The organism is Marinobacter sp. CHS3-4 (assembly GCF_030053415.1).
Taxonomy (GTDB): Bacteria; Pseudomonadota; Gammaproteobacteria; order Pseudomonadales; family Oleiphilaceae; genus Marinobacter.
In genome coordinates this window covers 1,672,422-1,729,141 of the sequence record NZ_JASGBJ010000001.1, presented here as the reverse complement: position 1 = coordinate 1,729,141, position 56,720 = coordinate 1,672,422, and the positions used below count along the sequence as shown (strand labels likewise).

54 protein-coding genes and 1 tRNA gene (2 of these 55 cut by a window edge) are annotated in these 56,720 nt (G+C 55.9%); 33 read left to right on the top strand and 22 right to left on the bottom strand.

The window, feature by feature from the left end; translation table 11 throughout:
- A protein-coding gene (locus QLQ17_RS07945; RefSeq protein WP_283209006.1) for a DUF349 domain-containing protein crosses the window boundary here: on the top strand, nucleotides 1-2,324 show its 3' portion. The gene continues 154 nt to the left of window position 1, outside the view; the window shows 2,324 of its 2,478 coding nt (coding positions 155-2,478); the start codon falls outside the window, past its left edge; it ends in the stop codon at nucleotides 2,322-2,324.
- Here QLQ17_RS07945 and QLQ17_RS07940 read toward each other — a convergent pair.
- Nucleotides 2,302-2,568, bottom strand: a complete 267-nt coding sequence (locus tag QLQ17_RS07940) for a late competence development ComFB family protein (RefSeq protein WP_283209005.1) — start codon at nucleotides 2,566-2,568, stop codon at nucleotides 2,302-2,304. The two genes, QLQ17_RS07945 and QLQ17_RS07940, sit on opposite strands and share 23 nt — an antisense overlap.
- Nucleotides 2,569-2,748: 180 nt before the next feature.
- Here QLQ17_RS07940 and QLQ17_RS07935 point away from each other — a divergent pair, with 180 nt between their 5' ends.
- Together QLQ17_RS07935 and QLQ17_RS07930 are read left to right on the top strand one after the other, a co-directional pair.
- Nucleotides 2,749-3,957, top strand: coding sequence for an acetyl-CoA C-acetyltransferase (locus QLQ17_RS07935; protein WP_283209004.1), 1,209 nt, complete (start codon nucleotides 2,749-2,751; stop codon nucleotides 3,955-3,957).
- A 31-nt stretch (nucleotides 3,958-3,988) separates the two neighbouring features.
- Nucleotides 3,989-6,139, top strand: a complete 2,151-nt coding sequence (locus tag QLQ17_RS07930) for a 3-hydroxyacyl-CoA dehydrogenase NAD-binding domain-containing protein (protein WP_283209003.1) — start codon at nucleotides 3,989-3,991, stop codon at nucleotides 6,137-6,139.
- A 48-nt stretch (nucleotides 6,140-6,187) separates the two neighbouring features.
- On the opposite strand, the gene QLQ17_RS07925 is transcribed toward QLQ17_RS07930, so the two are convergent.
- Nucleotides 6,188-6,313 carry a hypothetical protein gene (locus tag QLQ17_RS07925; protein WP_283209002.1) on the bottom strand — a complete coding sequence of 42 codons (126 nt, stop codon included), beginning with the start codon at nucleotides 6,311-6,313 and terminating at the stop codon, nucleotides 6,188-6,190.
- A 36-nt stretch (nucleotides 6,314-6,349) separates the two neighbouring features.
- Between QLQ17_RS07925 and QLQ17_RS07920 the strand changes: the two genes are divergently transcribed.
- Complete coding sequence (locus tag QLQ17_RS07920; RefSeq protein WP_283209001.1) at nucleotides 6,350-8,536, top strand: carboxy terminal-processing peptidase; 2,187 nt, start codon at nucleotides 6,350-6,352, stop codon at nucleotides 8,534-8,536.
- A 38-nt stretch (nucleotides 8,537-8,574) separates the two neighbouring features.
- Complete coding sequence (locus tag QLQ17_RS07915) at nucleotides 8,575-9,351, top strand: helix-turn-helix domain-containing protein (protein ID WP_283209000.1); 777 nt, start codon at nucleotides 8,575-8,577, stop codon at nucleotides 9,349-9,351.
- Here the strand turns inward: QLQ17_RS07915 and mtnA are convergent.
- Nucleotides 9,348-10,406: an S-methyl-5-thioribose-1-phosphate isomerase gene (mtnA, locus tag QLQ17_RS07910; RefSeq protein WP_283208999.1), complete on the bottom strand. Its 1,059-nt coding sequence runs from the start codon at nucleotides 10,404-10,406 to the stop codon at nucleotides 9,348-9,350. The genes QLQ17_RS07915 and mtnA overlap by 4 nt on opposite strands.
- Before the next feature lie 146 nt (nucleotides 10,407-10,552).
- Here mtnA and QLQ17_RS07905 point away from each other — a divergent pair, with 146 nt between their 5' ends.
- The 8 genes from QLQ17_RS07905 (at nucleotide 10,553) to rdgC (ending at nucleotide 16,313) form a co-directional block, all read left to right on the top strand.
- Nucleotides 10,553-11,890: a TRZ/ATZ family hydrolase gene (locus tag QLQ17_RS07905; RefSeq protein ID WP_283208998.1), complete on the top strand. Its 1,338-nt coding sequence runs from the start codon at nucleotides 10,553-10,555 to the stop codon at nucleotides 11,888-11,890.
- Complete coding sequence (ubiG, locus tag QLQ17_RS07900) at nucleotides 11,887-12,615, top strand: bifunctional 2-polyprenyl-6-hydroxyphenol methylase/3-demethylubiquinol 3-O-methyltransferase UbiG (protein ID WP_283208997.1); 729 nt, start codon at nucleotides 11,887-11,889, stop codon at nucleotides 12,613-12,615. The genes QLQ17_RS07905 and ubiG overlap by 4 nt, the downstream gene beginning before the upstream one ends.
- Nucleotides 12,612-13,271 (top strand): HAD-IA family hydrolase, encoded by a 660-nt coding sequence (locus tag QLQ17_RS07895; protein ID WP_283208996.1) that lies wholly within the window; start codon nucleotides 12,612-12,614, stop codon nucleotides 13,269-13,271. Before ubiG ends, QLQ17_RS07895 begins: the two co-directional genes overlap by 4 nt.
- A 42-nt stretch (nucleotides 13,272-13,313) precedes the next feature.
- On the top strand, nucleotides 13,314-14,063 hold the full coding sequence (locus QLQ17_RS07890) for a YciK family oxidoreductase (RefSeq protein WP_283208995.1): 750 nt from the start codon (nucleotides 13,314-13,316) through the stop codon (nucleotides 14,061-14,063).
- Between the two features lie 9 nt (nucleotides 14,064-14,072).
- The gene (locus QLQ17_RS07885; RefSeq protein WP_283208994.1) at nucleotides 14,073-14,306 is read left to right on the top strand and encodes a glutaredoxin family protein; all 234 of its coding nucleotides are present in this window, start codon (nucleotides 14,073-14,075) and stop codon (nucleotides 14,304-14,306) included.
- Between the two features lie 12 nt (nucleotides 14,307-14,318).
- A complete protein-coding gene (gene yaaA, locus QLQ17_RS07880) occupies nucleotides 14,319-15,089 on the top strand; it encodes a peroxide stress protein YaaA (RefSeq protein ID WP_283208993.1) in 771 nt (256 codons plus the stop codon).
- A gap of 24 nt (nucleotides 15,090-15,113) precedes the next feature.
- Nucleotides 15,114-15,314, top strand: a complete 201-nt coding sequence (locus tag QLQ17_RS07875) for a DUF2788 domain-containing protein (RefSeq protein WP_283208992.1) — start codon at nucleotides 15,114-15,116, stop codon at nucleotides 15,312-15,314.
- 69 nt (nucleotides 15,315-15,383) lie between these two features.
- Nucleotides 15,384-16,313: a recombination-associated protein RdgC gene (rdgC, locus tag QLQ17_RS07870; RefSeq protein WP_283208991.1), complete on the top strand. Its 930-nt coding sequence runs from the start codon at nucleotides 15,384-15,386 to the stop codon at nucleotides 16,311-16,313.
- A 28-nt stretch (nucleotides 16,314-16,341) separates the two neighbouring features.
- On the opposite strand, the gene QLQ17_RS07865 is transcribed toward rdgC, so the two are convergent.
- Entirely contained in the window at nucleotides 16,342-19,086 is a 2,745-nt protein-coding gene (locus tag QLQ17_RS07865) for a bifunctional acetate--CoA ligase family protein/GNAT family N-acetyltransferase (RefSeq protein ID WP_283208990.1), read from the bottom strand.
- Nucleotides 19,087-19,260: 174 nt separating this feature from the next.
- On the opposite strand from QLQ17_RS07865, the gene QLQ17_RS07860 reads away from it, so the two are divergent.
- Entirely contained in the window at nucleotides 19,261-20,187 is a 927-nt protein-coding gene (locus QLQ17_RS07860) for a histone deacetylase family protein (protein ID WP_283208989.1), read from the top strand.
- A gap of 22 nt (nucleotides 20,188-20,209) precedes the next feature.
- On the opposite strand, the gene QLQ17_RS07855 is transcribed toward QLQ17_RS07860, so the two are convergent.
- The gene (locus QLQ17_RS07855; RefSeq protein ID WP_502867357.1) at nucleotides 20,210-21,136 is read right to left on the bottom strand and encodes a flagellar protein MotY; all 927 of its coding nucleotides are present in this window, start codon (nucleotides 21,134-21,136) and stop codon (nucleotides 20,210-20,212) included.
- Between the two features lie 149 nt (nucleotides 21,137-21,285).
- On the opposite strand from QLQ17_RS07855, the gene pyrC reads away from it, so the two are divergent.
- Nucleotides 21,286-22,317 carry a dihydroorotase gene (pyrC, locus tag QLQ17_RS07850; protein WP_283208988.1) on the top strand — a complete coding sequence of 344 codons (1,032 nt, stop codon included), beginning with the start codon at nucleotides 21,286-21,288 and terminating at the stop codon, nucleotides 22,315-22,317.
- A 21-nt stretch (nucleotides 22,318-22,338) separates the two neighbouring features.
- Nucleotides 22,339-23,007, top strand: a complete 669-nt coding sequence (rnt, locus tag QLQ17_RS07845) for a ribonuclease T (protein ID WP_283208987.1) — start codon at nucleotides 22,339-22,341, stop codon at nucleotides 23,005-23,007.
- Nucleotides 23,008-23,048: 41 nt separating this feature from the next.
- Here the strand turns inward: rnt and QLQ17_RS07840 are convergent, their stop codons facing one another.
- Nucleotides 23,049-25,034 (bottom strand): SDR family oxidoreductase, encoded by a 1,986-nt coding sequence (locus tag QLQ17_RS07840; protein ID WP_283208986.1) that lies wholly within the window; start codon nucleotides 25,032-25,034, stop codon nucleotides 23,049-23,051.
- A 374-nt stretch (nucleotides 25,035-25,408) separates the two neighbouring features.
- On the opposite strand from QLQ17_RS07840, the gene QLQ17_RS07835 reads away from it, so the two are divergent.
- Both QLQ17_RS07835 and QLQ17_RS07830 read left to right on the top strand, forming a co-directional pair.
- Entirely contained in the window at nucleotides 25,409-25,708 is a 300-nt protein-coding gene (locus QLQ17_RS07835; protein WP_283208985.1) for a hypothetical protein, read from the top strand.
- A gap of 12 nt (nucleotides 25,709-25,720) precedes the next feature.
- A complete protein-coding gene (locus tag QLQ17_RS07830; protein WP_283208984.1) occupies nucleotides 25,721-28,570 on the top strand; it encodes an insulinase family protein in 2,850 nt (949 codons plus the stop codon).
- A 1-nt stretch (nucleotide 28,571) separates the two neighbouring features.
- On the opposite strand, the gene QLQ17_RS07825 is transcribed toward QLQ17_RS07830, so the two are convergent.
- On the bottom strand, nucleotides 28,572-29,225 hold the full coding sequence (locus QLQ17_RS07825; protein ID WP_283208983.1) for a TIGR04282 family arsenosugar biosynthesis glycosyltransferase: 654 nt from the start codon (nucleotides 29,223-29,225) through the stop codon (nucleotides 28,572-28,574).
- Nucleotides 29,215-29,979 carry a TIGR04283 family arsenosugar biosynthesis glycosyltransferase gene (locus tag QLQ17_RS07820; RefSeq protein WP_283208982.1) on the bottom strand — a complete coding sequence of 255 codons (765 nt, stop codon included), beginning with the start codon at nucleotides 29,977-29,979 and terminating at the stop codon, nucleotides 29,215-29,217. The genes QLQ17_RS07825 and QLQ17_RS07820 overlap by 11 nt, the downstream gene beginning before the upstream one ends.
- 20 nt (nucleotides 29,980-29,999) lie before the next feature.
- On the opposite strand from QLQ17_RS07820, the gene QLQ17_RS07815 reads away from it, so the two are divergent.
- Nucleotides 30,000-30,076, top strand: a tRNA-Arg gene (locus QLQ17_RS07815).
- 48 nt (nucleotides 30,077-30,124) lie between these two features.
- Here QLQ17_RS07815 and QLQ17_RS07810 read toward each other — a convergent pair.
- Nucleotides 30,125-30,727, bottom strand: coding sequence for a response regulator transcription factor (locus tag QLQ17_RS07810; RefSeq protein WP_283208981.1), 603 nt, complete (start codon nucleotides 30,725-30,727; stop codon nucleotides 30,125-30,127).
- Nucleotides 30,728-31,067: 340 nt separating this feature from the next.
- Here QLQ17_RS07810 and QLQ17_RS07805 point away from each other — a divergent pair, with 340 nt between their 5' ends.
- On the top strand, nucleotides 31,068-33,716 hold the full coding sequence (locus QLQ17_RS07805) for a hypothetical protein (protein WP_283208980.1): 2,649 nt from the start codon (nucleotides 31,068-31,070) through the stop codon (nucleotides 33,714-33,716).
- A gap of 270 nt (nucleotides 33,717-33,986) precedes the next feature.
- Nucleotides 33,987-34,661: a spermidine synthase gene (locus tag QLQ17_RS07800; protein WP_283208979.1), complete on the top strand. Its 675-nt coding sequence runs from the start codon at nucleotides 33,987-33,989 to the stop codon at nucleotides 34,659-34,661.
- Nucleotides 34,662-34,688: 27 nt separating this feature from the next.
- On the opposite strand, the gene QLQ17_RS07795 is transcribed toward QLQ17_RS07800, so the two are convergent.
- Both QLQ17_RS07795 and QLQ17_RS07790 read right to left on the bottom strand, forming a co-directional pair.
- Nucleotides 34,689-34,952, bottom strand: coding sequence for a GlsB/YeaQ/YmgE family stress response membrane protein (locus QLQ17_RS07795; RefSeq protein WP_283208978.1), 264 nt, complete (start codon nucleotides 34,950-34,952; stop codon nucleotides 34,689-34,691).
- Between the two features lie 108 nt (nucleotides 34,953-35,060).
- Nucleotides 35,061-35,567: a PRC-barrel domain-containing protein gene (locus QLQ17_RS07790; RefSeq protein WP_283208977.1), complete on the bottom strand. Its 507-nt coding sequence runs from the start codon at nucleotides 35,565-35,567 to the stop codon at nucleotides 35,061-35,063.
- A gap of 359 nt (nucleotides 35,568-35,926) precedes the next feature.
- Between QLQ17_RS07790 and QLQ17_RS07785 the strand changes: the two genes are divergently transcribed.
- On the top strand, nucleotides 35,927-36,646 hold the full coding sequence (locus QLQ17_RS07785; RefSeq protein WP_283208976.1) for a Crp/Fnr family transcriptional regulator: 720 nt from the start codon (nucleotides 35,927-35,929) through the stop codon (nucleotides 36,644-36,646).
- Between the two features lie 11 nt (nucleotides 36,647-36,657).
- On the opposite strand, the gene QLQ17_RS07780 is transcribed toward QLQ17_RS07785, so the two are convergent.
- The 4 genes from QLQ17_RS07780 to QLQ17_RS07765 all read right to left on the bottom strand — a co-directional run bounded on the left by QLQ17_RS07780 (nucleotide 36,658) and on the right by QLQ17_RS07765 (nucleotide 39,448).
- Entirely contained in the window at nucleotides 36,658-37,650 is a 993-nt protein-coding gene (locus QLQ17_RS07780; protein WP_283208975.1) for a diguanylate cyclase domain-containing protein, read from the bottom strand.
- Nucleotides 37,651-37,662: 12 nt separating this feature from the next.
- Complete coding sequence (locus QLQ17_RS07775) at nucleotides 37,663-38,121, bottom strand: PEP-CTERM sorting domain-containing protein (RefSeq protein WP_283208974.1); 459 nt, start codon at nucleotides 38,119-38,121, stop codon at nucleotides 37,663-37,665.
- Between the two features lie 71 nt (nucleotides 38,122-38,192).
- The gene (locus QLQ17_RS07770; protein ID WP_283208973.1) at nucleotides 38,193-39,053 is read right to left on the bottom strand and encodes an OmpA family protein; all 861 of its coding nucleotides are present in this window, start codon (nucleotides 39,051-39,053) and stop codon (nucleotides 38,193-38,195) included.
- On the bottom strand, nucleotides 39,050-39,448 hold the full coding sequence (locus QLQ17_RS07765; protein WP_283208972.1) for a DUF4398 domain-containing protein: 399 nt from the start codon (nucleotides 39,446-39,448) through the stop codon (nucleotides 39,050-39,052). The genes QLQ17_RS07770 and QLQ17_RS07765 overlap by 4 nt, the downstream gene beginning before the upstream one ends.
- A gap of 243 nt (nucleotides 39,449-39,691) precedes the next feature.
- Here QLQ17_RS07765 and QLQ17_RS07760 point away from each other — a divergent pair, with 243 nt between their 5' ends.
- Together QLQ17_RS07760 and QLQ17_RS07755 are read left to right on the top strand one after the other, a co-directional pair.
- Nucleotides 39,692-40,318 (top strand): PAS domain-containing protein, encoded by a 627-nt coding sequence (locus QLQ17_RS07760; protein WP_283208971.1) that lies wholly within the window; start codon nucleotides 39,692-39,694, stop codon nucleotides 40,316-40,318.
- A complete protein-coding gene (locus QLQ17_RS07755) occupies nucleotides 40,318-42,846 on the top strand; it encodes a chemotaxis protein CheB (RefSeq protein ID WP_283208970.1) in 2,529 nt (842 codons plus the stop codon). The genes QLQ17_RS07760 and QLQ17_RS07755 overlap by 1 nt, the downstream gene beginning before the upstream one ends.
- Before the next feature lie 142 nt (nucleotides 42,847-42,988).
- Here QLQ17_RS07755 and QLQ17_RS07750 read toward each other — a convergent pair whose 3' ends face one another.
- Nucleotides 42,989-44,080 (bottom strand): histone deacetylase family protein, encoded by a 1,092-nt coding sequence (locus tag QLQ17_RS07750; protein ID WP_283208969.1) that lies wholly within the window; start codon nucleotides 44,078-44,080, stop codon nucleotides 42,989-42,991.
- Between the two features lie 235 nt (nucleotides 44,081-44,315).
- Between QLQ17_RS07750 and QLQ17_RS07745 the strand changes: the two genes are divergently transcribed.
- Entirely contained in the window at nucleotides 44,316-45,074 is a 759-nt protein-coding gene (locus tag QLQ17_RS07745; protein WP_283208968.1) for a matrixin family metalloprotease, read from the top strand.
- A 6-nt stretch (nucleotides 45,075-45,080) separates the two neighbouring features.
- Here QLQ17_RS07745 and QLQ17_RS07740 read toward each other — a convergent pair whose 3' ends face one another.
- Both QLQ17_RS07740 and QLQ17_RS07735 read right to left on the bottom strand, forming a co-directional pair.
- Nucleotides 45,081-45,629: an outer membrane beta-barrel protein gene (locus QLQ17_RS07740; protein ID WP_283208967.1), complete on the bottom strand. Its 549-nt coding sequence runs from the start codon at nucleotides 45,627-45,629 to the stop codon at nucleotides 45,081-45,083.
- Nucleotides 45,630-45,808: 179 nt separating this feature from the next.
- Nucleotides 45,809-47,098 carry a cation:proton antiporter gene (locus QLQ17_RS07735; protein ID WP_283208966.1) on the bottom strand — a complete coding sequence of 430 codons (1,290 nt, stop codon included), beginning with the start codon at nucleotides 47,096-47,098 and terminating at the stop codon, nucleotides 45,809-45,811.
- 229 nt (nucleotides 47,099-47,327) lie between these two features.
- Here QLQ17_RS07735 and QLQ17_RS07730 point away from each other — a divergent pair, with 229 nt between their 5' ends.
- The gene (locus QLQ17_RS07730) at nucleotides 47,328-47,531 is read left to right on the top strand and encodes a CsbD family protein (RefSeq protein WP_283208965.1); all 204 of its coding nucleotides are present in this window, start codon (nucleotides 47,328-47,330) and stop codon (nucleotides 47,529-47,531) included.
- Between the two features lie 375 nt (nucleotides 47,532-47,906).
- Nucleotides 47,907-48,245 (top strand): hypothetical protein, encoded by a 339-nt coding sequence (locus QLQ17_RS07725; RefSeq protein ID WP_283208964.1) that lies wholly within the window; start codon nucleotides 47,907-47,909, stop codon nucleotides 48,243-48,245.
- A 100-nt stretch (nucleotides 48,246-48,345) separates the two neighbouring features.
- On the opposite strand, the gene QLQ17_RS07720 is transcribed toward QLQ17_RS07725, so the two are convergent.
- Both QLQ17_RS07720 and QLQ17_RS07715 read right to left on the bottom strand, forming a co-directional pair.
- Nucleotides 48,346-48,567, bottom strand: coding sequence for a hypothetical protein (locus tag QLQ17_RS07720; protein ID WP_283208963.1), 222 nt, complete (start codon nucleotides 48,565-48,567; stop codon nucleotides 48,346-48,348).
- A 130-nt stretch (nucleotides 48,568-48,697) separates the two neighbouring features.
- On the bottom strand, nucleotides 48,698-50,002 hold the full coding sequence (locus tag QLQ17_RS07715) for an MFS transporter (protein ID WP_283208962.1): 1,305 nt from the start codon (nucleotides 50,000-50,002) through the stop codon (nucleotides 48,698-48,700).
- Nucleotides 50,003-50,094: 92 nt separating this feature from the next.
- Between QLQ17_RS07715 and QLQ17_RS07710 the strand changes: the two genes are divergently transcribed.
- From QLQ17_RS07710 to QLQ17_RS07690, 5 genes are all read left to right on the top strand, one after another.
- Complete coding sequence (locus QLQ17_RS07710) at nucleotides 50,095-50,817, top strand: HupE/UreJ family protein (protein ID WP_283208961.1); 723 nt, start codon at nucleotides 50,095-50,097, stop codon at nucleotides 50,815-50,817.
- A gap of 15 nt (nucleotides 50,818-50,832) precedes the next feature.
- A complete protein-coding gene (locus tag QLQ17_RS07705) occupies nucleotides 50,833-51,531 on the top strand; it encodes a hypothetical protein (protein WP_283208960.1) in 699 nt (232 codons plus the stop codon).
- Nucleotides 51,532-51,596: 65 nt separating this feature from the next.
- Nucleotides 51,597-51,932 carry a TraR/DksA family transcriptional regulator gene (locus QLQ17_RS07700; protein WP_283208959.1) on the top strand — a complete coding sequence of 112 codons (336 nt, stop codon included), beginning with the start codon at nucleotides 51,597-51,599 and terminating at the stop codon, nucleotides 51,930-51,932.
- 225 nt (nucleotides 51,933-52,157) lie between these two features.
- Nucleotides 52,158-53,156, top strand: a complete 999-nt coding sequence (gap, locus tag QLQ17_RS07695; RefSeq protein WP_283208958.1) for a type I glyceraldehyde-3-phosphate dehydrogenase — start codon at nucleotides 52,158-52,160, stop codon at nucleotides 53,154-53,156.
- Between the two features lie 70 nt (nucleotides 53,157-53,226).
- A complete protein-coding gene (locus QLQ17_RS07690; protein ID WP_283208957.1) occupies nucleotides 53,227-53,907 on the top strand; it encodes a hypothetical protein in 681 nt (226 codons plus the stop codon).
- Here QLQ17_RS07690 and QLQ17_RS07685 read toward each other — a convergent pair whose 3' ends face one another.
- Entirely contained in the window at nucleotides 53,908-54,531 is a 624-nt protein-coding gene (locus tag QLQ17_RS07685) for an L-threonylcarbamoyladenylate synthase (RefSeq protein WP_283208956.1), read from the bottom strand. It abuts the gene before it with no gap.
- Entirely contained in the window at nucleotides 54,528-54,872 is a 345-nt protein-coding gene (locus QLQ17_RS07680) for a BolA family protein (RefSeq protein ID WP_283208955.1), read from the bottom strand. The genes QLQ17_RS07685 and QLQ17_RS07680 overlap by 4 nt, the downstream gene beginning before the upstream one ends.
- Before the next feature lie 122 nt (nucleotides 54,873-54,994).
- On the opposite strand from QLQ17_RS07680, the gene QLQ17_RS07675 reads away from it, so the two are divergent.
- Nucleotides 54,995-56,720: the 5' portion of a DNA topoisomerase III gene (locus QLQ17_RS07675; protein WP_283208954.1), read on the top strand. Its footprint extends 443 nt past the window's final position; 1,726 of the gene's 2,169 nt are visible here — the first part of the coding sequence; the start codon lies at nucleotides 54,995-54,997; its stop codon lies beyond the right edge, outside the window.

Below are 56,720 nucleotides of genomic sequence, written 5' to 3'. Positions count from 1 at the left end.
CGTCACAGGGCGAACTGGAAACGCTCGCCGTCAAAGGCGCTACCGCAGACATCCGCCTATCAGCCGCAAAAGCACTGACAGACAAAGACACACTTCAGCGAGTTCAGAAACAGTCGAAAGGCAGCGACAAAGGCGTTTACCAAACGGTTCGCCAGGCACTGCAAGCTATCCGTGAACAGGAAAGCGAGGAGCTACGCCGGGAAGAAGCGATCACATCCCTGATTCGCAACGCCAGGGATCAAGCCAGAAGCGAAGACACCAAGCTGTTTGAACCACGCCTGGATTCCCTGCTCAAACAATGGTCGGAGCTTGAGGCCCATGCCTCCCAGGTACAGGCCAGCGAATTCCTGCAAGCCGCTCATGATTGCAAGGCCAGGCTTGAAGCGATCAAAGAAGACAAGGCCAAACAGGCCCAGGCCGCTGAACAGAAAAATCAACGCGCCGAAACGCTGGCATTGCTGGAAGATACCGTAAACGAGTTGAAGCAGGCATCGCCGGATGTAGAGCCCTCACTTTCATCACTGGATGCACTTCAGAAAACCCAGGAGAATCGCTGGCTGGAAGCTACTCGCGATACTGACGTGGGCAAGCAGGAACAAAAAACCTATGAATCCCTGATGCTTCCACTGCGCGCCTATATATCGGCACTGCGCCGGTTGAACCAGAACCGCGAGGCTATTCAGCTGTTGCTCGGCGAAGAGGAAACGACAGAACAGGCCACGCAGGGCGAGACACCGTCTGCCAAAGAGTTGATTGATGCCATTGACTGGCCCTCAGGCTTCCCGACGCCTCCACTGGTTCAACAGTTGGCGCAAAAAGCAGGACAAAAACCCAGAAGACAGCCGGAACAGGCCGATAGCGATGAGCAGAAGGGGCTGGCAGAAGCTCTGAGTCAAACGCTGACCGAGCTTGAGAAGACCCTGGAAGCCCAGCAATTAAAAGAATCAAAACAGCTATTCAAAACCGCTCAGCAGCAGGTCAAGAAACTGGATCGCCGCCACGCTCAACCCCTCCAGCCGCGGATCCAACTGCTTGGTGGCCAGTTGCGAGAACTGACCGACTGGCAGGGATTTGCCACCCGCCCCAAACAGGAAGCGCTGTGCGAGCAGATGGAATACCTGAAAGATCAGCCGATGGAGCCAGAAGCCAAGGCTGAGCGCATCAAGGAGATCCAGAACGAATGGCGTGAACTTGGCGGCTCCTCTGATCGCGAGTTGTGGAATCGCTTCAAGCAGGCCTCGGATCTGGCGTTTGAGCCCTGCAAAGAGTATTTCTCTGCCAAATCAGGGTTGAAACAGGCCAACCTAGAAACCCGCAAAGCCATCGTTGAGCAGCTTCGTACCTTCCTGGATAACGCGGACTGGCAAGCCATTGATTGGAAAGGCGCCGAGCGTATCCATCAAAAAGCCCGGGAAGAGTGGAAAGCCGCCTGGCCGATTGAGTTCCGCGAGAACCGGCCGGTGCAGAAAGACTTTGACGCCCTGCTTAAACGACTGGAACAGCCGCTCAACGAAGAACGTCAGAAAAACGAGGCTTTGAAACAGGCGATTGTGGAAAGAGCAGAAGCGTTGGTGGACCACGAGCCGCTCACCGAGGCGATGAACCAGGCCAAAAACCTTCAGGGCGAGTGGCAACAGATCGGCATTACTCGCCATCGGGAAGACCGCAAGCTCTGGCAGGCGTTTCGAAAGGCCTGCGATCAGATTTTCGCTCGCCGCGACGCTCAGAAAAACGAGCAACAAGAACAGGCCCGAGCAGCGGATGAACAAGCCAATGCCATTCTGGAGCGAACATCCCAGGAGGACGAGAACCAGCAATCGGCTGTTCTGAAGGAACAACTGGATGCACTGAAAGGGGTGGAAAACACGCCGCTCTCTAAACCGGTACAGGATCAGGTGAGGCAGGAGAAGGCTCGCCTGCAGTCACTGATTCAAGCCCAGCGGGCTCGCCAACAACTCGACGAGTGGAAAAAACAACTTCGGCAAAGAGTAAATGGACCGCTATCCGAATCCGATCTTCCCGAACACTGGGGGAAACTGGCCGCCAACCTGACGGATGCCGATGCAGCGGAACTTGCGATTCGGGCCGAAATTTTGGCAGAGACCAGTTCACCTGAGGACGAACAAGCCCTGAGAATGGAAGTTCAGGTCCAGCGTCTGGCCAATGGGCTCGGCGGCAATGGCTCCGAGCAAACCGGTTTAGCGCAGATGGAAAGCCTGGTTGCCGCCTGGTGCTTGCGGCCCGAGGACGAATCCCTGACAGAGACTCGGGCCGAAAGAATGGCCGATGCGTTAGAAGCCGCTACACATCGCGCTTATGACTGAGTACGAAGACCCTGGCTTCCTTCACGGCAGCCAGGGAGTTTGCCTTCATGGCATCCATTTCCCCCTCCGCCAGGTAAAACACCATATCGACGCTGTGCCGGTAATACTTTGATGGCAATCGATTGAGCGCCACGCACATCACATCGGTCAGATAATCGTCGGTATCATTGGGCTCGCTGGTTTCATCGATGGCCTCAGCCACCAGCTTTTCATAAAGATTATCAATGGCGTCTCTCAGAGACATGGCATCACTCCCGCCTTACCTAAGTTCAACTCTTACAACATAGCCCAATAAACGGCACCTGGCCTGAGCAGTTTCGCCAATTCGATTGGCACTGCCCGCCATTACCCCTCCGCCGTGCGAGCCGCTATGGTTACCTTCTGATAGCGCAGACTTGAACAAACAGCCAATAGAGGACAGGAAATGACCACCGAAGCCTATATCTTCGACGCGGTCCGCACGCCCAGAGGGCGCGGTAAAAAGGACGGTTCGCTTCACAGCGTAAAACCTATCACCCTCATGACCACCGTGCTCAAAGCACTTGAGGAACGGAACAGCCTGGACACCTCACAGGTCGACGACATTGTCCTCGGCTGTGTGACCGCCGTCGGTGACCAGGGCGCCGATATTGCCAAAACCGCCGCCCTGGCCGCTGACTGGAACGAGGTGGTGGCTGGCGTCACGCTGAACCGTTTCTGCGCTTCTGGCCTGGAAGCCGTCAATCTGGCCGCCATGAAAGTGCGCTCCGGCTGGGAAGATCTGGTGGTCGCCGGCGGTGTGGAATCCATGTCTCGAGTACCTATGGGATCAGACGGCGGCGCCTGGGCAACGGATCCGGCGACCAACCTGCACACCGGGTTCATGCCTCAAGGCATTGGTGCCGATCTGATCGCGACACTGGAAGGCTTCAGCCGAGAAGATGTCGACAATTTTGCGGTCAAATCGCAACAAAAGGCTGCAAATGCCTGGGAAAAGGGCTACTTCGCCAAGTCTATCGTGCCAGTCACTGACCAAACTGGCGTTACCATCCTTGACCGCGACGAACACGTGCGTGGCAGTACATCGCTGGACTCTCTTTCCGGCCTCAAGCCCTCCTTCCAGATGATGGGTGAAATGGGGTTTGACGGTGTCGCACGGGAAAAATACCACTACGTGGAAAAAATCAATCACGTACACCACGCCGGCAACTCCTCAGGCATTGTGGACGGAGCGACGGCATTGCTGATTGGCAGTGAGTCAAAAGGTAAGGCCCTGGGACTGACCCCGCGCGCGCGCATTATTTCCACAGCCGTGACCAGTACCGACCCCACCATCATGCTGACCGGCCCCGCACCAGCTGCCCGAAAGGCTCTGGAAAAAGCCGGCATGACCGCCGACCAGATCGACCTGTTCGAGGTGAACGAAGCCTTTGCCTCTGTGGTGATGCGATTCCAGCGCGAGCTGTCGGTGCCTGACGAAAAGGTAAACGTGAACGGCGGCGCCATTGCCATGGGCCACCCGCTCGGCGCGACCGGGGCCATGATTCTTGGCACCCTGCTCGACGAACTCGAGCGCAGAGAACAGCGCTTTGGCCTGGCCACCCTGTGCGTCGGTGGCGGTATGGGCATTGCGACCATTATCGAGCGCATCTGAGCCGACGACCGAATTCGAGGAGACAACCAACATGAGTGCCATTCGTTACGACCTGGGTTCAGACGGCATCCTGACCCTGACCATCGATATGCCGGGCCAATCGGCCAACACCATGAATGCCGATTTCCGCACAGCGCTGACAGACACCGTGAAACAGGTCGAAGGCGACCTGGAAAAGATCGCCGGCATCATTATTACCTCTGGCAAGAAAACCTTCTTTGCCGGTGGCGATCTGAACGAGCTGTATAAAGTGACCCGCGACGACGCTGAAGAATTCGAGTCGATGGTCAACGGCCTGAAAGCCCAGATGAGATTCCTGGAAACCACGGGAAAACCCATTGTTGCAGCCATTAATGGCTCCGCGCTTGGCGGCGGTCTGGAAATCTGCCTGGCGTGTCATCACCGGGTGGTTATGGACGACGACAAAATCCAGCTCGGTCTGCCCGAAGTGACTCTGGGTCTGTTACCCGGCGGCGGCGGTACCCAGCGCCTGCCACGCATGATTGGTCTGGAAGCGGCTTTCCCCTTGCTGATGGAAGGCAAAAAGCTGAGTCCCAAAGCGGCCGTCAAAGCCGGCATTGTGAACGAACTGGCCAGTTCAACCGATGAGCTGATCAGCAAGGCCCGCGCCTTCATCGAGGCTAACCCGAAAAGCCAGCAGCCCTGGGATCAGAAAGGCTTCAAGATTCCTGGCGGCGGCCCACAGCATCCGGCCATGGCACAGAAGCTGGCGATTGCGCCTGCCATGCTGAAGCAAAAAACCAAAGGCTGCTATCCGGCACCAGAGCGTATTCTGTCCGCCGCCGTAGAAGGAGCCCAGGTTGATTTCGACAATGGCAGCCTGATCGAAACCCGCTACTTCGCTGAGCTTGCCACCGGTCAGGTCGGCAAAAACATGACCGGAACTTTCTGGTTCCAACTGAACGCAGTTAACGCTGGCGAAAGCCGCCCGCAAGGCATCGATAAAGAAACCTTTAAAAAGGTGGGCGTGCTCGGCGCGGGCATGATGGGCGCGGGCATCGCCTACTCGACGGCGTCCCGCGGCATTGACGTTGTTCTGAAAGACGTATCCCAGGAAAACGCCGAAAAGGGCAAAGCCTATTCGGAAAAGCTGCTGGCCAGGAAGGTCAGTAAAGGCCGGATGACCGAAGAAAAGAAAGCGGACATCCTTGGCCGCATCACAGCCACCGGCTCCGCTGAGGATCTGGAAGACTGTGACCTGGTGATCGAAGCGGTGTTTGAAGACAGCGACCTGAAAGCCACAGTCACTCAGGAAGCCGAGGCAAAGCTTGTCGAGAACGGTATCTTCGCGTCCAACACCTCTACGATTCCCATTACCCAGCTTGCGCGGGCCTCCGCAAAGCCTGAAAACTTCATCGGCCTGCACTTCTTCTCTCCCGTCGATAAGATGCAACTGGTTGAAATCATTGTGGGTGAAGGCACATCGGACGCCACGCTGGCCCGTTCCTTCGATTATGTGCAGCAGATTGGCAAGATCCCTATCGTGGTCAATGACAGCCGTGGATTCTTTACCTCTCGGGTGTTCGGCACCTTCGTGAACGAAGGCATTGCCATGCTGGGCGAAGGCATTCACCCGTCCAGCATTGAAAACGCGGGTGTGTTGTCCGGTATGCCGGTAGGCCCGCTGGCCATTTCTGACGAAGTCAGCCTTACCCTGATGCAACATATCCGGGATCAGAGCAGAAAAGACACGGAAGCCGCCGGTAAAACCTGGAAGGCACACCCGGCTGAGGCGGTTATCGACCAGATGGTTGGCACCCATAACCGCAAAGGCAAGGCCGCGGGTGCAGGGTTCTACGATTACCCTGAATCCGGCAAAAAACACCTATGGTCAGAACTGGAGCCACGGTTCGTGCAGCAGGACAAAGCAAGGTCGACCGACTTGCAGGATCTGAAGGACCGCATTCTGTTCATTCAGGCGATCGAAACCGTCCGCTGCCTGGAAGAAGGCGTACTCAGAACGGTCGAAGATGCCAATATTGGCAGTATTTTCGGTATCGGTTTTGCGCCCTGGACCGGTGGAGCCATTCAGTTCATCAACCAGTATGGCGTTCGAGCCTTTGCAGAACGGGCAAAAGACCTGGCAAACCGGTTTGGAGAGCGCTTCGAGCCCCCGGCTCTGTTGCTGGAGAAAGCAGAAGCCAACACGCCGTTCGCCTGATTTTTAGAGTGAAATCAGCGCCTGAATACCATCCTGGTTTTCAGGTCTCTACGCCGGGCCGCCTGCTGGCCCGGCGTTCAGATACAAACCTGCCCAGTTCATGGACAGATTGTCACGAAGCGATACGTCCAGCCTATGGCAACCCCTTCCGCCCTTGCCTACAATGAAATTCATGAGTCAAAAAACCCTTTCAGCATCGCGGAACGCATTATGACCCGTCACAGCGAATCGGATAACACGCTTAACCAGTCTTTCAAGGCGCTAAGACATTCCTTAAAGATCGCGTCCTTCAGTCTGGTTCTCGCTCTTTCATCTCAGGCGGCTGCGACGGCCGATGCCTCCGATGCCGTTTACGAGCCGGTTTCGCCGACGGTGGCACAGGCACGCGCAAACATCCTGATAGCGCGCCAGTTGCAGTTCACTCACTTCCGCGACATGGGTATTAACGAAGCTTTGTCGGAAGACGTGTTCGACGCCTACCTCGATTATCTCGACGGTCAGCGAATCTACCTGAGCCGCGAAGACATCAATCAATTCAGCGCCGTGCGTGAAAGCCTAGGCTCCGCCCTGAAAACCGGCCAACTGCAGCCCGGCTTTGATATCTACAACCTCGTTCAGAAGCGTATTATCGAACGGCTGAGATTTGCCATTGGCATCGTCGAAGATGGCATCAACAAGCTCGATTTCGAGGGCAACGAACAGATTCTGGTTGACCGGTCAGACGTGGACTGGGAAGCCGACCAAGCAGCCCTGGACGAGCTATGGATCAAGCGCATCAAAAATGCGGTTCTGGCCCAGCGCCTGAATGGCAGCAGCGACGAGGAAATCACCGAAGCCTTGCTGCGCCGCTACGAAGGCCAGCTGAAGCGCACTACTCAGGCCCGCAGTGAGGACGCGTTCCAGGCGTATATGAACGCCTTTGCCGGTATGTGGGATCCCCACACGTCCTACTTTTCGCCGCGCACTTCTGAAAACTTCAATATCAACATGAGCCTGTCTCTGGAAGGCATCGGCGCGGTACTGCAATCGGACAACGAATACACCAAAGTGGTTCGCCTGGTACCCGGTGGGCCGGCGTCCAAGCAAGGCCAGCTGAAGCCCGCTGATCGTATCGTTTCTGTGAGCCAGGAAGACGAAGACAAGGTCGTCAACGTGATTGGATGGCGCCTGGATGAGGTCGTTGACCTGATCCGCGGTCCCCGGGAATCCGTGGTCACCCTGGAAGTGATTCCTTCGGATGCCGCTGACGAAACCGTGACCAAAACCATTGCCATCAAACGCGACAAGGTAAAGCTGGAAGAACAGAGTGCCAGCAGCGATGTGATTGAACTGGATCGTGGCGGTAAAAACTTCCGCATCGGGGTGATCAACATCCCGACGTTCTATGCTGATTTCAAGGCGATGATGAACAACGACCCGAATTACAAGAGCACCACTCGGGACGTTCGAAACCTGATCAACGAGCTCAAAGCCGAAGGCATAGACGGCATCGTGATGGACCTGCGTAACAATGGTGGCGGTGCGCTTCACGAAGCCAATGACCTGGTTGGACTGTTTATCGAGGAAGGCCCCACCGTTCAGATTCGCAATTCTAACAACGACGTGAAAGTCCTGGAAGACGAAGACCCATCCGTGACCTACGACGGGCCACTGGTGGTTCTGGTCAACCGCATGAGTGCGTCAGCGTCTGAAATCTTTGCGGGCGCCATTCAGGACTACGGTCGCGGCCTGGTGGTGGGCTCGCAGACGTTCGGCAAAGGCACCGTTCAGGCGGTTCGCCCGCTGAACCACGGCCAGCTGAAGATCACCCAGAGCAAGTTCTACCGGGTGTCGGGCGGTTCCACTCAGCACAAAGGTGTCATTCCGGATATCGAGATTCCGTCCCGCGTCGACAAAAAGCGCATCGGCGAGGACGCGCTGGAGCATGCCCTTCCCTGGGATCAGATCGAAGCCGTGCCGCACGACCGCTATTACGACTTCAGCTCGGTTATTGATGAGTTACGCAGCCGCCACGAGGGGCGCTTCGAGGAGCATCCCGAGTTCCGCCTGTTGCAGAAGGAAATCGAGTTCCTGAAAGACCAACGTGAAAAAACCTCGGTCAGCCTTAACCTGAACGAGCGCGAGGAATACCAGTCCCAGATTCAGAACACCCGCCTGACCATCGCCAACGCGCGTCGGGAAATTCGCGGTGAAGAGCCGTTCGAATCGCTGGAAGCCCTTGACGATTGGCAGGATCAACAGTCGGCGGATATGGATTCAACCGACGACGACATGGATTTTATTGTTGAGGAAGGCGGCAACATCATGGCTGACATGTTGGAGCTGGATCAGCGGATGGCCTCTATCCTGTCGCCAGACCACATCACGGTGCAGGCACAGGCTCAACCACTGAAATAGGCGCTTTTGCAGCCGTCATCGCAGGCAGACAGGGATCTATGGCTAATAGGGACAGTGACGTCAAGGACGGAGATGAGAAAAAAGCCAGGCTGCTGGAAGACATGTTAATGGATTCCATGCATGCCATGCGATCCATGGACGAGGTCGAAAAGGTTCAGAGCGAGGACGAGGTCAAGCCGCCGTCTTCCGACACGGATCCCTCCGATGCGTCGGAACCGGAGGCCGAGTCTCTGGTGGATCGCATTGCCGGCTTTACAGGCTCAGCATTGCGTTTCGCCGCAAGGTCTACCGACACGTCTCTCAAAGTCGGTCGTGCCCTGATGAAGTCTCAGGATCAGCTCCGGATGATGTTGGTGGCAGGGAATTCCCTACGAGACATCCGCGAAGTTGCTGGGCTGACGCTCTCCGAAATGAGCGAGGCATTAAACCTCAAAGACAAATCGGTACTGGAAGCCATTGAAAATGGCACCAGCACGCTGTCCTTCGAGTTGATACTCCGTTTGGCGGCCCTGATCGCCCGCAACGATCCGATTCCCTTTATTCTTCGCACCACCCGTAACTACAACCCGGAAGTCTGGCGGATACTGGATGGCTGGGGCGTGGGGCGGTTGCCACTGCAGTTTGAACGGGAACGGCAGTTCATCAATATCTTTCGCAGCCACGATAATGCACGCACCCTCTCTGACGAAGGCTTCCAGAAAGTACTGGATTTTACGCGCCAGAGCTTTGAGATGTCCCTGCACTTTATAGAGGAACAGGAACGGGAACTGGAAGCATTCAAAGCAAGCCAGACCCCGCCTGACACGTCCGATTAAACGAAAAGCCTGGCCATACTGGCCGCATTCGGACGGCTGATCACACCCTTTTCTGTGACGATGACATCCACAAGGTCGGCTGGGGTCACGTCAAACACCGGGTTGAACACCGCCACTCCCTCCGGGGCCATGGGGACAGAACGGACTTGTCTCAGTTCAGTGCCTTCGCGCTCCTCAATCGGAATCTCCTTGCCGGAAGAAAGCGCCATATCAACGGTACTGGCGGGGGCAACAACCATGAAGCCAACCCCGTGATGACGTGCCAGTACCGCCAGGCTGTAGGTGCCAATCTTGTTTGCCACATCGCCATTGGCGGTGATTCTGTCGGCACCCACAATGACCCAACTCACTTTGCCAGAGGCCAGAATCGCCGCTGCAGCACTGTCTGCATTAAGAGTCACCGGTATGCCATCCCGGGCCAGTTCCCACGCAGTCAGGCGGCTGCCCTGCAGCCATGGGCGGGTTTCGTCTGCAAAAGCATTGGTTAACAAGCGTGCTTCGTTCAGGCGGCGAACCACGCCAAGCGCTGTGCCATAGCCGCCCGTTGCCAACGCCCCGGTGTTGCAATGCGTGAGTACAGACACCGGCGAATCCAGGTTCATATGCGCCAAAGCATGATCCGCCATGGCCAGGTTGGCTGCCAGATCATCCTCGTGAATGGCCACCGCCGCCTGTTCAAGCGCCGAAATGGCTGATTCCAGAGTGTCGCAGCTCGCCAACACGCTTCTCATTTTTTCCAGCGCCCAGAACAGGTTGACCGCCGTAGGACGAGACTCTGCCAAAACATCAATGGCCCGCTTTATCTCATCAACCCATTCCTCCTGTGGCGCATGTCTGGCGGCCAGCACCACACCGTAGGCAGCGCTAATACCAATAGCCGGCGCGCCTCGAACCACCATATCCCTTATCGCATTGGCGACCTCAACGGCGGAGTCGAGCGAAAGCCACTGCTCCTGGTCAGGCAGCAATCGTTGATCCAGAAGCTCAAGACGCACGCCTTGCCAACGCATAGCGACAGTGCCGATCGAGCGATTGGAGGAAGCAGCCTGATCCATGAAGAACTCCGATGTGGTTTTGTGTGGCGGCAGTATAACGGACTATGGCCCTACAACTCAGCCCCAGGGTAGTTCTCGGCCGGGTCCGTCGCTATACTTCCCGCTCAATATGCTCACTCTGCTCACTTGAAAACCAGGCAGGATTAATGAAGGCAGACACGATTAACGCAGCCGATATCCGTATCAACGCCCGCTGGGTGATTCCTATCGAGCCGGCCGACACGGTCCTTGAGCATCAAGCCGTGCTGGTTCAAGCCGACCGCATTGCTGCGATCGTTTCACAGGATGAAGCCGACGCTCACTACCGGGCAAAGGAGGTGATCGACCTTCCAAATCACGTGCTGCTTCCAGGGCTGATTAACACCCACGGCCACGCCGCAATGTCCTTATTCAGAGGCATGGCAGACGACCTGCCCCTGATGTCGTGGCTGAATGACCACATCTGGCCCGCCGAAGGCGCGTTTATCAGTGAGTCGTTTATTGCTGATGGCACTCAGCTGGCTATGGCGGAAATGCTCAGAACCGGCACCACAACATTCTCTGACATGTACTTTTTCCCCGAGGTTGTCGCGCAATTAGCCCACGATACCGGCATGCGTGCCCAGGTTTGTTTTCCTCTGCTGGACTTCCCCACACCCTGGGGATCAGGACCTGAAGAGTACCTCCGCAAAGGCCGGTCGTTTATCGAACAATGGAAAGACAACGCCTTTATTACTCCGGCGATCGGCCCTCACGCGCCCTATACGGTGTCAGATGAGCCTTTGAAAGAGGCCGTCGCACTGTCGAATGAAACCGGCGCCGCTATCCAGATTCACCTGCACGAGACCGCCTTCGAAGTGGCCGATGCGCTTGATAAAACCGACACTCGGCCAACCGCACGCATGGCAGATCTTGGGTTGCTGGGCCCCAACACACAGTGCGTGCACATGACCCAGATTGACGAGTCGGATCTGACTTTACTGAAACAGTCCGGCGCCCATGTGATCCACTGCCCCGAATCCAATCTAAAGCTTGCCAGCGGGCTGAGCCCGGTGCAGAAAATGCGTGAAGCCGGCGTTAATGTCGCCATCGGTACCGATGGCGCGGCCAGCAACAACGACCTGGATCTGTTTGGTGAGCTGAGTACCGCAGCCATGCTCGCGAAAGCGGTTGCCGACAACGCCGCCGCTTTGACCGCCCATGAAGCCCTTGCCATGGCGACCATTGCGGGCGCCAGAGCCATTGGGCGGGAACACGAACTGGGATCGCTGACCCCTGGTAAACTGGCCGATATCATTGCGGTCGACCTGAGCGACCCATTCCTGCAACCAGTGTATGATCCTGCCTCACACCTTGTTTACAGCCGTCATGGTCGACAAGTAAGCCATAGCTGGATTGGCGGCGTACCTCAGGTACAGGAAGGCGCGTTAACACGCATAGACGTGCCGGATCTTATGCTGAGAGTCCAGGGCTGGGCACAAAAAATTCGCGAGCAGCAATCATGAGTCAACAGAACGTCGATCAAAACGAAATTGCAAAATTCGAAGCACTTGCCAGCCGCTGGTGGGACCCCTCCAGCGAGTTCAAGCCTTTGCATGACATCAACCCGCTACGCCTTAACTACATTGAGGAGCGCTGCCCTCTTGCAGGCAAACGCGCGCTGGATGTCGGTTGCGGCGGTGGTTTGCTGTCTGAAGGGATGGCCCAGCGTGGTGCCCACGTCACCGGCATCGATATGGGTGAAGCCCCTCTATCTGTGGCCAAACTGCACGGCCTGGAAAGTGGCGTTAACGTTGATTACCAGCAAATTACGGTAGAAGAGCTGGCGAAGGATCAGGAACACGCAGGCCAGTATGACGTGGTGACCTGCCTGGAAATGCTGGAACACGTTCCAGATCCCGCGTCGGTCATCAAGGCCTGTGCCGCCATGTTGAAACCAGGCGGACATCTGTTCGTGTCCACCATCAATCGCAACCCCAAGTCTTTTCTGTTTGCGATTGTAGGTGCCGAATACATGCTTCGGCTGTTGCCAAAAGGCACCCACGAATGGAAAAAATTCATTCGTCCGTCGGAAATGTCTGACCATCTGCGCCACGCAAACCTGGACGTTCGCGACCTGACAGGCATGACCTATAACCCGATCACCAAGGTGTATCGTCTTGGCCGTGATGTCGACGTCAACTATCTGATGCACGCCGTAGACTCCCGGGGGGAAGATTTACCGTCGTGAATCCGGAACCCTCTGCAGTCCTGTTCGACCTTGACGGCACATTGATCGACACCGCACCGGACTTTGTCCGCTGCCTGAACGAGCTACGCCTGTCCCACAACCTGGAGGCCTTACCAGACGCCTTCATCCGACGGTCCGTCTCCAACGGTGCCAGGGCCATGATCCGCATCGGTTTTGGTCTTGAACAGGATCAGCCGGGCTATACAGAACTGCACACCGCATTTCTGGACCTTTACGAAGCCGGGGTTGCCATTGAGACCCGACTGTTCCCCGGCATGGAAAGCATTCTGGCAGCACTTGAGTCCAGGAACATTCCCTGGGGCATTGTTACCAACAAACCTAACCGCTTCGCTGCGCCACTGATTGACGCCCTGGGTCTTGCAGACCGTTGCTCAACCCTGATCTGCCCGGACCATGTCACCCATCGCAAGCCCCACCCGGAAGCCCTTTTGATGGCCTGTAATGAAATCAGCGCTTTGCCAGAGCTGGCCATATACGTCGGGGATCACGAGCGGGATATCGAGGCTGGCCGCAATGCGGGCATGCATACCATTGCGGTTCGCTACGGCTACATAGAAGAGCCTGAAACGGTGGATCTGTGGCAGGCAGATCAGGTGGCCGACACAGTCGATCACCTGGCAAAACTGTTACAATAGCGCCCTCGATTCTGCCAACGGATTCGCAAACGGAGAAACAACATGCAGGACTACCAGGCCCCGGCGGACTTACTGAAAGATCGCATTATCATGGTAACCGGTGCCGGCAGCGGCATTGGCAAGGCCGCTGCCAAAGCCTATGCCGCCCACGGAGCCACAGTCATTCTGGTGGGCCGTACCGTCTCCAAGCTGGAAGCGGTCTACGATGAGATCGAATCCGCTGGTCATCCAAAGCCTGCGATTGTGCCAATGAATTTCGAAGGCGCTGCGGTCAAGGAATACGAAGAGTTGGCCATGACGCTGGAAGACAACTTCGACCACCTGGATGGCCTTTTGCACAACGCCGCCATTCTGGGCAACCGCAGCCCCATAGAACTGTATGATCCGGAAATCTGGTCCAAGGTCATGCACGTGAACGCCACGGCGCCCTTTTTGCTCAGCCGAGCCATGATCCCGTTGCTGCGCAAATCCGACGATGCCTCTGTGATCTTCACCTCTTCCGGCGTCGGCCGCAAAGCCAAAGCCTACTGGGGCGCTTATGCCGTTTCGAAATTTGCCGTTGAAGGCCTGAGCCAGATGCTGGCCGAGGAACTGGACGACGACCGTCACAACGTGCGGGTGAACAGTCTCAATCCCGGGGCAACGCGTACCAATATGAGAGCGACCGCCTATCCGGCAGAGAACCCGCAGCAGAATCCGACTCCCGAAGAGCTGATGCCGGTGTACCTCTACCTGATGGGCAAAGACAGCCGGGACGTGAATGGCCAGCAAATTGATGCACAGCCCAAGTAGAATTGCCTTATGGAGCTGATTTTTTACACAACGACTCAGTGTCACCTTTGCGAATTGGCTGAAGCTTTGCTGGTGAATACGCCCATGCCCGAGCCAATCCCGGTGGACGCTGTCGATATTGCCCAGTCCGAAAAACTGGTGGAACACTACGGAACCCGCATTCCGGTCCTGCGCCGGAACGACACCGGCGCGGAACTGGACTGGCCGTTTACCAGGGATCAGTTAGTCAACTTTCTTCAATGAGGAACACTCAGCATGCTGATGGTTATTTCCCCTGCCAAAACGCTGGATTACGAAAGCCCGCTGGCCACCAGGAAAAGCAGCCAGCCGGATTTTCTCGACGACGCCTGCGAACTGGTTGATCAGCTTAAGACGTTGGAGCCCCATGACATCAGCAACCTGATGGGCGTCAGCGACAAGCTGGGGCAACTGAATGCCGAGCGTTTCCAGGCCTGGCAGACACCGTTTACGCAGGATAACGCCCGCCAGGCGGTGTTGGCTTTTAAAGGCGATGTCTATACCGGACTGGACGCCCAGAGCTTCAGCGACCAGGAATTCGAGGTTGCACAGAAACGGCTTCGCATCCTGTCTGGCCTTTATGGCGTTCTGAAGCCACTGGATCTGATGCAGCCCTATCGCCTGGAGATGGGCACCAAATTCGAGAATTCCCGGGGCAAGGATTTGTACGCCTTCTGGGGCAGCAAAATCACTGATGAACTAAACCGACTGCTGAAGGCAGACGACGGCGTGCTGGTGAATCTGGCCTCAAACGAATATTTCAAAAGCGTTCAGAAAAAGAAGCTTGAGGCACGGCTGATCACCCCGCAATTCAAGGACTGGAAGAACGGTCAGTACAAAATGATCAGTTTTTACGCCAAAAAGGCCCGGGGCCTGATGTGCCGATACGCCATCCAGAACAACATCACGCAGGCCGATGACCTGAAAGGATTTAATCTGGAAGGTTACCAGTTCAGCGAAGAGCAGTCCGATGGCGACAACTGGGTCTTCCTTCGGGACGAGCAGTAACAGCCCAACCCCTCGGAGTGAGTCATGAGTGAAGCACTTTTTTCCCAACTCGCGATGCTGGTCCTGCTCACGGGGCTGATCGTGTGGATGGGAATCATCGTCTGGGATCTGGCCAAAAAGTCCCAGGCTGGCCGATTCGGCACCATTGCACTGTTCACAGTGCTGGGTGCCGGTGTCATCGGTTTTATTGTCAAAACGGTGCTGGTCGAAGTGATGCAGCTGTAGTAAGCACGCCCAGCCAAACTGACACCGTTCTTTTTATTTCCCGATTTATGACCAACAAGGACTCGAACCATGTGGTTTCGAAATGCCCGCGTATTTCGTTTTTCCAAACCCTTTGATATCACGGCTGAAACGCTAGAAGAAAAGCTGGCTCAGGACGCCTTCAAGCCCTGTGGCCCCCAGGAAACCACTCGCCAGGGCTGGGTGCCTCCCATGGGTAAACACAGCGATCTTCTGGTTCACAGCGCCGGTGGCTATCACCTGATTGCGCTGCGCAAAGAAGACAAACTGCTGCCAGCCTCGGTCATCAAGGAAATGGTGGACGAGAAAGCGGAAGCCATCGAGGCAGAGCAACACCGCAAAGTTCGCAAAAAGGAAAAAGACGAAATCAAGGAAGAAGTCACGCTGGAATTGCTTCCCAGGGCATTTTCCAAGAACCGTCGCTGCTACGCCTACCTCGCGCCTGCAGATGGTGTTCTGGTCGTCGATGCCGGTTCGGCAAAACAAGCGGAAGATCTGGCCTCTGCCCTGCGCAAAAGCCTGGGTTCCCTGCCGGTTCGCCCGCCAGCCGTGGAGCAGTCCCCCGCCTTCACGTTCACCGGTTGGCTGAACGAATCCATCGACCTGCCCGCTGCCATTGAGCTGGGCAGCGAATGCGAACTGAAAGATCCGTCAGAAGACGGCGGCGTCGTGCGCTGCAAAGGCCTCGACCTTCAGGGCGAGGAGATCCGCACGCACCTCGAAGCAGGCATGCAGGTGACCAAGCTGTCATTAACCTGGGACGACAATGCCTCTTTCGTATTGGACGAAGAACTCGGCATCAAACGGCTGAAGTTTGGCGAAACCCTTCAGGAAAAGCTGGACGATGTCGATTCCGACGACGCAGCCGCGCGCTTCGACGCAGCGTTTTCACTGATGACGCTGGAGCTCTCCCGAATGATTCCGGGTCTGTTGGAAGCCCTGGGAGGCGAAGACCGCTCCGCCATTGTGGAAGACACCTGATGTTCAAGCATTAAATCACGACCGCTGGCTAGTGGGAGCTCTGATCCAGACGCTCCCGCTGCCAGTCTTTTTGCGGCTCGTTGAGCACCAGCAGCAGGTCTATCACGTCCTCTTCTGCGTTGTACTGAAGCTGAAAGCCAAGGTGCTCCGCCAATCTCAGCATGGGCCGGTTGTCCGGAAGCACATTGCCCACCATTTCCACCGTGCCTTTAGCACGACAGTAATCAATCATCTTCTGCATCAGGGCAACGCCAAGGCCCTCGCCCTTCATCTTGTCGTGAACCATCACGGCAAATTCGCAGCGCAAGTTGTCTGCGTCTGTCCAGGTCCTGACCGTGCCAAGCGTTTCCTCGCCCTCACCGTCCTCACGGGGGGCATTGGCAATAAACACCATTTCGCGGTCGTAGTCGATCTGCACCATCTGAGCCACATCTTCCCGCGTGAAGTGTTTTCGATACTGGAAAAAACGGTAGCGAATGGATTCCGGCGACTGATGTTCATGGAACGCCCGGTGGGACGGCTCATCCTCTGCCAACACTGGCCGAATAATCGCCCGGCGGCCGGATTTGGGCAGAACAACCCATTCCTCCAGCTCTCTGGGATAGGCCTGGATGATGGGCTTTCCGGGGATATCTGAAAGGTCGATGGCGACATTGACCGCCACCGCTCCCGAGTCGTTGAACAGCAGCGGCGAAATTTCCAACCCGCGAATTTCCGGAATATCGATCACTATCTGGGACAAGGTAACCAGTGTCGCGGACACCGCCCGTATGTCCTCTTCCGGTCGCAAACTGTGTTCATTCAACAGTTTAAACATGTAGGTGCGCCGCAATAACTCACGAGCCAACACCATATTAAGCGGCGGCAACGCAATCTGGCGATCAGACATCACATTAATTTGCGCACCCGCGGCACCGCAAACCACCAATGGGCCAAATAACGCATCACGGGTAATACCCACGCTGAACTCAATGCCCCCGACGTGCTGATACGAGCGCTGAACCGCATACCCCAAAAATCCGCTTTTGGGATAATGGTTCTTGTATTCCTCCATCAGGAAACGGCAAGAATCAATAATGGCGCCCTCGCTGTTGAGCTTTTGCACGGTGCCTTTATAGCGGCGCTGACCTGGCGTTAACGTCATCAGAGGCACGCAGGACTGTTCATGGATCAAGGTGATATCAATTGGCCTGCGTTCCACTGCGAAGGCTTCCAGTACCTCTTCCACATCATCGCAGTAAACGGTTTCCACCGAATTGATGCCGTAGTCCGTAATCAAATCGCGGGCCTCACGGTTTGTAAGACAGTGCCTGCCGTCCCGCAATGCGCCAGTCACCATTCGGCGGGTCGTGGAACGGTCAGTCAGGTGGTCCGTGAAGGATTCCGGCGTCTCGGTCAGCAGACGCTGCACCCGTTGATGGCGGACGTGCTGCATGAAAGCAGTAACGGCCTTTTCCGGGTTAAAAAACGAAGGCACCCCTGCCCGATAGAATTCTTCGCGAGCATCCAGAACCGTACTCTGCCCCAACCAACAGGTGAATACGTTCAGACGCGTGCCCTTGGCCGCCCGCACGACCGCATCCGCAATCTGAAGATTGTCTTCCGTCAGCGTTGGTGCATACATCACCAACAGGTTGGCGACCTGACTGTCTTTGGCCAATATCTTCACCGCCTGGGCGTAGAGTTCGGGCGATGCGGCATAACCCAGATCGATCGGGTTTTTGCGAGTCCAGTACGGTGGCAACAATTTGGCCATGGCGGAAATCGTGGTGTCAGACAGCGTTGCCAGTTCGCCATCCAGCGAGGCCAATCGATCCACCGCCAAAACGCCCGGGCCGATACCGTTCGCCATAATGGCCAGACTCTCTCGTCGCAATTTACGCATGCGGGTCAGGGTTTCCAGAGCGTCGAACATTTGCCCAAGGCCATCCACCCTCAGCACGCCGGCCCTCTGAAGCATGGCATCGTAGATCGGATCGCTTTGAGTGAGCCCCACCGGAAGCTCATGTGGCATCCATTCAGATTCGGGCACCCGGCCACTTTTCACCGCTATAACAGGTTTGGTGCGCGAAGCCACGCGCACGGCCGACATAAAACGCCGGGGATTCGGAAGACTTTCGATGTGCAGCAGAATCGCGCGGGTTTGGGTGTCCTGGGCCAGATAATCGATCAGGTCGTCATGATCGATGTCCATGCCGTCACCCAACGTCAGAAAATAGGAGAAGCCAACGCCACGGGCAAAGGCCCAGTCGATGACGGAACTGGCAATCGTGCCTGACTGCCCCACAAAGGCGACCTTTCCGGGTATCGCCCCCATGTGGGCGTAGGTAGCGTTCAGCTTTCTTGCGGGCACCATCAGGCCAATGGTGTTGGGGCCAAGCACCCGTATACCGGTTTCCCGGGCGGCCTTTCGAACGGAATACATCAATGGCTGACCGGTTTTGCTGTGGCTGCGCGACATGCCGCCCGTCATGACGATCGCGGTTCGCACGCCCGCTTCGCCCAGCTTTCGAACCATCTTGGGGACCGTTTCCGGAGGCGTACAGATAATGGCCAGATCGGGCCGCAATGGCATCTGTGAGATTTTCCGAACGCAGGGAACGCCATGAACGTTGTCGTAGTGGTTTCGGTTTACGACAGACAAGCTACCGGGATATCCACCACCCATAAGATTCCGAAGCACCATACCGCCCAGGTTGTCTGCGCGTTCTGACGCGCCGATGACTACAATGGACTCGGGGTTGAACAGGCTTTCCAGATAGCGGGTGCTCACAGAAATCTCCTTTTCGATAGTCGGGCCTTCCCGCCCCTATCTTAGGGCCTTGGGCATGGATAGGAAACGCCACCGCCTGTTTAAGACCAAAGAAGCCGGGAAACCGGCAGGCAACCCTGTTAGTATCGGCCGAACAACAAGCTCAAAGCGCTGAAAAGACGTGTCGGGGCCATAATGACAACCGGATTTTTCTCTCACGACGACTGCATGAAACACGACATGGGGCAGGAGCATCCGGAGTGTCCGGAACGCCTGTCGTCCATCATCAGCTATCTGGCCCAGACCGGCCTCGATCAGGTCCTTGACTGGATCAGACCCGAAGAAATCACCCGCGACCAGTTGCTATTAGCGCACCCTGAAGGCTATCTCCATCAGCTGGATCTGATGGCTCCGACCAGGGGACGGGTTTTTACCGACCCGGACACCGCGATGATGCCGGATACCCTCAGAGCAGCACGCCTGGCGGCTGGTGCCAATATCCAGGCAGTGGACATGGTGCTCAGCAGTCAACTGACCAATGCGTTTATCTGTGCCCGCCCACCCGGTCATCACGCAGAACGCAGCAAATCCATGGGTTTCTGCTTCTATAACAATGTTGCACTGGCCGCCAAACGAGCGCTGAATTTTCACCAGCTTGAGCGTGTGGCAATCATCGATTTTGACGTACATCAGGGCAATGGCACCGTGGATATCGTGGGCGGTGATGAACGAATACTGATGTGCTCCAGCTTTCAACACCCGTTTTACCCCCACTCTCACGTCCACCGACAGGCGGAGAACATCATCAACACACCCATTCAGGCAGGCGAGTCCGCGGTTGCCTACAGAAAAGCTGTGGAAGATGCCTGGTTGCAGAAGCTGCAGGATTTCCGCCCGCAACTGATCCTGATCTCAGCCGGTTTTGATGGCCACCGACTGGACCCTCTGGCGGAATTGAACCTGGAAGCCGAAGACTATGGATGGCTGACAGAGATGATTGCCAGTGTTGCCAGGGATCACGCCAATGACCGCATCATTTCAACCCTGGAAGGTGGCTATCACCTGAAGGCACTGGCCGAAAGCGTTAACGCCCACCTCGACGTTTTGAGCAAGATTAACTGAGCAGCCGACAACAGCCCACGGATTAGCTGTTTGGAGACGCGGGAGCGTAACCCTGGGCCTGCTGCAGATCTGGCCGCTCGCCTTCCCGCTGCAAACGAATCGTCGTTCTACGGTTGTCAGCAGCGCGATTCGACGCCGGATACTGATCCGCATGGGCTCGTACAATGATCAGATCCTGGGATATTCCCTGCTCGATCAGATAATCCGCCACCACGTTGGCCCGCTCTTCGGACAGGGCGCGGTTGTTGATTCGGCTGCCGCTGCTGTCTGTATGCCCGTCCACAAACACACGCTCAACGGTCGAGTCGGCCAGCACATAGGTTACGATATTGTTCAGCAACCGGCGGTCGTTTGCAGACAGGCTGGTGCTGCCGGCCGCGAACGGCACCCGCGACCGCTTGATCTGATCGTAATTCACCGGCAGAAGACCAGCGGTACAGGAGCGATAGGCAGGAAACTGCTGGGAAAAATTGACGTTGGACACCTTAACCCGGACCTGCCGCCGGCGGTCATACCAGGATTCCCGGGTCACCGTCGGGCTCATGCCATCGAGCAGTCCCTGAATCAGCAACATGGACTGACGGGCATTTAGCTGAACCTGACGTGTCGCATCCGCGACTTTAACGCTGCCAACGGGGCGCGGTGTCACGCCGGGTCGCCAGGCAGGCGCCTCGACCACCATCTGGCCATCGCCCGGGCGCATCAATGCCAATTCAGACTCGAGGTAGAAAGACAGATCCTCACCGGCACGGTGCTTGAAAACGGCCCGTCCATATCCCGGAACCTCGTGAACCAGGGTACATTCGAACACCGACTGGGACAGATACCACTGGCTGTTCTCGATACCGGCACCGTAGGTGGCCGCAGTCGCCGCGAATGGCACAGTCATACCCGTTGTGAGCGCGATGGCGACAACGACGTTTCCGGTGAGTTTTGACAATCGAGCCATACTGCCTGTCCATCTGGTGAACTCCTACAAGGATAGTTTACGGCAGGCATCACGGATTCTTTAGCCCGCGGACATTAACAATCCACCGCCCGCTCAGGTACCCGTTCTGGTATACTGCCGCAAAATTTTGGCCTTGCCGGAAACGTTTCATGACCAACCAGATCACCATCACCCGCCCCGACGACTGGCACCTTCACGTGCGTGACGGAGACATCCTGAAAGACGTGGTTCCGGCAACCGCCCGACACTTTGGCCGCGCCATCATCATGCCAAACCTGACGCCACCGGTAACCAACGTGGATATGGCACTGGCCTATCGTGAACGCATTCTTCAGGCGTCAGCGGGCAGCGACTTTCAGCCGCTAATGACCCTGTACCTCACCGAAACAACCACCGCTGAGGATATCCAGGCCGCTAAGGAATCCGGCGTCATAGCAGCAAAACTCTATCCCGCAGGTGCGACAACCAATTCGTCGTCAGGCGTCAAGGACATCCGAAACATCTATCCGGTGCTTCAGGCCATGAGCGATTGCGGAATGCTGTTGCTGGTTCACGGCGAAGTCACCGACGCAGACATCGATATTTTTGACCGGGAAAAAGTCTTCCTGGACCAGGTGCTGGCACCGACAATAGAAGCCTTCCCATCCTTAAAAGTGGTTCTCGAGCACATCACCACGGCGGATTCAGCGGAATTTGTCCAGCAAAGCACCAGCGGCAACCTGGCGGCGACCATCACACCCCAACACCTGATGTACAACCGCAACCATTTGTTGGTTGGTGGCATTCGCCCTCATCTGTATTGCCTTCCGGTTCTGAAGCGTAATCGGCACCAGCAGGCACTGCGTGACGTGATCACAAGCGGCGACACGCGCTTTTTCCTGGGAACGGATTCGGCGCCCCATGCCCGCGACCGCAAAGAAACCGGCTGTGGTTGTGCTGGCTGCTATTCCGCTTACAGTGCGTTGGCACTGTATACCGAAGTGTTCGAGGAACTCGGCGTTCTGGACAAACTGGAGGCCTTTGCCAGCTTTAACGGCCCGGATTTTTACGGCCTGCCAAGAAACCAGGACACCGTCACCCTCGTAAAGAAGCCCTGGCAAATGCCGGAAACCCTGCCCCTGGCCGGTGGTGAGATTGTGCCGCTTCGTGCCGGTGAAGAACTCAAGTGGCAAGTTGCCTGATAACACGAATCTGGAGCCTTAGTGACTGACGAAACCAAACCGCCTCATCCTATGTCCCGCCGTTTCCGCGGTTTTCTGCCTGTTGTCGTCGACGTAGAGACCGGCGGCTTCAACCCGGAAAAAGACGCACTTCTGGAAGTGGCAGCGGTGATCCTGACCATGGACGAAGACGGCTGGCTGCAGCGTTCAGAGACTCATGTCCGGCAAATCGACCCGTTTGAAGGTGCCAATCTGGAGCAGTCGGCGCTGGATTTCACTGGCATTGATCCCTGGAGCTCCGAACGCGAAGCGGTGCCCGAGCGGGAAGGCCTGAGCGACATCTTCAGCCCGATCCGCAAGGCGGTTAAGGCCCACGACTGCAAGCGAGCCGTGCTGGTTGGCCACAACGCCACGTTTGACCACAACTTTATTTTTGCAGCGGCATTGCGGTCAGACATTCGCCGCAACCCCTTTCATCCGTTTTCAACGTTTGACACCGCAACCCTCGCGGGCCTGGCCTATGGCCACACGGTGTTGGCACAGGCATGCAAACTGGCGGGCATTCCGTTCAGCAACAAGGAAGCTCATTCGGCCGCCTATGACGCAGAGAAAACCGCTGACCTGTTCTGCGGCATTGTTAACCGCTGGCGCGCCATTGGTGGCTTCCCTCCGCCGCCACCTGAGCCGCCAGAAGAAGAATCCAAGACATAAAAAAACCCCGCCGTGGCGGGGTTTTCTTTTGGGCGAACGCCTTACCAGTAGATACCGCGCATGATGGCCGCGAATGCCACCTGCTCCGAAGATACCTTTGGCTTCTCGCCGGATTTGCTGCCGGCAGCGGCCGGTGAATCCGGGAACATCCGGTAACCGGTGTTCATCACGATCTCGCCCAACTTCGGCGCCACCGCATGCAGCACCTGTGCAAAGGTACCCAGCCGCGTCGCGACACGCTTCGGACGATACACAATCGCATTGGCCACCATATCGGCTGCTTCTTCTGGCGTCAGCGTGGGTACCGAATCATAGATCTTGGTTGGCGCGATCATCGGCGTCTTCACCAGCGGCATGTTGATGGTGGTGAAGGCCACGTTGCGATCAGACCACTCAGCGGCAGCACAGCGGCTGTAGGCGTCAAGTGCAGACTTGGATGCCACATAGGCCGAGAAGCGCGGGGCGTTGGTCAGTACACCAATGGACGAAATGTTAACCACGTGGCCACGACGCTGCTCCAGCATCTTGGGCGCGAAGCCCATGATCAGTCGAACAGAACCGAAGTAGTTCAGGGACATGGTGCGCTCGAAGTCGTGGAAACGGTCGAAAGACAGATCCAGTGAACGACGGATTGAGCGGCCTGCGTTGTTAATGAGCACATCCACCTGGCCGTGGTTGTCCAGAACGGTTTTTACGAACCGGTCGCAATCTTCCATGTTGGAAAAGTCGCACTGGTAGGCGTGGATGTTTCCGCCTTTCTTTTCAAGCTGCTCAGCAACTTCGTCCAGCTTTTCCTTGGTACGTGCACCAATCACCAGCGTTGCACCGGCTTCAGCCAGCTTTTCAGCGGTGGCCAGACCGATACCGGATGTTGCACCTGTTACGACGCACACACGGCCTTCAACGGTACCGCGCAGGGTGCGATCCTTGAACAGATCGGGGTCCAGGTTACGCTCCCAGTAATCCCAGATGACGGCGGCGTAGTCTTCCAGACGCGGCACTTCGATACCGGTGTCTTTAAGGACACGCTCGGTCTCACGGGCATCAAACTTGGTCGGGTAGTTGATGAAGGACAACACGGAAGGCGGGATGCCCATATCATCCAGAACGGCACTTGTCAGGCGCTTGACCGGAGGCAGGCTCTTCAGGCTCTGGCGTATGAATGGCGGAATAAACCCGAACATGCGGGAATCGATCCGCATTGCCATGCGCGGCGCGTGGCCTGCCTCGGCGAAAATATTGAGGATCTCGCCAACCTTGTTGGGATCAGAATCCACCAGGTGGAAGCAGTTACCGTCTTCACCTTCCAGATGGGCGATGTGGTCCAGCGCATTAACGACAAAATCAACCGGAACAATGTTCAGGCGCCCGCCCTCTATACCAATCGTTGGTACCCACTGCGGCAAAGCATGGCGAATCTTCTGAATCATCTTGAAGAAGTAGTAAGGGCCGTCGACCTTGTCCATCTCACCGGTTTTGGAGTGACCGATGACCATGCCGGGACGGTAGATCCGGTAAGGAACCTTGCAGTTTTCACGAACCACTTTCTCGGATTCGTGTTTGGTTTTGAGGTACGGATGGTCCAGTTTTTCCGCTTCCTCAAACATGTCTTCCCGGAAGGTGCCTTTGAACAAGCCAGCAGCGGCTATGGAAGACACATGGTGGAAGCATTTTGCGTCCATTGCCTTGGCGGCATCAATGGCACTGTGAGTGCCTTCGATGTTGGTCGCCTGCTGGGATTCTTCATCCGCGCCCATGTCGTAAACGGCCGCAAGATGGAAAAAGTGATCAATGTTGCCCTTCAGCGACTTCATGGTTTTCGCATCAATGCCCAGGTTGGGGCTGGTCAGGTCGCCGACAACCGCCTTGACGCGCTCTTCATCCGCACCCCAACGCTCGCGCAAAACATCCAGCTTGCCCTGAGATTGCTCACGAACCAATACGTAGACTGTGCCGCCGCGAGCCAGCAGCTTGTCAACGAGAAAACGTCCGATGAAACCGGTGCCACCCGTCAGAAAGTAATTCATTGATTTTCCACCCTGCTTATTAACTATTTGTTGTCTGTCCCGGCTTCACTCCGACCATACGACGAAAGTCTATGAACCGGGGAAACGTCGGCATTGTACTCAACTGCATTCCTCATGTATTGAACTTTATTAGAGCAAATACTCATTTAAGCCATTGTTTTAATTAGAGCTTATACTCTATTCAGGCTCACCGGAACGCGGCTTCACCTGTCTATACAAAAGGCGTACTGAGTTTGAGACTAGCACATGGTTTTGAGCCTGCCCGCAAATCCACATGATTACACGGTTGAAATGAAACTGGCCGTCAGCAGTGACATAATCAGTGCCAATTTAATAAGTCCCAAACCACTCTATTTTGACCTGGTAAACGTACTATGCAGAGCAAAGATCCGAACGCCGACCGCTACATCACCATCGCCCGCGCTTGCCTTAAGGCAATTAACGACACGGCAGCGGACTCGGGCAGCCGGGAGCAGAAAATTCAAGCCGTTTATGAAGCGATCGATACCGCGTTTAAAGCCGAATTCGAAGACTATCGACAAGCGGTCGCCGTCATGAGCACCGTGCTTGAACGCATTGCTGGCGGCCAGCTGGATGCTCAGGCCGCCGCCAGCCTCGCTCAGAAAACGCTGGACCAGCAACCCCACGCGACACGAAATGATCAGATCCATTAACAGGCAGGTACTATGCAGTCAGATACATGGCAGTCAGTGGAACAGAATCTCTTGAAAACGATCGGGCTGGTTCTTGCGCTTTTGATATTCGCAGGCCCTGCGCTTGCCGCCACCGCCCCCGTCAAAAGCCCGAATGACAACAACGCCTATCGATATCTGACGCTTGAAAACGAGTTACGGGTTCTGTTGGTCAGCGCTTCCGACTCTGACAAGGCCGCAGCCTCAATGAATATAACCGTGGGCAGTGGAGACGACCCGGCAGATCGCGAGGGCATGGCACACTTTCTGGAGCACATGCTGTTCCTGGGCACTGAAAAGTATCCCGATCCGGGCGAATACCAACAGTTCATCAAAAGCCACGGTGGCAGACACAATGCCTTCACGGCGTTTCGCGACACGAACTATTTCTTCGATGTGCAACCGGAACATCTGGACGCGGCACTGGATCGATTTGCCGAACAGTTCGCCGCTCCCCTGTTCACCGCGGAACTGGTCGACCGAGAGCGTCAGGCGGTTCACTCGGAGTTCAGCTCCAAACAGAAAGAGGATGGCCGGCGTTTCTATTCCGTCAGAAAAGCCATCAGCAACCCGAACCACGCGTTCAGCCAGTTTGCGGTCGGCAACCTGACAACGCTGGAAAACACCGAAGACAACCCGTTGCGACCGGACCTGATCGACTTCTGGAAGCAGCACTATTCTTCCAATCTGATGACTCTGGCCGTCTATGGCCCGCAGTCTCTGGACGAACTGGAGCAAATGGTTCGTGGCCGCTTCGCCCGCATCGAAAACCGCCAGCTATCGGCCAAGGTTCATGACGAGCCATTGCTGACCGAGGGCACTCTGCCCGCAAAGGTTCGGGTTGATGCCCTGAAAGACATTCGCAGCCTGAGCCTGGCCTTTCCGATTCCCTCTCAGCAGGAGCACTATCGCAATAAGCCGGTGCGCTATCTGAGTGGACTGCTGGGTCACGAAGGGCCTGGAAGCCTGTTTGACCAGCTCAAAAAAGCAGGCCTGGTCGAGAGCCTGTCTGCGGGCAGCGGCATGGATACTGGCCAGGAAGAGACCGTGCAGATCAGCATGTCGCTGACACCCGAGGGCTTGAAGCAACAGGATCGTATTGTGGACCTGACCTTTGCCTATATCGACCGGATTCGCGAGAACGGAATCTCCAAGCGCCGCTACCAGGAAATGAAGCAGCTTGCAGAAATCGACTTCCGCTTCAAAGAAAAACAGGCGCCGATCAACACGGTCACCAGTCTTTCAATGCAGATGCCCCATGTCGCCCCAGAGGATGTGCTTCGCGCGCCCTGGATGATGGAAAACTACGCTCCAGATCAGTACCGGGACGTACTAGCCCGCCTGACGCCGGACAACGTGGTGGTTGCGGTGCAGGAACCCGACCCGCAACTGGAGTCCGTCAATAAAACGCCCTGGTACGAAGCGGAATGGTCCATGACCAAACTGTCTCCGGACACCCTGGTGTCTTCAGCGAAGGATAAACTCGCAGAGGGCCTGGCCCTGCCCGCGGAAAACCCCTTCATTCCTGAAGACCTCAGCATGATCTCCGGCCAGACCATGGCCCAGCCGATCTCACTGGGGGCCATTAAAGGAATGGATGTCTGGTATGCCAGGGACACCCGATTCGAGACGCCAAAGGCCAATGTCTTTGTCAGCCTGAGAACACCGGCCACCCGCGCTTCCGCAAGAAGTAGCGTGCTGTCGTCACTGTTGATTGACGCGATTAAAACCAACCTCAATGCCTGGGCTTACCCGGCACAACTGGCCGGCCTGGACTACAGCATCTACTCCCATCTACGCGGCATCACCATCCGGGTGGGAGGCTACAGTGACAAACTGCATACTCTGATGAATCGCATACTGACGCAGGTCGCCGATCCGACACTGACCCAGCAACGGTTCAATATTGCCCGGGAACGGATGATTGACGGGCTGATGAACAAAGCCAAGGACCGCCCGGTTGAGCAAACCTCTGAATTCATCCAGACCGGCCTGCTTGAAGGTGCCTGGAGCACGGAGGAAAAACTGGCCGCAGCAAGAAACGTCACTCTGGATGAGCTGGAATCTTTCTCCGAAGCCTTCCTGTCTCATGTCGACCCGGTGATGCTTGCCCACGGCAACATGACCCAGGCCTCTGCCCTGAACTTTGCTCAACAGGTCAGCGCCTCGGTGCTTCGCAACAGTGAACGGGTGCAGGTTAAACGCAGCCAGGTTCGAGCATTGCCGGAGCAGGAAACCACCGCAACGATTGAGGTAGACCATCCGGACACCGGTTATACCCTCTATGCCCAGGGTGACAACACAGGCTTCAAAGAGCGCGCCATCTATCGCCTGCTGGCGCAGATCGTCGCCAGTGATTTCTACGAGGAAGTTCGCACGAACCAGCAACTGGGCTACATCGTGTATGCGATGCCCTATGAAATGCTGGAAACGCCTGCCCTGGGATTCGTCGTTCAGTCACCGAGTGCCAGCGCCAACGAAATAGACGCCGCTGTTCAGGCGTTTTCCAGGGAATTCATGATCACCCTGTCTGACATGAAGCCTGAGGACATCGCTCGTGAAAAGCAGGCGGTCATCAGCAAGCTGCTGGAGAAGGATCGCCAACTGGGTGAAATATCCCAGCGTTACTGGCAGGAGATTGACCGGGGCGAGACGGATTTCAATTCGCGCGAGCAACTGGCCAACGCCATTCGCAACGTCAGCCGCGCCGATTTGATGGACGCTTTCCAAAGCAAAGTGGTCGAGCGCTCGCAAGCACTTCGCGTGGACACCGCCAAACAAACCGATAACGGAGACAGGGTTCTGGAAGTCGTTAGCGAACGGCCTTTCGTTCCGGACGCCTGAATCAGGACAGCCTGTGATAGTCCGGGAACTGGCGGATGAAACGCTGCCAGTCCTCGGGCTCGTCCACATCCCAGCGGGCGGGTAATTGAACACAGGAAAGACCCACGGACTCCAGACGCGCAAGCGTCTCTTCCAGCGCCCGATCCGTCCCCCAGCTTACATCCGCCAGCATTCCCGCAAGATGCTTTCTGGCACCGATCAGAACATAGCCGCCGTCATCTGAGGGGCCAAGCACTACATCCGCCTCGTTGAGAGCTTGAACGGCCTGCTGCACGTACTGGGCATCGACAGACGGGCAATCACTGCCGACGACAATTGCCTTCGAATGGGTGTTGAGCGCGTCTGCCAGGGCCGCTTCCATCCGTTCACCCAACACATCGCCCTCTTGCGTGCCCTGGCGAACACCGAGTGCTTCGATGCGTGAAAGAATGGAGTGAGAAGCCGCAGGAACGTCAGCAAGGGGCCGATCCCACAGGAACCGGACCTCCTGCCCGCTGTCAGCAAGGTTCTCAAGCACAGCAAGGCTCAGTGCCACATGGGCCTCAAGCGCACCTTGCTCACCGAGCAGTGGGGTCAGCCGGGTCTTCACGCGTCCCGGCTCTGGCCATTTGGCAAACTGCATGACCAGCGCCGATTCTGGAGTCTTAGTGTTCACGTCTTACATCCGCCCGATAGAGTTTTGCCAGGGATTCAGGAGAGTCGCCCCGCCAGAACCGCCAGCGAATTCGCCACATCAAAAACACCGTACGCCAGGCACCATTCTTCTGCCAGCGGCGACTGTCCGTTGTCACCGGATCGCTGATGCAGAACGGCCGGGACTCACGCTTGAGACGGGCAGACAATTCCACATCCTCCATCAACGGAATAGCCGCAAAACCACCGAGCCGTTCAAACACCGATCGACGAACAAACATCGCCTGATCTCCTGTGGCAATGCCGCTAAGCCACGATCGACGATTGATGAACCAGCTTATCACCCGGAATAAAGGCCGCCTGCCGCTCAGGCGGACGTCAAACCGCCCCCAAGCTGCGTCTGACCGCTGGAAATCGGCCAGATGATTCAAAGCGTTTTCAGGGAGCAGCGTATCGGCGTGAAGGAAAACAAGCACATTGCCAGTAGCGACGGCAGCGCCAGCGTTCATCTGCACCGCACGGCCGGGGGCCGAGCCGATGACCCGATCGCACAAAGGCCGCGCCAGTTGAACCGTATCATCGTCACTGCCGCCATCAACCACCAGCAACTCGTGGCCTGCCTGCCGAAGCGACTGAAGGCCGGACAGCGTTGACTCAATGGTCTGGGCTTCCCGCCATACGGGCATGATAATGCTTAGCGACACACGCTCTGACAAAACGCCTCCTTCCGCTGTGGATGAACCCGCCTTGAGCCTCGGGCCTTCGGCCGCTATCATACCGGCCTTTCCAGCGAAATGCCCCCGTAGCTCATCTGGATAGAGCGATCCCCTCCTAAGGGATAGGTAGCAGGTTCGAGTCCTGCCGGGGGTACCAGTTCAACGCCCACTCTCACTACCTTCGTACAAAGACCAGACATTGGGCTCAGTTGGCCAGGATCTCACTCGCTTTCATGACTGCCTGAGTACGATTCAACACATTCAACCGCTTATAAAGTTTTGATAGATGGTTTTTGATGGTATGGGCGGAGACATCAAGAAGTTTGGCTATTTCTTTGTTCGATTTCCCTCTCGCCAATAGCGCAAGGACCTCAGACTGTCTGGGGGTGATAGTTCTAAGGGTTGCTGGTTCTGAATCAGGATCGAGGGGGGGAATAAATACTTTGCCTTTCATCGCCATCAGCAGCGCTTTTTTAAGCAGAGCTGTTTTCTGCGACTTGTACACAAACCCCGAAGCGCCACTTGCAATGGTTTTGAGTACGCACTGCTGGTCCTCAGAGGCTGAAACGAAAACAAGGGCGGTCTCCGGAAGCAGCCCGCACATGACGCTCACGAGTGGCAAGCTATCCGATCCCGGTAATGATAAGCCAATGATAGCCAGCTCAAAGGCCGGATTCGCCCTCGCGCAAGCAATGGCTTCATGGTCAGTTGCTGCCGTGACGACCTCTATATCATTGGCAAGTTTATTCACCAGAACCGTCAGTCCGTCCCGAATCAGCTCATAGTTATCCGAAATTAGAATCCTCAAATTGAGCCCGCCTTTTCAGGCTCCAATTTCATCAAAGCCTTTTTACGAAGCTAGCACGAAACTGCCCTTATGCGGGTAAATATTCACTAGACCCCAACTTCTGCTGAACCACGGGATCGGACGTTAATGACTAGGCCATTTGGGCTACATACCACGATGAAAATGTAGCCTAGATTAAACACGGTCATTTAGTTAAGGACTGAGCGGGTGCCTGTCTGTGCTGACGCGCATCAATTTTCGAGATGGGACAATCACGCTTACTTTTTCGATAAATGTGAGTAAAAGCAAATTTGGACAATTAGAGTCCAGTGTGCCGTGAATCAGAAAATAGGGAATGTTCATGAGCAAAAATAATAGAAACAATACTCATCGATTTTCGGCGTTAATGTTTCCCAACAGGATTTTTCGATTATTTACTATCCTGATAACCCTGAGTTCCGTTTCTGTATTAAGCGGTTGCAACGATGGTGACAATAATTACTACGGAACAACAGCCGATGGAGATGGCGGTGAAACAGACGCAGCTAGACTCGACACGGATGGCGATGGACTGACCGATCTGGAAGAAGCCGCCGCAGGCACATCGAAGCGTTTGGCCGATACGGATGGCGATGGATTCAGTGATTTTCAGGAAGTGATCGAGTTTGGCTTTAATCCAGACAACAATAACTTTCGTTTTAATCCGTTAATCGCGGATGTTGTAAAGCTTGGCATTGAAGTGACTTCCGCTCCGGACTTGAGTATTGACTATCAATTGGAATCAGGGAGCACTGAGACCATCTCGGTGACACGCGAACAGTCCCGGGCCACTGCACAAACCGTCAGCAACACCTCCAGCAACAGTCGAGCCGTGGAAGAAACCCACACGGCGGGTGTTGAATATTCATCCACGATTTCGGCGAGCACCCTGGAAATTGGTGGCAGTGCCACAGCGTCAGCGAGTTATGACTACAGCAACGCAACCACCAACGAATCCAGCGTGAGCTATACCCAAGAGCAAAGCACCGAAAACACCGAAACGCTGGGTCTGGCGGAAGCCTTCGAAAGCTCCAATGAATATACAGAAACCGGCGGCACACTGGCGCTAATTCTGAAGGTGCGGAATGACAGTGACCTCTCATTCCAGGTCAAGAGCATCCGGCTCGGGGCCGTAACCCTGGACAGCGAAGACAGGCGCGCCTTAAAACCCGTAGGCAATCTGGACATCGATACATCCTTGGTCGGCTTTTCTTCGTTTACCCTGCCACCCCAGACAACTACCGACAATTTAACCTTTAGCACCAGCCTGCAGCTGGATGCGATCAAGGGCCTGCTGCGCGACCCGCGGGGCCTGATCGTGAGAGTCGCGTCGAGTGAAATCGTCGACAGTAATGGCGTCGCCTATGCCTTTCGGGATACCGAGATACGCACCAAAACCGCGACCGTCTTAATTGACTATGCGGGCCTCAAGCGATCGGAAGGTTACCTGGTCGCCACTAACGTGAATCAGCAGACCGGCCGCGTAGCGGTTAGCGATGTGTTGGCCGACATTCTGAACATACCCTACACCCTTACCAGTGATGGTCAGTTAGCGTCGGTCCGTAGCCTGCAAGCGACCCCCACCGCCTATTGGGTGGCGGTTCACGTGAGAGACACCGGTTTCGGCTCACCGGTGGTGACGGTGTTTAATTCCACCGCCCTCAATGCCGAGGCGTTTTCGGAGCTGGAACTGAAGTCCGGCGATTCACTAGCCTTGAACTTTATGGAGGACCTGGACGGAGATGGGGTGGGTCTTCGCAGCGAGCGTCTGTTCGGCTCTGATCCGAATGACGAGGACACCGATGATGATAACCTGCCAGACGGCGTAGAACTGCAGGGTTTTGACCTTGAGATCCTCACCGCCGATGGAGGGACCATTAGTCGTAGGGTAAGACCCAGCCCGATAGCGGCAGACATTGATGGCGATGAACTCACCGATAGTCAGGAATGCGACATGTCAAGTTTGCTCTGCTCCTCAGACCCCAACTCGGCGGATACCGATGGCGATCGGATACCAGACGGGTTTGATCTGCAGCCCGCTGCTTATACCAGTCTTGAGCTGACAAACTTCTCGGCCTCGGCGACATCCAATACCCCTCGACTGGAATTTGAACTGCCGACGCTTGACGACCTTACCTACACGGTCACGCGGGAAAGCGTTGGCCTGACGGGCGAGCTCACACTCTGCACAAAAGGCGAAGATCTTTGCCCATCGGTTGTTATTGCCGATCAGGTTAGCCCAGCGGATTCTTCGCCCATCATCATAACGGATACAGATGGCGGAGATCCGGATCGACAATTCCACTATCAGGTCTATTTATCCGTCAATGGAAGTCCAGATATTTTGGTCAAGGAACAGGGCCTGAATACGATCGTCAAACAGATAGAGATGACAGTCACCTTGTCCAGTCTCGAGGAGATTATCTGCTGGGATGAGATTCCACTGCTGGACAGCAGTGTAGACGATGGAACAGCGAGAGACGAAACATGTGAATTGTTTGGGTATTTATCGGTTTCCTTGGTGCCAGATGGGGATGGCCCTGTGATTGCCACAGAGCGAGGCGGGGTTCAATTCATTGAGACGGGGGACAATCCTCAGGATTTTGAATTTGCCGAAAAGACATTCTCTGTTCCCGATGTGCCGGGAACCTGTATCTTTGTAAAGCCGAGGCTTTGGGAGAAAGAGGACAATAAAGTGGATTCCAACACAGACGACGATCGACTGTACAATGCCAATCTATCTTATGTGAGCTATAAGTCGGCTGCCACTATGCATTGCCAAGTTGACGGTTGGAATACGGGTCAACACAAAGTTGGAATGAAATACCAGCAAGTTCAGGATCAGTTCACCGCGTTTCTCCCAAACCTCTTTGACATCACTTTTCTGGTTGAACAAGACAGTGAGACCTATAACGGGTTGTCTGAGAATCTTGAGCTAAAGGTCGTTTACGATGTCACTGTGACCCCGTGACATCACGCGGCCTGACACCGGGTCGGGAACAATCGGTTGCTGTCAGCACTGATTTTTTCTGCACCCGGTAGTATTGGAAGCGGGCACAAGGGAAGCGCACGTGCCCTTTCCTCCTGATGTTTGGTTGCACAGCGGGGAGCAGGTCAATACGACACCTAGGGTACGGTGAACGTTTTAGTAAAAAATTTGTGGGTACTACTGCGGGTACCAGTTATCCCTTTCTCTCACCCCGGGTTAAACTGTCGCTCCAGTTTCTGTCCGGACTCACACATGGCCCGCTTCACCGAAATCGGCACGGCAATAATACCAGGCAAGGGAACCCGGTTGCGGCTGCTGCAGCGCAACGATGAATTCTCCATCAAGATAGCCGGTACCACCGGAGAATTGATGAATAGTCGGGTGCATGGCTCGGAGGACGCGCTGGCCACCTTGGCCTGCGAGCGTATCGCCGATCATCCCGCCCCACGCATACTGATTGGCGGGCTGGGGATGGGGTTCACGTTAGCCGCAGCTTTATCGGCCACAGACAACGAAGCGCGGGTCACGGTGGCGGAGCTGGTACCGGAAGTTGAGCAGTGGAATCGTGGGCCATTGGGTGCAGCGGCAGGTAACCCTCTGGATGATCCCAGGGCCAGTGTCTACATCGGTGATGTAGCGGAGCTGCTGAAAACCAGTGATGGGGAGTGGGATGCGATTCTTCTGGACGTAGACAACGGCCCGGAGGGACTGACCCGCAAGGAAAACAACTGGATCTATTCCGATGCCGGCATTACCGCCGCCCAGAAGGCGCTGCGCCCGGACGGCGTTCTGGCTTACTGGTCCGCCAGCCAGGAACACAGCTTTACAGAAAAACTGCGTGCGGCAGGGTTTTCTGCGGAGGCGGTTACGGTCCGCGGCCTGCGCCCCGGCAAGGGCGCCTACCATGTGATCTGGCTGGCCTGGTAAGGCTACTTTTGATCTCCCGCCAGCTGATCAAGGCAACCGGCGCTGGAAAAGACTCAGAATACCAAGCAGTATTACTGCACCGATCAACGATACAACGAAGCTCATAACCGTGATGCCCTCATTGATCGAACCTGCACCCAGCAGCGGCCCGATCAGCCACCCACCAATCAGTGCGCCGACGATGCCCACCACAATATTGAGGATAATGCCTTGTTGTCCATCCGTGCCCATGATCAGGCTGGCAACCCAACCGACCAGACCACCCATTACGAGCCATATGATTATGCCCATGGTATTTCTCCACTAATTCTGGCGCACCAGGCGCCATTTTATTGGGCAAAAGGCAGAGGCTCGCGCCCCTGCCATTGCTCCTTACACTAAACACCCGTGAACCGGGATTTACTTCTGAACTTTATATTCTGGCGCAGACTTCAGACCTTCACGGGTCTGATTAATTCTCAGTTTGCGCTCATCGGCCGTGCCTGATTTGGTGACCTGATCCCAGCTAATGGCGACGTTCTTCTCGCCCATACCCAGGAATCCACCAACACCGACAACTATGGCGACCACCTGACCGTCCCGGTCAATAATCAGATCGCTCACAGAGCCTACTTCCTCATCACCCGTGGTTGTAACGTCGGCACCAATCAGATCTGTCGCTTGCATGCCTTTGGCGGGCGCTGCGCTCATGTAACTCTTAGCCTTCATCCCGGAGTGACCTGGATCGTTCTGGTCAGCCCGAAGCTTGGCGTCGGAGGACTTACCGGACTCATACGCCTCTTGACTCGCCTGGCTTTCTCCGCCCACGCTCGAATCGGATGATTCCTGAGCAAGCAGAGCGCCAGAACCCAGAGTCAGGGCCGGTGCCACCATTGTGTAAAATGCTAAAGCATGTAACTTTTTCATTGGATTCTCCCTGGAACCGGATGTGCAACTCGGACAAAATGTCCTTGTTTGCTGCCTCATCAGGGCGTCCTTCCCTTGCGTCATCGCCGGAAAGGCAACTGAACTACTGCTTGTGACTTCAAATTCAGGATGAGCTTCTAAATTACTCCGGAGGAGCCAATCAGTCGGTTCGGTGGCGCACCAAGTCATACTCTCTGACACTTTAGGCGGACGCTGATAGGCGCTGAGGCAGAACCTGTTGGTGGCCCGAGTCTTTCCGGCGTAGACTCGCTTTATAAAGGAAGTTTCTGCTCGGTGTTTAATGCACCCGCCAGGCAAGTAGTGTTCTCGCTAATCATCGTGCTCTGGAAAGGATTCAAATGACTGACACACCCGGCCCACTGCAGAACAAGCTTCTAGCGGCCCTGTCTGATGAAGCTCGCAAACGTATTTTCCCGAAACTGAAATTGGTCGAGTTGTCCCTCGGGGACGTGATTTACGAATCTGACCAATCCATTGAGTACGTTTATTTCCCCGTTGACTGCATCATTTCACTGCTCTACGTGATGGTGAACGGGTCTTCCGCCGAAATATCGGTGGTCGGCAACGAGGGCATGGCCGGTGTCGCCGTTATCATGGGGGGAGAAAGCACGCCTAACCGGTTTATTGTGCAGAGCCGCGGCCACGCCTACCGTTTGCCCGCCGCTGACCTGAAATCAGAGTTCAACAACTACTCCGAGATCCGCATTATCACCCTGCGCTTTACACAGGCCTTGATCACCCAGATGTCGCAGACGGCAGTCTGCAACCGCCATCACTCCATCGACCAGCAGCTGTGTCGCTGGTTGCTACTATCACTGGACCGGCTAGGCAACAGGCAACTCAATATGACCCAGGAGCTGATTGCCAATATGCTGGGTGTCCGCCGTGAGGGCGTCACGGAAGCGGCAGGCAAGCTACAGAAACTGGGGGTGATTGAGTACCGACGCGGCTGCATCACCGTGATCGACCGCCCGCAACTTGAGTCCCTCAGCTGCGAATGCTATGACGTGGTAAGACGAGAGAATCAGCGCCTTGAATCCAAAGGTTTAGGGGTTTAGGGGTTTAGGGCCTAAGCCCGTGGCAAGCCTTGCTTAGTTTCCGTCTTGACCCGGTACATGGCCGCATCCGCGTGGGGCAATAAAGCCTCCAGAGTTTCGCCGTCGTTTGGAAACAGGCTGATACCCACACTAACCGTCAGCGTCGCCCAATGGCCGTGCTGTCGCAGCAGTTCAGCGGCGGATTCGCGTACTTTATCGACCACGGCAAATGCCTGTTCATGTTCTGAAAGGTCGCTGAGCAGTACCACAAATTCGTCACCGCCTTGACGGCATACATGATCCGTCGCGCGCACACAGCCCAACAGCCTCTTACCCAGTGCCTTTAAAATTTCGTCGCCAACGGCGTGGCCCAGGGTATCGTTCACCTCCTTGAAGTTATTGAGATCGATGAACAACATCACCATTTTCTTGCCATGCCGTTTGGCCAGTGCAGCGGCCTGCTGGAAGCGCTCTTCAAACGCATAACGGTTGAGCAGGCCCGTCAGTGAATCGTGCTGCGCCATATAAGCCATTCTGGCAGTTGTTTCCGCCGAATAGCGTGAATCGTGGAATTTGATAAGCGCGCCGGTGATCTCACCTTTGGCGTTACGCAATGGTGATGCGGCATCTTCAATGGCCAGTTCATCACCGTCCCTCGATTGCAACATGGCGCTGTTATGCAGATCAACCGATGTGCCAATGTCCATGACATGTTGCGCCAGGTTGGCTCTCGGAACCCGAGTGGTTAAGTCGATCACCCGAAAAATTTCTGCAAGTGGTCGGCCCACTGCTTCCTGGCGGCTGAAGCCTGTCAGCGTCTCCGCCGCCGTGTTCATATAGGTAATATTCGTGTCGGTATCCGTTGCCATCACCGCATCGCCAACAAAGTCCAGCATGGCGTAGGCCAGCAAAGTCTCATCCCTGAGACCGGTTTTATTCCTGGTGGTTTTAATCTTCCCGCGATTCCGGTGACCATTCCTCATCGGCGTGGGTGATAGATGACCAGATTTGGAGGAGCTCAACATAATCGCCCCCCCTTAACCTTCGACCGTCGCTTTTTGCGTCAATGGGTTCTTGCGACTGAAGATCAGGCCTGCCAATCCAAGCCCGAAGAGCGCCAGTGTGCCTGGCTCGGGAACCGGGATACTCAGGGTCTTCATCATGCCGAGCATGCCGTCACGGACATCATCGACTCGATTATTGCCGTCCAGGCCCAGAATCATTTGGTCGAGCCTGCCCTGGAAAATGGCGTCGTTATAAAACGAAGCCTGGTTGTTTTCGCCAGGGTTTGACACTGAGCTGGCAGAGCCGATGCTGTCCATCTCTGAATGGTTTAGTAAAAACGGGCCTCTGTCCTGAACAGCGTAACCAGGGTCGCCATGCACGGGCACTAACGCTCTACCCGGGTTGGCCGCATTGTCGATGGGGGTCGCGTGGGCAAGGCCAGAAGCACCAACTACCGCCCCGATCATTAGGGTTTGGGTTAAGGTTTTCATAATAAAATCCTTCCAGTGGACTGATGACGCCAATAAAACAGCTTTACAACAATTCAACTAAATTCGGTCTCCTAGTGTTCGATAATCACTTCAACGCGCCGGTTCTGCTGGCGGCCCAATGCGGATTCGTTGCTGGCGACGGGACGTTCCAGACCAAGACCAGCCAAGGTAAGCCTGCGGTTTTGCACGCCATGATCGGTCAGATAACGGCGAACGGATTGCGCTCTTTGGAGAGACAGGGTCTGGTTGAATGTCGCACTCCCAACATTGTCGGTGTGGCCTTCAATCAGCACGTCCCGGTCCGGATAGGCAGTGAGAAAATCCACCAGCTTTTCCAGGTTGCGATTAGGCCCGCCCTGTAGTTCTGCGCTCCCAGTGGCAAACAACACGTCACCCAGCGTCAGCACCAGACCACGCTCCGTTGCTTCTGCTTCAAGCTCGTCGATTTGCCTTTGCATCTCCTCGGCGGCTTTTGATGCCGTGGCCGCGGCTGCCAACTCGGAGCTTCGTGCGCTCTTGGCGTCTGCTCGGGCGGTGTCTGCCTCAAGGGTGCGGACGGCCAGCCTGGCGGCATCGCGTTCTTCACCAAGCCGTTTTCGATCAGCTTCCAGCTGGCGAGTTGACCCCTTAGCTCTGGCAATTTCCACCATACGGTCGGCCATATAGACCCGGTGATCGGCCAGCGTGGCCTCATCGCTGTCGAGAGGCTGTTCGGCAAGCGCTACGGCCGTTTCGGCTTCACGCATTTCAATACGCGCGTTACCGGCCACCTCAGGGTTGCGCTGCAGTTCTGTCAGCTTCTGCCGCACATCCAGCGCGGCAGACGGGGTTTCAGGTGCCGTGGCACAGGCGCTCAACAACAGCGAACAAACCACAACCGTCGCTCCGGTTTTGCCGCCGAATGTTTTTTTCAGTAAGGATACGGTGTTCATTTCTGCTCCCCCTGGCGACCCATTTCCACATCTAGGGCATCGGCGCCACGTAACATTTCACGATTGATTTCCGCCGCCTTGGCGGCCTCTGTTCTGGCCATCGCCAGCAGGGCTGCCACGCGGGACTGTTTGGCCAGCTGATCCGCCTCGGCCATGGACTCTTTAACGACCGCTTTCTCAGCCATCACCAGTTGCACTCGGGCTTCTTCAAGCTCGGCACCGGCGTATTGCCGCGCATCTGCCTGTTCAGCTCTGGAAATGGTGTCTCTGGCCGCGTTCAACGACTCGGTTGGTGGCAGGGGTGCCGAAGCACACGCAGTCAGCAATGCCGCCAGGGCAAGAGTGATAAGTAGAGGAATTCGGTGGTTTACCTTGTCTGCAGGAAAAACGTTCATAACCTGGCTCCCTTTTCATCCGGAGCTGCCAGAACCCGTCAGGATTCAGGCACTCGCAAACCAAACCGGTTCACGGACTCTCCTTGTTTAACCCAATTTAACAATTGCCGGTCAGGGGTTCGGTTCGCTACCACACACAGGCCACCAATTTGAGTAAACGTGTCATGGCCGCTGTCTAAGGTGGGCTCCCGGGAGTAGTATGGAAGTGGTAACAACGGATATTTGCGATACAAGGAAGCGATAATGACAACCAATGAAGGACTTTCATGGGCGGAAAATCGCGCCCAACTTCGCCTGCACGCAGAAGATCTGATTCGTGGCGACGCCGAGAAGGTAACTAAAATCTCGGGTGGCGCTATGGGGGTTGAAGCACTGGCGGTGTTATACCGTCAGGCCCGTACCCCCGAATTTGCTGCCGATGCGCTAAAGCTGCTGCACGAGCTGCAAACCCATCAGGTGGAACTTGATCTGCTGCTTGAACAACTACAGGCCAGTGAAACCGAGCTTACCGAAGAGCTGGCCCATTATCAGGCGCTATATAGACTCGCGCCAGCGGCCTGCCTCGTGGTCTCTCGCGATGGACGGGTGATTGAAAGCAACGCTGCCGCGGTCGCTCTGCTGGGGTGCACGCCAGAGCATTCGGAGGAACAGACGCTGAGCCAATACCTGGCACCGCCGGGCCGTAGCGATGTGGCCAATCTGTTAGAAAGGCTCGAGATCCCGGGGGCCGTGACAACTTGCAGGGCCTGGCTGGTCGGCGAAGATAGCTTTGAGCTGTCAATCAACGCGAGCCTCATTTCGAGCAGAGGCCTGATTATGATAGTGATGTCGCCCTACCCAGCTCCGCACACGCATCCCGCCCGCTCCTGATGCGCATTGTCGGAATCGGAGCCTCTGCTGGAGGTCTGGCGGCACTCGAAGAGTTTCTGCGCCATACGCCAACCGATACTGGCCTGGCCTTTATTGTGGTCCAACATCTGGACCCGACCCAGAAGGCCTTGCTGCCGGAGTTGTTGCAGCGGGTGACTGCCATGCCCGTGCAAGAAGCCCAGCACGGCAAAGAAATTCTACCCAATTGTGTCTACGTCATCCCCTCCAACGCGGAACTGACCGTTGAGAATGATCGGCTGAGGCTTGAGCAGCCTCGGGAACCCCGGGGCATGCGCCTGCCGATCAACGTGTTGTTTTCATCTCTGGCCAGCGCTCTCAATGAGCGGGCAATTGCGGTAGTGCTTTCAGGTATGGGCTCGGATGGCACGCTGGGTCTGCAAGCCATTCGCGCCGTGGGCGGCCTGACCGTTGTGCAGGAACCCGGCTCGGCCGAATTCGATGCCATGCCTAGAAACGCCATTGCCACCGGTTGCGCAGATATTATTGCCCCGGCCGGCGAGTTGCCCAGCCGCATCCTGGCCTACAACAAATGTGTGACCGAGCCTGACCAGGATGGACCACCGGCAAAGCAGATGGAGCCGATCAACGCCATCATCGCCCTGTTGCAGCGACACACCAAGCACGACTTTTCCCTGTACAAACCCAGCACTGTACTGCGCCGAATCGAACGTCGTATGGCGATCCATAGCGTTGGGACTCTGCCGGACTATGCACGATACCTTGAGAACAACGACCAGGAAGTGCAGTTGCTTTTCAGAGAAATGCTGATTGGTGTGACCTCTTTTTTCCGCGATGCCGATGCCTGGGATTACCTGTGCGATTACGCACTTGAACCACTGATCGGGCAACTTGACCCCGAAGAGAAGCTGAGGGCTTGGGTGGTGGGCTGTTCAACCGGTGAGGAGGCCTATTCCCTGGCCATCACCTTTACCGAGACTCTGGAACGACTCCACCCTGAAAAGCAGGCCAACTTTCAGATTTTTGCCTCGGACCTGAGTTTGGAAGCCATCACTGTAGCCCGGGCGGGTCGGTATCCCTCTGCGATTGAGGACCAGGTATCCGAGCAGCGCCTGGCCCGATTCTTCACAAAGAACGACCACCATTACCAGATAAACCAGACCATTCGCGACCGGATATTATTCGCCCAGCACGATGTCATCCTGGACCCGCCGTTCACCAAGCTCGACCTGCTGGCCTGCCGCAACCTGCTGATCTATTTCGACCCCATGCTGCAACGTCGTTTGCTGCCGTTATTCCATTACAGCCTGCGTAAAAATGGCCTACTGATGTTGGGCAGCTCAGAAACCGTGGGCAGGCTGAACCACCTGTTCAAGCCACTTGAGCAGCGGCTAAGGCTCTATGAAAGACTGCCCCACGATTCCATTAGCGGTTCGAGCTTTCTGCTGAAATCCTTTCCACCCCTTTCCAATCTGTCCAAGGAGCAACCCTTGTCCGCCCCTACTAATCCAATCAGGAACAGCGACAATCTCCAGAATGCAGCAGATCACCTTCTTTTGCAGCGATATTCACCGGCGGCCGTAGTGCTTAACCAGAATGCGGATATCGTCTACATCAGCGGGCGCACGGGAAAATACCTGGAACCGGCCGCTGGCAAAACCAACTGGAATATCCATGCCATGGCCAGGGAGGGTTTACGTACACCGCTTTACACGGCATTGAAACAGGCCGCCACACAGAAGGACCCGGTTGAGTTAAACAACCTGGCCGTCGAAACCGACGCCGGTGTGCAACACGTGGACGTAACCGTGCAGGCACTCAATGAACCACTGGCCCTGCAGGGGATGACCATGGTGGTGTTCCGAGACCACCCTGCGAAGTCGCGGCGTAAACGCTCGAAACGCGATAGCGCAACGGCCACCGATCAGTCCGATGAAATCCTGCGTTATCAGGCGGCCATTGAACAGTTAAGCGAAGAGGCCCGACATTCCAGAGAAGAACTCCAGGCCTCCAATGAAGAGCTGCAATCCACCAACGAGGAGCTTCAGTCTGCGAACGAAGAACTCACATCCTCCAAGGAAGAAATGCAGTCCATGAACGAAGAGCTGCAAACCATCAACACGGAATTGCAAACCAAACTGGACGATCTGGCACTGGCTCAGAGCGACATGCAGAACGTGCTGAACAGTACCGAAATTGCCATCCTGTTTATGGACCAGAATCTTAATGTACGCCGCTACACCGCCCGCGCCGCCAACATCATCAGCCTGCGAGAAAGCGATGTGGGGCGACCGCTCAGCGAGCTGACCACAAAACTGGAATATCCGGAGCTGGAAGATGATGCTCAGCAAACACTCGAAACCTTGATGGTCTGCGAAAAACAGATAAAAACAAACGAAGACCGCTGGTTCTCCATCCGCATCATTCCCTATCGTCGGCTGGACAATGTGATCGACGGCGTGGTGATGACCATGGTCGATATAACAGAAGCGAAAGCGCTGGAATCGAGTTTGCGAAAAGACGCTGGACAGTCGCCTCAATCGAAATAGGTTTCTCTGCCCAAATCGACTGCTTTGGTGGTCTAGCGAACAGACCGGGCATCTGAGTCAACGTAGATTAGAGTTTCATCTTGGGTTCGATGAATGCCTTTAGTTCAGGTTGAGATGGACGCCACCTGATTCGTCTTCACAATCACGGAGCGTGAGTTTGGCAAGGCTTAACAGGCCTTGCCTTTTTTTGGGTGCCCTCTAAGTCAACTGGCCGACTCCCCGCCAGTACCTTTACGACCGCATGAGCACTATCAGCCAAGGCCTGGGCGTTGTAGCCACCTTCAAGCAAAAGCACCAGGCGACCGTCGCATAGCTCATCTGCCAGGTCGGTCATACGCTGGGTAAGCATCGCAAAGCCCGATTCATCCATGGTGCAGGTCATGTCGAGGTAATGACAATCGAATCCTGAGGACACCAGCAGAATGTCAGGCTGAAAATCCCTCGCCGCAGGCTCTACCACCTCATCGAACACCTTTAGCAATGCCGCATTGCCGATACCTGGTGGCAGCGGAACGTTGACTTGATAGCCGACACCCGCTCCAGCCCCCCTCTCACTTTGCAAACCGCTGCCCGGATAGAAGGGCGCCGCACAGTGGCTATCGATCACCAGCACGGAAGGATCGGAGTAGAAAATTTCCTGCGTGCCGTTACCGTGGTGCATATCCCAGTCCCAGATCATCACTCGCTGATAGCCAAGCGATTCACGCGCATGGGCAGCGGTGACAGCGAGATTGTTATAAAGACAAAAACCAGAGGCATGATCGGAATGGGCATGATGGCCTGGTGGGCGCAGCACACAAAAAGCCCGACGGGCCTCACCCACCGAGATGGCCTCCACTGCACTGATTCCCGCACCAGCGGCGAGGCAAGCCGCTTCCACACTGCCTGGCGACACCGCCGTGGTGTCTTTGGACAGCCAGCAGGAGTCCCCCTTCAAAGACTCGATATGAGTGACATAGGCCTTGTCATGAACACGCTCCAATTGAGCCGTGGTCGCCGCCGTCGGCAGCATCCAGCGTACCCCTTCAATGGGTTCCAGCATCAGCCGGTCAACGATCGCTGTCAGTCGTTCTGGACGCTCCGGGTGAGTGTAGGTTTCCAGATTGCTGCCCGGATATTGCAAGTCAATCATTGCCTTGACCGACTCTGTCCAGGCGGGGTGGCTGGGGTCCCATCCGTGTGGATTGTGGCCGAGCATTCGCGTGTCATAGTAGATCAATACTGTTGCTGTCATAGCTGTGAAGCCTCACTCATGGGCGCTTTCCGTTACGAACCGGACTGGTCGCAAACGCTTTATCTGTTGGAGTTTATTAAATATAAACCAAGTCTTCGGTACGCCAATGCACATAGCAATTGAATCGATCCAACCGTCCGTTGCAGGAATTCTCAACCTGAACGATCAGCCCTCATCAACATTCGCTTACCAAATTACCACCGACATCTCCCGCCGTTATCCTTAATCTCTAGCCATGAGCCTTATTTCAATAGCGAGCGACCGCTTCTCGCGGCACAGCCATATCCTGACAGTCGCCGTCTGCGTGCTCCTGTCACTGCCCTTGCTTGCCTCCGAACAACAGGATGGCTACCGGCTGCTTGAGCTCGAAGGCTACCTGGTGAAATGGGGCGAACAGCAATTAGGCACGGGTGCAAAGATCAGCTACGCCTTTGCGGATGAAACGCTGGACTTTGATAACGCCCGCAATTGCGGCGTTCTGGCGCCGATAAGGTCACTGTCCAGCCGAAATCTGAGCTTTGAAATGCTGGTCGAGGAAACCGCTGCCGCGTTCCGGGTTTGGGAGCGTGCAGCGGACCTTTCGTTCTACAGGGTTGCCAATGCCCGAGAGGCAGACATAATCCTTGGCGCCCAGGGCCAGCCGCGTCGGCGAGCATTCGCCAACGTCACCTTGGCTCCCAGGGAAAAAGACGGTGTGCGCGCCATTGACCAGTCATTGGTCTGCCTGAACCCAGAACAGTCATGGAAAATCGGCTTTGATGGCGACACAGAAACCTACGATCTTCGTTATACGCTGATTCATGAAATTGGCCACGCCATCGGCCTGGACCACCCCGGCCCTTCCGGGCAGGTCATGGGTTTTCGCTACACCGAGAACTTCCCCGAGCTGCAGCCAGGTGATCTGCGCGGGATCCGGCATCTATACGGACATCGGGCCAGCGACCGTCAACTGGTCACCGGCACCGATACTGATCTTACCGAATCAGCACTGTAACCTTCTTCAGAAGTTATAGCCCAGACCCACGGTGTAGGCCCAGATGCCGTCGTCCTGGAAGGCATCTGTCGCGTCATTGCTGTCTGAGAACAAGAACTGATACTCGGCGCGCGCCAGGAAATAGGTCTTGGCTAGCACGTAATACTTTAATCCTCCTTCCAGGCCGGCAAACGCACTGTCCTTGACGCCATCACCATATATGCCGCCCAGGCTCGCGCCAACAAAGGGACGTGCGCGATCGTTGAGGAACTGATAGTCGATGTACCCCCGGGTCGAGCCGTTCCAGTAATCATCGGTGACGCCCTGACCTTCAATATCGGCGTAATTGATACTCTGGCGAATACCAGCCACCACATTACTCTGCAGATACCAGCCCAGATCACCGGTCACGCCGAAGCTGCCGCTGTTGAAATCCCGGTCATTACTGCCAGTTCCGGAAAGGGAGAATTCACGATCACCCTCGCGCGGGCCAAACTCGGCGGATTGTGCGGATACCGCCAGGGGCAAAGCTCCTAACAGACAGAAAGTGATCGCCGCAGTCTTGATTCTGATCATGACAAGCTCCTTGCTCACATTGTTCAGATTGCATTCCAAAATGCGCCAATGAATATTGGACGCAGGTCGTGGCGCAGCGAATTTGGGTCATTCAATTCGGTGCGAGCCCACCTTCCCAGAATCAGGGTTGGACCACTGTGTTGTCTGTTCGTAAGCACACACAGGCAGAAGAATGGGTTTCAGGGGCCCCACCATCGCGTCATCATTGGTTTGACGGTTAGCCCGTGAATGATGATCGAGAGCACAACGACCACCAGCGTGATATGGATAAGCTCCACGGCCAGCTCTTCCGGCAGGCCGAAAACAACGGCGAACATCAGATAGTAGAGAGAACCGATTCCCCGAACCCCGAACCAGCCCACCAGCATCTGCAGACGCCAGGATGCGCCAGAGCCAAGCAAACCAAGGAATACGCTGACCGGCCGAACGACCACAAACAGGAACAGCCCGAGACCGACAGCTCGGAGGCTCCAGGAGTCGGTAAACAACATGCCTCCCAGCAAGACCACCAATACCAGTTCGGACAAGCGCTCAAGGGGCTCCTTGAACCTCAAAGAGCCTTCCGATACCTCGCTGGGGCTATGAGCGATGTTTTCGCGCGGCTGATGGGAAGAGGCCGAAGACGCACCTCGGCGTTGGTTAGACTCTTCCTCCCGGGCCAGCGTTTTTTCGGATTGCCGCAGCGAAATGGCGGCAACAAAAACACCCAGAAACCCCCATCCATCGATCAGTAGGCATACGCCGTAAGTCAGACCAATGAGTCCAAGACCAAGGAAATCGTCCAACAACGGGCCCGTTCTTTCGAGGGATCGCTGCCCTCGCACAAGCTGAGCCAGCAACCGGCCCGTGACAAGCCCGACCACAATGGCCGACGCCGTTGACCACAAGACGTCCTTAAAAAACCATCTTTCCAGCAGCTCGTCACTCACCGGGGAACCGAGTAACAACAGACCCAACATGACGAAAGGAAAGGCGCTGCCATCGTTCATTCCCGCTTCACTCGTCAGAGTAAACCGAAGGGAATCGGTATCCCCCATGTGCCGCACCTGCACATCCGTTGCCAATACAGGGTCGGTGGGCGCCAGTATGGCTCCCAGCAAAATTGCCGCCCCCAAAGGAAGTCCAAGCAGGTAGTAACCGAAGACTGCTGTCAGCACGACACTGAGCGTCATAGAGATAAAGGCCAGACGCAAAGGTACGCGCCATGCTTTCCATCTGAACGGCACCGGCATCTTGGTGCCGGCAATAAACAACGACAACAGCACCGCAAGCTCCGCAAGCACTTCCAGCAAATGCGCCTGTTTCAGCGGGTTAAAATGAAATACACCGATAATTGAGGGGCCCAGAAGCACGCCCACACTCAAATAGACCATGGATGGTGTCAGATTCAGACGCTGAAGCACCGGCGGGCGCGTTCCCATAAGAATCAGCAGAGTTCCGATCGCGACAAACCAGACGGCGTTGGTCAAATGACTTCCTCAGGCTCGTAAGGGTTCAAAGGCTTTTCCTGCGCCCCAATTTGCCAAAGAAACAGACCGGCCTCTGTGCGCTACCCCACCCGAACCCATCTGTGTCTGTTAACGCACAGACCGTGACCCGGTTCCAACGCACGATGAACCCCGGTGGCACAGGCTTTGTCTGAAAATGGGCCACCGTTACATGAACCTATTGTCTGGCCAGAGGGCCAAAGGAGCTGAAATGAACAAGGACACCATCGAAGGCAACTGGAAAGAACTGAAGGGCAAGATGAAGGAGCAGTGGGGCAAGCTAACCGATGACCGCCTCGATGAGATTGCTGGCCGATGTGAACAACTAGCTGGCGAAATTCAGCAAGCTTACGGCGTCACCAGAGACGAAGCGGACAAGCAAATCAAGGACTTCGAACAAATCAGCAAGCATTAATCTACCCCCACCTAACTCTGATTTGGCTGCCTGCAGGCTTGTTTGCAGGCAGCGTTTCAACGACCAGACATACCCACCGTTTCTTCCGCACTGTGTTGGCCAGCGTACAGACCCCGCCATGTTGATGGCTCAATATGAACCCTGATGTGGCGATGGATCAGCCAATACAGGGAGTTGCATCATCCGCCGCAGGGAAGGCGGCGCAACCAAATTTACAGGTTCCAGAAAAGGTCAACACCCATGAACAACATCGTTTACATCGTTGGTGCTGTCGTTATCGTTGTGGCAATTCTCTCTTTTCTGGGTATTGGCTAAACCGAAGCGGCGTGACAGAGCAACTCGAAAGAACGCTTTGCGTTATCGAGGAGAGAGATTATGGCCTATGAAGGCATTTTCCTTTATGCGGGAATCCTGATCACCGCACTCATTGTTGGTTTTAACTCTTACAAGAAGGTTAAATCCCGAAACACGCTGATCAAGGCGGCTCTGTATCATTATTTTGTGAATTACAGCGAGACCACAAACGAGAAGCAAACAAAGGATACTTCATTGCCTTCGAAGGCTTATGGCTTGGCAATCAGAAAATTTCGGAAGATCAATCACGGTCTAGACGATTACATTTTTTGCTTTGACGTTCTCAATCATCAAGTGAAGACTTTTGGGGGACGAAACGCGATGCTTCAAGCTGCACGACGTCGTCATTTCCCCAAGTAATCTGGCAACGTAATGAGGATTTTGAATTCCATCGCATCCTCACCCTGAAGCTGCATAAAAGAGTCCGTTATTCTTGCCGATACCCTCGAAGATTCCGGCTTTATTCCTGTTCTTTCTTATTGGCTGGCCAGTCGGAAAACGCCAGAAAATACAGCAGGCCAAGGTTCAGCAGCGGAACCAGTATCAGAAGGCCCATCACGCCCGGATACCCTACTCTCTGGCAAATTCGCCACGCCGGTATCACCATCAGAACCGCAATCACCAGCATCCATAGACCATGTCCGGCCCACATGCCGTTTCCCCAAGCGTCATTTCCCATCATGCAATATCCTCCCTGCTTAATTAACTAAAATTGAACCGCAAGTGACCATTCTGAAAAAGCACATATCACATGCCAGATAGTGTAGACGACGCTGTCCGATTGGAAGTAAGCGAATCTGCAGTGCAGATGATCAGCCCGGCCAGCGCGGGTGCAATTCGTCAATCACGAAGCGATGCGTATGCGTCTCCCCCGCCGTGGTTTTATGGGGGTGACCCTCGGGTAGATCGGGGTGGCTGTGGGTGATCACCAGTCGGTCCTCGGCAGGCCATAGGCGCACGGCGAGGACAAAGAAGATCATGCCCAGTACCAACAGGACCAGCACGGTGCCCTGCATACCGGCCACCGTGCCAAGCCAACCCGCCAGCGGATACGTCAGCAGCCAGCCCGCATGGGACAGGGAAAACTGGGCAGAAAACAGCGCCGGGCGATCCTCGCCATGGGAGGATTGCGTCAACAAACGGCCAATGGGCGTTTGCACGGTCGAAAACCCCACACCCAGAATCGCCCACACAGGCAACAGCATTTCCAGGCCATCGATCATCAGTGCGAGCGCCAGGCCGCCCAGCACCAGCGCCGCCCCTGCCAGCATGACGGGGCGATCCTGCCAGCGGCGAAGCAACGCGGGAAGCGCCAGGGCCGCTGCCATAGAGCCAGCGCCGAAGACGGCAAACGCCAGGGCTGTGTATTGCTCAGTCAGCTTGAACTGGCCCTGCACCCAGACCACCGTGTTCACGATCACCAGGGAACCGGCCACGCTCACCACGAGGTTCAGGGCCATCAGCCCCCGCAGTCGGGGCGTCGCCCGGAATATCCAGAACCCACGCCTGACGCGATCCAACACTCCATGCGTTTGCCCCGAGGCTTCGCGCTTGGGCAGCATCACCGACACAATCAGCACCGCAGACGCCAGAAATCCGATGACGGTTCCGGCGAACAGCACTTCCCAACTGGTGACGAGCAGCAGCAATCCGGCCAGGGCCGGACTGATCAGGTTTTCCAGATCGTAGGCAACGCGCGACAAAGACAAAGCGCGGGTGTAGTCGTCTTCATCAGGAAGCACATCGGGGATGATGGACTGATAGGTTGGCGTGAACGCCGCAGAGGCTGACTGAAGAATGGCAATCAGAACGTAAACTTCATATACCTGCGTCACGAATGGCAGCGCCAACGCGATGGATGCTCGCACCAGGTCTAGGGCAACCAGCATTGTGCGGCGCGGCAAACGCTCAGCCAAAGCCGAGGCAAAGGGCGCGATGCACACGTACGCCACCATCTTGATGGCCAACGCCGTGCCAATCACCTGCCCTGCCCGGTCTTCCGCGAGGTCAAACGCCAGCAGGCTCAGGGCAACTGTTGCCAGCCCCGTTCCCAGCAGCGCAACCATTTGCGCGAAAAACAGGTGCCGATAGGTTCGGCACTTCAAAATCTCAAGCATCGTGCTTTAGTACCATTCTTTAATGTTGGCTTCTTTCGATCACTGAGGATGCTATCGTCTTGTCCCTAATGATCCAACACACTGGAGTATTCATGGTGTCTCCATTATTCCACAGCCGCTGGCTGGCGATCCGGTCTCGCCTCGGCTGGTTGGCCGTTTCACTCGGCCTGCTGGCCATCAGCGGTGAGGTTCTGGCCCACGCCGTTGCCCAGGGCGACAAAGGCTACATTCAGGAAATCACGGGCATCCATCTGATGTCCTTTATCTACCTTGGCGCCAAGCACATGGTCACCGGCTATGACCACCTATTGTTCCTGCTGGGCGTCATTTTCTTCCTGTACCGGATGCAGCACATTGCCATCTACGTCAGCCTGTTTGCGCTGGGGCACTCGACCACCATGCTACTGGGTGTGTACTTCAACGTGGGCATCAACAGTTACCTCATTGATGCCATCATCGGCCTGTCGATCGTTTACAAAGCCCTGGACAACATCGGCGCCTATCAGCGCTGGTTCGGATTTCAGCCGAACACCAAAGCCGCCACCCTGATTTTCGGCTTTTTCCATGGCTTCGGGCTGTCCACCAAAATCATCGAATACGACATTTCAACGGATGGGCTGATTCCAAACCTGCTGGCGTTCAATGTGGGCGTGGAAATCGGGCAACTGATCGCCCTGGCCATGATCCTCATCATGATCAGCTTCTGGCGCAAGTCAGACAGCTTTTTCCGCCATGCCTACACCGCCAATGTAGCCATGATGAGCGCAGGTTTCCTGCTCTTCGGCTACCAGCTCACCGGTTATTTTGTCGCTTAATTCTGGAGTCTTGTCATGTACAACACGGAAATACCCTCCCGGGAAGAACTTCCCTCAACCGCCAGATTGATCAAATCCACCGTTCTGGCTTTGATTGTGGCCGCTGTGCTGCTTGTCGCGGTCGTGATGCCGGCGGAATACGGTATCGACCCAACGGGGGCCGGTGAGCTGATGGGGTTAACAGAAATGGGCGACATCAAGCAGCAACTGGCAGAGGAAGCCGCAGCAGACGCTGCCGCCCAGATGGCCGCGGTCGAACCCGCAAAGACAGCCGAATCCGAGATTTCGGATCCGGTAGACGCCGAACCGGCATCCACTGAGCAGGACGTCGCCGCCTCACCGCAACCGGCGCCTGAAGCCGAGGCAGAGACTGCAGCGCCCGTGGCGCCGGCAGAACCCCAGTGGCAGGATGAAATTCGCGTTGTGCTTACCCCCGGGGAAGGCACAGAGTACAAGCTCACCATGGAAGAAGGCGCAATTGCCCGTTTCTCCTGGGTGTCCGAAGGGGGACCGATCAACTACGACACGCACGGAAACGGCAGCGGCCAGTCCATCTCCTACGAAAAGGGCCGCGGCGTTCCAGAGGATGAAGGCGAACTTCAGGCCGCCTTCACTGGCAAGCACGGCTGGTTTTTCCGGAACCGTAACGACAACGACATTACCCTGGTCCTTCGCACCGGCGGAGATTACGGGGAATTGCAGAAAGTGCTCTGATCAGAATTCAGAGCATGTTCTGTTATAAACTGGCGACAGTGATCTCCCGACGCCGAGGGCTGAGCATGACTGACGACGAGTTACGCAGATTCCGCAAGTTGCTTCTGGACTGGCGCGAAGATCTGCAGTCCACTAGCGCAGTGCGCGATGAAACCAGCGACACCGTCCACCTGGATCAGCAGAGCGTCGGCAGACTGTCGCGGATGGACGCGCTTCAGAGCCAGGCCCTCGCAAAAGCCGGCAAAGCGCGGGCCGAGCAGCAGCTTCGCCTGATTCAGAGCGCCCTTGCTCGAATCGAAAACGATGAGTTCGGTGAATGCCTGGAATGTGGCGAACCGATCAACCCCAAAAGACTGGAAATCGACCCCACCTGCCTTTACTGCATCGATTGCGCGGAGTAGCACGTCGCGCGCCTGTCCCACTCGATGGTTCCTTGAAACAGTGTCATTGCGGTATTCCATTGCACTTTTAATGTCGTTCGCTGTCTAAAACTCCAATATCGCACTGCTTTTGGTTGTTTTATTACGCCGTTTATATCCAATAACTGGAATTTTCGACGCTTAGAGTGCTTTTATTTGTTATATTTACTACATTAATAACAAAACGAACAGAATCAGGAGCACGACATGACACTTAAAATTGCAATCAACGGCTTCGGAAGAATCGGCCGCAACGTGCTTAGAGCCCTGTACGAGGAGGAATACCGGGACAGGGCGCAGGTGGTTGCCATCAACGACTTAGGCGACGCCGCCACCAACGCTCACCTGCTCCGTCATGACTCGGTACACGGTCGATTCAACGCCGAGATCAGTCACGACGCCGAGTCCATAACCGTCAACAACGACCGCATTGCCGTGACGGCAATCCGCGACCCGGCGGACCTGCCCTGGAAATCAATGGGCGTGGACGTCGTGCTTGAATGTACCGGGCTATTTACAACCCGCGAAAAGGCTGCCGCTCATTTGACCGCCGGTGCGCGCAAAGTGATTGTGTCGGCGCCCACTAAGAACGCAGATGCCACCGTTGTTTATGGCGTCAACCACGACACCCTGACACGGGATCATCAGGTAATTTCCAACGCGTCCTGCACGACCAACTGCCTGGCCCCGATTGCCAAGGCACTGCAGGAGAGCGTTGGCATCGAGTCCGGGCTGATGACGACGATTCATTCCTACACCAACGACCAGAACCTGAGCGATGTCTATCACCCCGATCTGTACCGGGCACGCTCTGCCACCCAGTCAATGATACCAACCAAGACCGGCGCCGCAGCGGCCATTGGGCTGGTGCTGCCGCAACTGGATGGAAAGTTGGACGGCCTTGCAGTGCGAGTGCCCACCATCAATGTATCGCTGGTGGATTTATCCTTTGTGTCGGAACGGGACACCAGCACAGAGGAAATCAACGAGATCATGCGCCGGGCGGCTCAGTCATCCAAGGTTCTGGGCTATAACGATCAGCCCCTGGTATCGATCGATTTCAATCACGAACCACTGTCCAGCGTGTTTGATGCCGCCCACACTCGGGTAAAAGGTCGTCAGGTCAAAGTCATGGCGTGGTACGACAACGAATGGGCCTTCTCGAACCGTATGCTGGATAACGCTTTGGAACTCGGGAAACTATAAAGGCTCTGGCCCGCTTTATGCTTTGTCTTGACTAAGTTCATTTCGAGGCAGGCATGAGAGGAACAGAGCCATGTCGCTATTAACATCACTGATGAAAGCCGGCACCCAGTTTCAACAGGCAATGGAGAAGCGCCCTTCCCAGGCGCCATCCGGTAATGGCGAAGGCGCAAAAACCCCCGGCCAGCGCCACGAGACGGTTACAGCCAGCGAGTCAGGCAGCAAGACGGACGATCGATTCACGCTTTCTGAGCGGGCCACCCAGGATCCAGGCCGCTCCAAATCCGCCACGCTTCAAATGACGGAATACCGTCAGACCATTGGGCAGGATCTTGCCTTTGTCAGGGAAACGCTGCGGCATAAACTTGCCGAATACCAGCTTAATCCGGCAAGCCGACTCGAAGTGGAGAAAAATGAGCAAGGCGATATTCAGCTGGGGGGCGGGCTTCCTGCGGATATCAAAAACAGAATCGAGCAGGATCTCAACAACAGCAAGCCCTTCCGTGAGGCCTTCAGCCGGCTGAGCGCCAGCGAGCCGACTCTTCACTTTATGGATAATGCATTGAAGCTTAACCAGGCCTATGGCGTTAACAATTCCCTGTTGGACGCCATGGTCAGTGAGAAGCAGGAGTTCAACGGCCTACAGGACCTGATTCATCGCTACGATTCGCTTCGCAGGTCCACCGCTGCCAGCAACACTGACGCTTTCAGCCAGGCCAGAAGCTACGCGTTCAATCTGAACACGCAAGCCTGATCAAAGGTTGAACGGCTCCGGGTCGCCTTTACCCACGCGGGTAACCTCAGGCACGGGGCCTGTCATGTTCACTACGGTAGTTGCTTCCAGCCCACAGAAACCGCCATCAATGATTAAATCCAGCTCGTGCTCCAGGGCGTCGCGAATGTCTTCAGGGTCCGTCATTGGGTCTTCATCACCCGGCAAGATCAGCGTGCTGCTCATAATGGGTTCGCCCAGTTCGGCCAACAGTGCCTGAACGATGGCGTTGTCAGGCACCCGAATGCCAATGGTTTTCCGCTTCGGGTGCAGCAGGCGCCTGGGCACTTCGCTGGTGCCGTCCAGAATGAAGGTATAGGGCCCCGGCGTGAATTGCTTGAGCAGACGAAAATGGGTATTGCCCACCTTGGCGAACACCCCTACGTCGGACAGATCCCGACAAATCAGAGTGAAGTTGTGCTTGTCGTCCAGCTTGCGAACTCGCTTGATGCGATCCGCTGCCTGCTTGTCATCCAGCTGACAGCCAATGGCATAGGCAGAATCGGTGGGATAAACCACAACACCGCCTTTGCGAATGATCTCCACCGCCTGTTTGATCAGCCGTTTCTGCGGTGTTTCCGGGTGAATCTGGAAAAACTGGCTCACTGGCTGCCCCCTGCGGCAAACGCCGGGTCATTTTTGGAACCCCCAAGGCAGTTGGGAGAGTCTGGTGCCGCCTGTCCTGAATCCGCCCACTCGGTCGGCGTATAAAGATGCAATGCCAGGGCGTGAACGCCACCGGCAAGCTCGTCTGCCAGCAACTTGTAGATGGCCTGATGACGCTTCACCTTGCCCTGGCCGTCAAAGTCACCAGACACCACGGTGACCTTGAAGTGGGTTTCAGAGTTGGGCGGCACATTGTGCTTGTGGCTTTCGTTTTCCACGGCAATAAGGTCGCTATTGAAAGCCTGTTCAAGCTTCTGTTCAATCGAGGTCTGAATCTTCATGACCGGAGTAACTCCTGTTCCAGTGCGATTGGGCTCAGTCTACTACAGCAAGGCCCTGCTCTGCTTGACAGGATAGGGTCAAAACGCCATCTTGCTGAGCCCTTTTCAAACCCCAGACAACCATGCGCCTTTATATTGCTGAAAAACCCAGCCTCGGCCGGGCCATAGCCGCAGCGTTACCTGCTCCTCACCAAAAGGGGCAAGGATGGATTCGCTGCGGCCAGGGCGAAGAAGCCTGTACCGTCAGCTGGTGCATCGGTCATCTACTGGAACCTGCAGAGCCTGCACAATATGACCCGCGCTGGAAAAAGTGGCGGCAAGCAGACCTGCCCCTGTTCCCGCCCCACTGGGAAGTGGCTCCGAAATCAAGCGTCAGTCAGCAACTTCAAATCCTGCAATCGCTGATGCGGAAGGCGGATGTCATCATTCATGCCGGTGACCCGGACCGCGAAGGTCAGTTGCTGGTCGACGAAGTCATCCGCTACACCGGCGTGAAGTGCCCCGTCGAGCGTATTCTGATCAACGACCTGAATCCCTCTGCGGTCGCCAAGGCCATCAATTCACCGCAGGACAATCGTCACTTCCGGCGGCTGTCCCATTCAGCCCTGGCTCGCCAGCGGGCAGACTGGCTTTACGGCATCAACCTGACCCGCTTCTACACCCTGACGTACCAACAACAGGGACAACAGGGTGTTTTCTCCGTAGGACGTGTTCAGACACCCGTTCTGGGGCTGGTGGTTACACGTGACAAGGCCATCGAACAGTTTGAACCCAAGCCTTACTACCGCATTGAAGCCACCTGCCATGGTGTAGAAGAAGCCGAGTCAGACCAGCCGTTCACCGCACGCTGGGTGCCCTCAGATCAAGATCAGGATTCCTGTGATGAGGAAGGTCGTTTGCTGGACAGAACGGTCGCCGAGGCTGTCGTCAATGCCGTCCAGGGACGCCCGGGCAAGATTACCGAAGCCAGATTCCGCGACCGCAACGAGTCACCTCCTTTGCCGCTGTCGCTGTCCGTGCTTCAGATAGAGGCGGGCCGGCTTTTCCGAATGGGGGCAAAAGACGTACTGGACACCGCACAAAGCCTCTACGAACGTCATCAGCTCATCACCTACCCGCGCTCTGACTGCCGGTATCTGCCCGAAGGTCATTATGAGCAGCGCAGCAGCGTCGTTAGCGCCATCGCCCGGGTGGCAACAGATCTGGAAAGCGCCTGCCAACAGGCAAATCTGGACAAACGTTCCGCCGCCTGGAATGACAAAAAGGTGGATGCGCACCATGCGATTATTCCCACTGCGCGTCAAAGGGGAGCGGGCCGATTGAGCGATGGCGAGCAAAAAATTTACGACCTGATCAGCCGCTATTACCTGATGCAGTTCAGCGAGGACGCCATTCACAGAGAGGGCCGTTTGAGCCTCACCATTGGCGACCATGATTTTCGGGCAACCGAAACCGCGATCCTGGAACCCGGCTGGAAGCAGCTGGAAATACGTCAACGCGAAGAGCGAAAAGAGGCCTCCAAACCGCCCCTTCCGCGACTGTCCACCGGCGACGCAGTGTTGTGCGATTCGGCCGAGATCAAGGAGCGAAAAACCCAGGCACCGCAGCCCTTCACAGACGCAACGCTGCTGTCAGCGATGACCAACATTGCGCGCTTCGTCAGTGACCCGGAATTGCGCAAAACCCTCAGAGAAACGGACGGTCTGGGCACCGAGGCCACCCGCGCTGCCATCATCGACACCCTGTTCAAACGGGACTACCTGGTTCGCGAGAAGCGATTCATCCGCTCGACCAGCAAAGGCAAAGCGCTGATTGAATCCTTGCCGGAATCGGTCAGTACCCCAGACA

Excerpts from the sequence above, each read along its gene's own strand:
- QLQ17_RS07940 (WP_283209005.1), bottom strand. The coding sequence starts at position 2,568 with ATGTCTCTGAGAGACGCCATTGATAATCTTTATGAAAAGCTGGTGGCT.
- QLQ17_RS07935 (WP_283209004.1), top strand. The coding sequence starts at position 2,749 with ATGACCACCGAAGCCTATATCTTCGACGCGGTCCGCACGCCCAGAGGG.
- QLQ17_RS07930 (WP_283209003.1), top strand. The coding sequence starts at position 3,989 with ATGAGTGCCATTCGTTACGACCTGGGTTCAGACGGCATCCTGACCCTG.
- QLQ17_RS07925 (WP_283209002.1), bottom strand. The coding sequence starts at position 6,313 with ATGAATTTCATTGTAGGCAAGGGCGGAAGGGGTTGCCATAGGCTGGAC.
- QLQ17_RS07920 (WP_283209001.1), top strand. The coding sequence starts at position 6,350 with ATGACCCGTCACAGCGAATCGGATAACACGCTTAACCAGTCTTTCAAG.
- QLQ17_RS07915 (WP_283209000.1), top strand. The coding sequence starts at position 8,575 with ATGGCTAATAGGGACAGTGACGTCAAGGACGGAGATGAGAAAAAAGCC.
- mtnA (WP_283208999.1), bottom strand. The coding sequence starts at position 10,406 with ATGGATCAGGCTGCTTCCTCCAATCGCTCGATCGGCACTGTCGCTATG.
- QLQ17_RS07905 (WP_283208998.1), top strand. The coding sequence starts at position 10,553 with ATGAAGGCAGACACGATTAACGCAGCCGATATCCGTATCAACGCCCGC.
- ubiG (WP_283208997.1), top strand. The coding sequence starts at position 11,887 with ATGAGTCAACAGAACGTCGATCAAAACGAAATTGCAAAATTCGAAGCA.
- QLQ17_RS07890 (WP_283208995.1), top strand. The coding sequence starts at position 13,314 with ATGCAGGACTACCAGGCCCCGGCGGACTTACTGAAAGATCGCATTATC.
- QLQ17_RS07885 (WP_283208994.1), top strand. The coding sequence starts at position 14,073 with ATGGAGCTGATTTTTTACACAACGACTCAGTGTCACCTTTGCGAATTG.
- yaaA (WP_283208993.1), top strand. The coding sequence starts at position 14,319 with ATGCTGATGGTTATTTCCCCTGCCAAAACGCTGGATTACGAAAGCCCG.
- QLQ17_RS07875 (WP_283208992.1), top strand. The coding sequence starts at position 15,114 with ATGAGTGAAGCACTTTTTTCCCAACTCGCGATGCTGGTCCTGCTCACG.
- rdgC (WP_283208991.1), top strand. The coding sequence starts at position 15,384 with ATGTGGTTTCGAAATGCCCGCGTATTTCGTTTTTCCAAACCCTTTGAT.
- QLQ17_RS07860 (WP_283208989.1), top strand. The coding sequence starts at position 19,261 with ATGACAACCGGATTTTTCTCTCACGACGACTGCATGAAACACGACATG.
- QLQ17_RS07855 (WP_502867357.1), bottom strand. The coding sequence starts at position 21,136 with ATGGCTCGATTGTCAAAACTCACCGGAAACGTCGTTGTCGCCATCGCG.
- pyrC (WP_283208988.1), top strand. The coding sequence starts at position 21,286 with ATGACCAACCAGATCACCATCACCCGCCCCGACGACTGGCACCTTCAC.
- QLQ17_RS07840 (WP_283208986.1), bottom strand. The coding sequence starts at position 25,034 with ATGAATTACTTTCTGACGGGTGGCACCGGTTTCATCGGACGTTTTCTC.
- QLQ17_RS07835 (WP_283208985.1), top strand. The coding sequence starts at position 25,409 with ATGCAGAGCAAAGATCCGAACGCCGACCGCTACATCACCATCGCCCGC.
- QLQ17_RS07830 (WP_283208984.1), top strand. The coding sequence starts at position 25,721 with ATGCAGTCAGATACATGGCAGTCAGTGGAACAGAATCTCTTGAAAACG.
- QLQ17_RS07820 (WP_283208982.1), bottom strand. The coding sequence starts at position 29,979 with ATGATAGCGGCCGAAGGCCCGAGGCTCAAGGCGGGTTCATCCACAGCG.
- QLQ17_RS07805 (WP_283208980.1), top strand. The coding sequence starts at position 31,068 with ATGAGCAAAAATAATAGAAACAATACTCATCGATTTTCGGCGTTAATG.
- QLQ17_RS07800 (WP_283208979.1), top strand. The coding sequence starts at position 33,987 with ATGGCCCGCTTCACCGAAATCGGCACGGCAATAATACCAGGCAAGGGA.
- QLQ17_RS07795 (WP_283208978.1), bottom strand. The coding sequence starts at position 34,952 with ATGGGCATAATCATATGGCTCGTAATGGGTGGTCTGGTCGGTTGGGTT.
- QLQ17_RS07790 (WP_283208977.1), bottom strand. The coding sequence starts at position 35,567 with ATGAAAAAGTTACATGCTTTAGCATTTTACACAATGGTGGCACCGGCC.
- QLQ17_RS07785 (WP_283208976.1), top strand. The coding sequence starts at position 35,927 with ATGACTGACACACCCGGCCCACTGCAGAACAAGCTTCTAGCGGCCCTG.
- QLQ17_RS07780 (WP_283208975.1), bottom strand. The coding sequence starts at position 37,650 with ATGTTGAGCTCCTCCAAATCTGGTCATCTATCACCCACGCCGATGAGG.
- QLQ17_RS07775 (WP_283208974.1), bottom strand. The coding sequence starts at position 38,121 with ATGAAAACCTTAACCCAAACCCTAATGATCGGGGCGGTAGTTGGTGCT.
- QLQ17_RS07770 (WP_283208973.1), bottom strand. The coding sequence starts at position 39,053 with ATGAACACCGTATCCTTACTGAAAAAAACATTCGGCGGCAAAACCGGA.
- QLQ17_RS07765 (WP_283208972.1), bottom strand. The coding sequence starts at position 39,448 with ATGAACGTTTTTCCTGCAGACAAGGTAAACCACCGAATTCCTCTACTT.
- QLQ17_RS07760 (WP_283208971.1), top strand. The coding sequence starts at position 39,692 with ATGACAACCAATGAAGGACTTTCATGGGCGGAAAATCGCGCCCAACTT.
- QLQ17_RS07755 (WP_283208970.1), top strand. The coding sequence starts at position 40,318 with ATGCGCATTGTCGGAATCGGAGCCTCTGCTGGAGGTCTGGCGGCACTC.
- QLQ17_RS07750 (WP_283208969.1), bottom strand. The coding sequence starts at position 44,080 with ATGACAGCAACAGTATTGATCTACTATGACACGCGAATGCTCGGCCAC.
- QLQ17_RS07745 (WP_283208968.1), top strand. The coding sequence starts at position 44,316 with ATGAGCCTTATTTCAATAGCGAGCGACCGCTTCTCGCGGCACAGCCAT.
- QLQ17_RS07740 (WP_283208967.1), bottom strand. The coding sequence starts at position 45,629 with ATGATCAGAATCAAGACTGCGGCGATCACTTTCTGTCTGTTAGGAGCT.
- QLQ17_RS07730 (WP_283208965.1), top strand. The coding sequence starts at position 47,328 with ATGAACAAGGACACCATCGAAGGCAACTGGAAAGAACTGAAGGGCAAG.
- QLQ17_RS07725 (WP_283208964.1), top strand. The coding sequence starts at position 47,907 with ATGGCCTATGAAGGCATTTTCCTTTATGCGGGAATCCTGATCACCGCA.
- QLQ17_RS07720 (WP_283208963.1), bottom strand. The coding sequence starts at position 48,567 with ATGATGGGAAATGACGCTTGGGGAAACGGCATGTGGGCCGGACATGGT.
- QLQ17_RS07715 (WP_283208962.1), bottom strand. The coding sequence starts at position 50,002 with ATGCTTGAGATTTTGAAGTGCCGAACCTATCGGCACCTGTTTTTCGCG.
- QLQ17_RS07710 (WP_283208961.1), top strand. The coding sequence starts at position 50,095 with ATGGTGTCTCCATTATTCCACAGCCGCTGGCTGGCGATCCGGTCTCGC.
- QLQ17_RS07705 (WP_283208960.1), top strand. The coding sequence starts at position 50,833 with ATGTACAACACGGAAATACCCTCCCGGGAAGAACTTCCCTCAACCGCC.
- QLQ17_RS07700 (WP_283208959.1), top strand. The coding sequence starts at position 51,597 with ATGACTGACGACGAGTTACGCAGATTCCGCAAGTTGCTTCTGGACTGG.
- gap (WP_283208958.1), top strand. The coding sequence starts at position 52,158 with ATGACACTTAAAATTGCAATCAACGGCTTCGGAAGAATCGGCCGCAAC.
- QLQ17_RS07690 (WP_283208957.1), top strand. The coding sequence starts at position 53,227 with ATGTCGCTATTAACATCACTGATGAAAGCCGGCACCCAGTTTCAACAG.
- QLQ17_RS07680 (WP_283208955.1), bottom strand. The coding sequence starts at position 54,872 with ATGAAGATTCAGACCTCGATTGAACAGAAGCTTGAACAGGCTTTCAAT.